This window comes from Veillonella parvula (assembly GCF_047241225.1).
GTDB lineage: Bacteria > Bacillota > Negativicutes > Veillonellales > Veillonellaceae > Veillonella > Veillonella parvula_O.
In genome coordinates, this window is sequence record NZ_JBKTIE010000004.1 from 1 (window position 1) to 57,671 (window position 57,671).

A 57,671-nucleotide genomic window follows, 5' to 3' on the forward strand; every position below is an offset into this window, starting at 1 on the left:
TATGTTCAATCATTTTGATTGATTACCTATCATTGTTCAGTTTTCAAAGATCTGTACCAGTCTACACACTCTTTCTTCGAAGTGTTTCATCAACTGGCGACTTGATTATTCTATCAAGTTAAGCTCATTACGTCAAGTGCTTTTTTTAACTTTTAAGAAGTTTTTTTACTTATCATTTGAGCTGTGTCCTAATGACTTGTATAAGTATACCATAATTATAATAAACGTCAATATATAAAATTATTATTCCAAAAATTTCATCTTGCTTTCATTATTTTTATTGCATCCTATAAATAATATCTCATTAGAAGCCATTTTAACTTGTTAAATATTTATTTACCCAATTTTTACCTTAACCAACTATAGTTCTAAAGGAGTATATCTTTTTACCCATATATGATACAAAGCAAGTGCTATCACCATAACCAATGCAGTGAACATATATAAATATTGATAGCCCCACGCACTAGCTAATACTGCAAGTATAACCGATCCAGCACCAACACTTATATCTAATGCTAAAAAATATGTTGCTGTTGATACACCCGCACGCTCAATAGGAGCTGATTGTATAGCCAGCGCTTGGAATGCAGGTTGTGCTGCACCATAGCCTAACCCCAACAATGGAGCGGTGAATAGAATAGCTAATGGGGTTATAGCCAATCCCAATACAAATAAGCCTAGTATAAATAATCCTAATCCTGTATAGATAATAATTTTTGAACCATATCGAGCATATATTTTTCCTACTATGGGTCGACTAATAATAATCATCAACGCAAAAATAGCAAAGAAAGCACTTCCCCATATTCCTGCCCCCATGCTATTAAGTTCTATAGGTATAAAAACTAAAACACCAGAATAGGTAAACCCAATAAATAAGCCCATTAAAGCCCAGGGTAAACTTTTATTTTCTATAAACTGGGAAATATGCCAATCTTTATATGTTGATTGTTTAGGTAATACTAACTCTTTTGATAGGGGAATAATATTACTTAAGACCATAGCCAATCCAGTCATAACCGTTAAAAATATGTACAATGCCATACTACCGTATGACGATAAAGCATATAGGCCGATAGCAGGTCCTAATACCATTGCTATATTTGAAAAGATAGCAAACATATTAACTCCCTCACCTTTTCGACTAGGAGGTAATACTAATACTGCTAGAGTAGCCATTACAGTTGTTCCAAGGGCAAACACAACACCATGTAACCCACGTAGTACGAAAACAGCCTCTAAGGATGTAGTAAAATTAAATAATCCCATAATAATGAAAAACAAGGCTGTTGATATTAATAGAACAATACGCTTATTAAAACCATCTATTAATCGTCCTGCAAAAATCCTACATAAAATTGTACCAATTTGAAAATATGTCATCGCTAAGCCCGCATCAAGATCACTGCCACCTAGCTCAGACGTAATTACAATTGGCAATGCCGCTACGAGAACATATTGAGTCATATATAAAATGCCACTACTAATACCATAATTAGTAAAAGCAGGGCTCCATAATCTATTTGAATCCATATTTGTATCTCCTTTTGTATCGTGTCACCTAGCCATTTTACGCCTCTATCTTATGGAATTCAAGAACAAGCCTTTTTAAAATTTATATAGTTAAAAATGAATATTATCTGTAATATACCTATACCGTTTTACATAATAAAAAATGGCAAAATAAAAGAACCTCTCTAAAAATAAATCAAGAGAGGTTCTTGTACTTTAATCATTAACACAATAATAATCTATAACTTATTATTGATTACGTACGTCATTTTTATTGCGGCTCTTCCACATAACCCACAAGGAAGTAGCTACACAGATAGAGGAGTACGCACCGCTAGCAAAGCCAATAATCATACAAAGAGCAAAGTTCTTTGTAGTATCTCCACCAAATAAATAAAGGGATACACAGGCAAACATAACTGTTGCCAATGTATAGAAACTACGATGAATACTTTGTGTAATAGATGCATTCGCAAGATCTGCAAATGTATCAGAACGCTTGTGAGTATGCGTATTTTCTCGAACACGGTCAAAGATTACTACGGATTCATTCATGGAGTAACCTACAACTGTAAGAATGGCAGCTAAGAAGGATGCATCAATCTCTAATTGGAAATAAGAGAAAACACCAAGAACCATGATCAAGTCATGAAAAATGGCAACTAAAGCAGAAATGGCAACCTTATATTCAAAACGATAAGAAATATATAGAGCTAATGCTGCGAATGCTATAACAAGATTTAATAACGCATGTTCTGTAACTTCAGAGCCAATTACAGCACCTACAGTTTCAATACGTTTAACTGTATTGTTACCAATAGATTTAGTCAAAGAATCAACAACAGCTGCACTTTCACTAGACTCAAGATTGCGTGTACGAATCATTACGTCTTCGCCAGCTGTATCACCAGTAGTATCACCGGAAAGCTGAATTTGTGCATTTTCAAGATTATATTCTTTTAGAACGTCACGAACTTGACTAACCTCTACAGGTTGATCAAATACAACTTCAACAATAGTACCACCAGTATAATCAATACCAAAGTTAAACCCTTTAGTAAATATGGAAATTAAGCTGATAATAACAAGTGTGGAGGAAATAGCAAACCACCAACGATGATGCTTAATTACGTCTAATGTCATTTGCGTTTACCTCCTTTCAACGATTTTGGTGCAAATGCGTCAGCACTTGTGCTTGGAGAGATATTCGCACCAAACCAGAATGGATGGTTCGTAAAGTTACAGTCAATAAGTAAGCGCAACAAGAAATGACTCACCGTAATCGCTGTAAACATACTTACAACAACGCCTACGCCTAAGCTGATAGCGAAGCCTTTTACAGGGCCAGAGCCTAAAATAGTTAAGATACCAGCTGTAATAATAACGGATACGTTCGCATCTGTAATTGTTGCTAAAGCACGACTGAAACCGGCTTCCATAGCTACACGCATGGACTTACCAGAGAACACCTCTTCTTTAAAACGTTCAAAGATAAGAATGTTCGCATCTACAGCAACACCCATAGACAAGATAATACCCGCGATACCTGGCAATGTCATAGTCGCATTAAAGCCTTTGCCTAATACGAGCAATAAGAGCATAACATATACAAGTAATGCAATATTAGCTACGATACCAGAAAAACGATATAAAATAACCAAGAAAATCATGATCATTGCAATACCAGCACTGAAGGCTACAACAGATTTATCCTTGGAGTCTTGACCCAAAGAAGGACCAACTGTACGCACTTCTAATACATTAATTTTAACAGGTAATGCACCGGAACGTAATAAAATAGCTAAGTCTTTAGCTTCTTCTAAACTTTGACTACCAGAGATAGTGGCTTTACCACCTGTAATTGCTTGTTGTACTACAGGATTAGTCAATTCTTTACCATCCAATGTAATGGCAATACGACGACCAATATTTTTAGATGTTAAATCAGCAAACTTCTTAGCCCCTTCATCACTTAATTCAATAGCAACGAGTGGTTGTTTATTTTGACCTAACTCTTCTTTCGCATCTTTTAAGTCATCACCAGTCATAACGGTTTGACCTTGGTCGTTTTTAAATTCCAAGACCGCAGTTTTACCGATACGTTTAATCGCTTCGTCAGGATCTTTTACACCTGGCAATTCAATGATAATACGACGAGCACCTTCACGTTGTACCAATGGTTCAGATAAACCCATTTCATTAATACGACGTTCTAAGATTTGCTTCGCCCGTTCCACTGCATCATTGTCAGCTGTACCAGTCGCAGAGTCCTCTGCTTCCAATACGATATGCGTACCACCTTGCAAGTCTAGGCCTTGTTTCAAAGAGCCTGCTAATGGTTGAATACAATACGCAAATAATCCAATGATGGCAGCAATGACTACTAAAAACTTGATAATAGCTTTACCGTTCAAAATAGTTGCTCCCTTCTGCTATACACAATGTATAATGCCTTGCTCTGTCACAATTTTACTCATTCGTTGGTCTAATGCTTCCATTGGGATTGGTGTTTCCCATAATTGTACAGTCCAACAAACGCCCATAAATGTACTTGGTGAAAGTTCCTTGAGAAATCGATCATAATACCCATTCCCCATTCCCATGCGACCACCTTGACGGTCAAAGCCAGCACCAGGCACTAAAATCAAATCCAAATCACACGGATCAATAATATCGTATGGCTCAGCAGGAATACGTATATTTAACACACCCTGAGTGATAGATTCTAGAGACTTAAGACGAACTGCAATCATAGTCGTCTTATCAGTACATACTGGAACGTATACAGATTTATCATGTTCTAAAGCATGACGAATCACATCGTCTAAATTGGCCTCTTTAGGCATCGCCAAATAGGCCATAATATTTTTTGCCGATATATACTCAGGACTATTGACGATTTGATTCGTCAATATCGACGTCCACTGCCTACAATCAGCAACGGATAAAGCAGCGCGCTGAGACTTACACGCCTGGCGCACTGCTTCCTTTGTATTCATTATTTTTCTTCCTTGTTTTTCTTAGACAGTACGTTAGCAACTGCTGTACGAGCAAATGTTAATTCAACTTTTTCAGATACCTGTACCTTGACTTTTTCATCATCAAGTTCAACAATTTCACCATAAATACCACCAATAGTAACGATTTTTTGGCCTTTTTTTAAGCTACCTAACAAACTAGCACGCTCTTTTTGTTGTTTCTTTTGTGGACGCCACAATAAAAAGTAAAAAATTACTACCATTAACAAAATAGGCCAGCTAGTTTGCAAGATTTGTTGAATATCTCCCATGTTATCCTCCTAGGTTAATAAATATGTATTTCTTTTCTAGTATAGCCACCTAATATAAATTTGACTAGACTTAATTACTATTTTTTAAAGCTATCCCAAAATTGCATTCTAAATTGCGGGAACCGATCTTCTAAGATAGCTTGTCTCATTTGACGCATAAACTCTAATAAGAAATAGAGATTATGATACGTTACAAGGCGTAATGCCAAAATCTCTTCTGCCTTATATAAGTGACGAATATATGCACGGGAATAATTTTTACATGTATAACATTGGCAACCTTCTTCTAAAGGGCCCCAATCATGAGCAAATTGAGCATTTCGAATATTAAGGCGACCATTCCAGGTCATGGCCATCCCATTTCGAGCAACACGAGTTGGATATACACAATCAAACATATCAACTCCACGTGCTACACCTTCTACCAGACAATCTGCGGTGCCAACGCCCATCAAATAACGAGCCTTGTTAGTTGGCAATAATGGCGTAGTATATTCTAAGATTTCATTCATTAAATCATGAGGTTCCCCAACGGATAAACCGCCGATGCTATAACCTTCAAAATCCATAGCTACAAGTTCTTCCGCACTTTGTTTGCGCAAGTCTTTGTACATGCCACCTTGAACGATACCAAACATGCCTTGGCGGTCATGAGCTTTACGAGACTCTTGGCAACGATGCGCCCAACGCGTGGTACGCGCCGTAGAGCGTTTCGCATAATCATGATCCGCGGGATACGGAATACATTCGTCAAAAGCCATCGCAATATCAGAACCTAATTGTTCTTGTACCTTTGTAGCCACTTCAGGAGATAGAAACTGTTTTGATCCATCAATGTGGGATCTAAATGTAACACCATCCTCAGTAATTTTGCGCATATCGCCTAAACTAAACACTTGGAATCCACCACTATCAGTAAGAATCGCTTGATCCCAATTCATAAATTTATGTAGGCCCCCAGCCTCTTCTATAAGCTCCGGCCCTGGGCGAAGAAATAAATGATAGGTATTACTCAAAATAACTTGAGAACCCATAGCCTTTAGTTCTTCTGGTGTCATAGTTTTAACTGTCGCTTGCGTGCCTACAGGCATAAACATCGGTGTTTGAAAGGTACCATGTGGCGTATGCAATAAACCTGCCCGTGCCCCCGTATGAGGACATGTCTTTTGTAATTCATAAGTAATACTCGGCATAGTCCCTCCTAACGTATAAACATAGCATCGCCGAAGCTAAAGAAACGATAACGTTCTTTAACAGCTTCTTCGTAGGCCGCCAAACAGTGTTCACGACCAGCTAGTGCACTAATCAACATTAACAATGTAGATTGAGGCAAGTGAAAATTCGTTACCAACGCATCAATCATCTTAAATTTATAGCCAGGATAGATAAAAATTTGAGTCCAACCACTCATACCTTGTAATACACCATCATCATTCGTAGCAGACTCGAGTGTACGTACAGATGTAGTACCTACCGCAATAATACGGCGTCCGTTTCTCTTAGCTGCATTAATACGGTCAGCGGTTTCTTGAGATACAACGAAGAACTCACTATGCATCTCATGATCTTCAATAGTCTCTGCCGATACAGGTCTAAAGGTGCCAAGTCCAACATGTAAGGTTACAAACTCAAGCTCTACACCTTTAGCTTTAATCTTTTCTAAGAGGTCAGGTGTAAAGTGAAGTCCTGCAGTTGGTGCCGCAGCAGAGCCTTTTTCCTTAGCATATACCGTTTGATAACGGTCTTTATCTTCTAACTTTTCATGAATGTATGGAGGTAATGGCATTTCACCAATTTCTTGAATCACATCATCAAACACACCATTGCAAGTGAACTCAATGATACGACCTCCAAATTCAGTCTTATCAATCACAATCCCTCTCAGGCGGTCATCAAACTCAATAACTTGACCAACAGGACACTTTTTACCAGGTTTAACAAGGCATTCCCATCGATTTTCACCACATGGTGTGAGTAGAAGTACCTCTACTTTACCACCAGAGCCTTGTCGATGACCATATAATCTCGCAGGGATAACCTTCGTATTATTAAATACGAGTACATCACCTTCGTGAAGTTCTTCAAGCAAATCGTAAAAATGCTCTTTATGACTAACTTTACCACTTACCTTATCCAAGGTTAAAAGCCGTGCTGTATCACGAGGCTCTATGGGATGTTGAGCAATCAGTTCCTCTGGCAATTCATAATCAAAATCTGTAACTTTCATCGTTATCCTTATTAATACATTTTCTTCAATGTAATGCCACTATAGTAGTGACGCAAAATAGTTTGGTAATAATTTGTGTCTCCAGGGTTAGCACGCTTTGCCATTTCTGCAGCGCCCCATTGAGACATACCAAGACCATGTCCCCAACCGTGGCCTTTAATATAGACAGTATCATTCTTTCCAGTAAAGCTATGATAGGCCTTACCCGTACCTTTAGCAGGATTATGATTTACGTAGAAATCAAATAGTGTAGATTTTAAACCTAAAATACTACGCAATGCATCACCGTCTACAGTAGTTTTTCCAGAGGTGCCTATGAAAGTTGCACTCTTAATGCGACCAGATACACCACGGTCAGATGTTTGTTGCCCTGGTTTACCAAGAGGGGTCAACTGAATGCTCTTCAATTTACCTACCCCTTTGCTTGCCGCATTAAGCTTACTTTCAAGAGCTTGACGAGAGGTAGTAACAGTCCAATTCGATGTAGATGTACCAGTACTAAAGTCTTTTACCCCTTTCAAGTATGGCACATCACTTCCCCAAACATTTACACTATCCTCTGTATAGCCACCGCCATCAGAATGGAATAAGGCATTAATAGGACGTTGATCATAAAGCATAACTACGCCTTTAGTTTTATTTACTGCATTTGTGGTAGCTTGAGATTCACCACTCACACCACTGTATACTTGATGATCCGTGGAATTACTCACATCGTAGAATTTACCTTTATTTTCTTCCATCGTATGAAGAGCATAAGTACGAGCTGCTACGGCTTGTGCCTCTAATGCAGCAGCCGGCCAAGACGGTACTACCTCTTGTGGGACAACACCATACAGGTAATCCTCAAGGGGCACAGAATTAATGACCATCATGGTTCCATTATTGGCACGTAATGTTAAACCACCACGATAACCTTTACCTTCGAACAAGAATGGTGCATCACCATTCGCAGGCTTCAATGTAACCACACTATCAATAGCCTTTCCATTTACAGCAATCTTGCCGCCGCGAACGCCAATAGATGTACCACGATTAGCACTGATTGTGCTAACTTGACCATTACCGCTATTCAATACAACCATATTAGCTGTAGATGTAACAGTAGCATCAGAGCTACGACTACCTAGTAGAACACGTACATTTGGCATATTTTCTTTGCGTTCTGTAGCAGGCGTCACTACGGAGCCCACTTTGTTGCGAGTAATAACTGCTGTATTGGCTTGAATGCTATTCGCATCCGTTGTTTTTACTACCTTTTTAGTAGCAGTTTTTTCGGTAGCTCTCTTTTGTACTACAGGCTTTTCATCAGTAACTGCAGGTTTAGCAGTTGGCTTCGAAGTGCCAGAAGCCGCAGGTTTTGTAGCCATTGTAGCTTTACCTGTAGTGGCTGATTTCGCAGCTGTTGCATTAGTACTAGATTTCGCAGTACTAGTTGATTTTGTTGCACTAACTGGTTTAGCCGGCGTTACCGGCTTTGTAGCTGTAGCAGGCTTTGCTACACTAACCGGTTTTGCACTAGGTTTAGCCATCGTAGATGCAACAGTTGACTTAGAAACCGTTTTAGTTATTGTAACCGGCTTTGCAGCTGGTTTAGTAGCAAGTGGACGAAAACTAGATTTCTTCGTCGTATTTACTTTCGATACAGTTGTATTAGATACTGTTGATTTTGGCGTTGGCTTTTTCGTTACCACTGCACCTTTATTTTGCAGCGTCGCTCCATGTGCTATAGAAGCACCGCCAATGTTTACACCTAAAAACAAAGTGGCCATTATCATCAATTGTAATCGTTTTGTTTTCATTGTTATTTCCCTGTCTGTGAAATACCTAAATGCTCATAGGCTAATTTAGTAGCTACCCTCCCACGCGGTGTGCGTCCTAAAAATCCTAATTGCATCAAATATGGTTCATACACATCTTCGATGGTATCTCTCTCTTCGCTGATGGCCGCCGCAATGGTATCAATCCCTACAGGACCGCCATCATATTTTTCAATAATACATTCCAACACACGTCGATCAATTCGATCAAGTCCCATTTTATCTACATATAAACGTTGTAATGCTTCATCTGCAATTTCTTGAGTGATAACCCCATCACCAATGACTTGTGCAAAGTCGCGTACCCGTTTAAGCAGACGATTTGCGATACGCGGTGTTCCTCTTGAACGACGCGCAATTTCGCTTGCCCCAGTCGGCACAATACCAATATTAAGTATTTCTGCGGCTCGAGACACAATAAACTCTAACTCTGGCTGTTTATAATATTCCAACCGATTAATAATACCAAATCGGTCCCGTAATGGAGCTGCCAAAGCACCCGCTCGAGTCGTGGCACCTACCAATGTAAATTTTGGCAAGTCAATGCGCACAGTTCGAGCACTTGGACCCTTACCGATGATAATATCAATAGCATAATCTTCCATAGCAGAGTACAACACTTCCTCTACACTACGAGACAAGCGATGAATTTCATCAATAAATAATACATCATGGTCATCCAAATTTGTTAATATTGCAGCTAAGTCACCAGACTTTTCAATAGCCGGACCAGAAGTTATACGAAAATTAACACCCAGTTCATTTGCAATAATCCCTGCTAATGTTGTCTTGCCAAGACCTGGAGGCCCATAAAGTAGCACGTGATCCAATGCTTCCCCACGCTGTTTTGCAGCTTGAATATACACATTTAGATTGCCTTTAGCCTCTTCTTGACCTACATACTCATTAAAAAGCTTAGGTCGAAGGCTATATTGCCATATATCCTCTTCGTGCTCGCCATTGCCGACAAGGCGTACTTCTTCATTCATCCTTATCGTCCTTTCCCAAGCTCAATCAAGCTGACTTTAATCAACTCAGATACATCGCGCTTACCATCATCTAAAGACTCAACAATATCAGCCACATCTCGCTCGGAGTATCCTAATGATACGAGAGCTTCAATAGCCTCCCCTGCGGCACCACTAGCAGTGACACCAATAGGCTGAATAGCCGCAGGTGATTCTGCAGAAATATGTGTCATCTTAGCAATCTTATCCTTCAGTTCTAAAACAAGTCGCTCCGCAGACTTCTTACCAATGCCAGGTAACTTAGTTAATTGTTGCACCTGTCCATTGATAACCGCTAATTTAAAAGCCTCTGGTGTCATGCCTGACAAAATGCCAAGCCCCACCTTGGGACCGATACCGGAAACAGAAATGAGGAGTATAAACAACTCATATTCTTCTTCCGTCCAAAAGCCATAAAGTTGCATCGCATCTTCTCGTACATTAAGATACGTGAATAGCGTCGCCTCATGGCCCTCTGTCAGCTGTTGACGCGTAGTGGTCGGCACATATACGCGATACCCTACGCCATGTACATCAACATAGCACGATTCTTTAAAAAGATGTGTTACGATACCTCGCACATACCCTATCATTATACCAACCTCTTTAATCTATCATTGTGAGAACTATGAGCCGTACAGATAGCAACAGCTAATGCATCTGCCGTATCATCAGGCTTAATTTTCTCACGAATCCCCAAAATATTCATCGTCATATAAATGACCTGATTCTTATCAGCTTTACCATAACCTGTGACAGCTTGTTTAATTTGTAATGGTGTATATTCATAAATAGAAATCCGTTGTTGTTCAGCAGCCAATAAAATAACACCACGTGCTTGCCCTACCTTAATGGCTGTTGTTACATTACGGTTAAAAAATAATTCCTCTACTCCAAACTTATCAGGCCTATATTCCTCCAATAAATCACTAAGATCATTAAATAGAATTTCCAGTCGCTGTGAATCAGTCAATTCCTTAGGAGTTGTAATAGCCCCATAGGCTACTGGTGTTAGTTTGCTACCCTTCACGTCAATAATGCCGTATCCGCATATAGCCGTGCCTGGGTCAATTCCTATAATTCGCACCCCAACCCCCTTAGTTTAAAAATGAGATAAGCTGCCGCCTACCTCCATTACATAATCTATTTTATTATAGCATAATTTCACATCGAAGTTCATGAATTCCCCTATGAATTATATATGAGACATATTAATTTTCTTAACTTTAATAAATATCCGAGTTTAATTTATCAATAGAAAAGGAGCACCCATAGAGTGCCCCCTTTATTATTATTATTCTTCGTCGTCCGGCAAAATACCATTATGATATACGTTTTGTACATCATCAAGATCATCCAATACGTCAAGCATTTTCTGCATTTTTACAGCATCATCACCAGTCAACTCAATCGTTGTATCTGGAATCATCGTGATTTTAGCGACTTCTGTTTCAATACCCGCATCAGCAAGCGCTGCTTCTACAGCATCAAAATCCTCTGGTGTTGTATAAATTTCAAACACATCATCTTCAGACTTAAGGTCTTCTGCTCCAGCTTCAAGAGCTAGCATAGTTACCTCATCTTCATCATGACCTTCTTTATCGATAACAAATACGCCTTTAGATTTGAACATCCAGCCTACACAGCCGCTTTCACCAAGATTACCACCTTGTTTAGAGAATGCATGGCGTACATCTGCAGCAGCACGATTACGATTATCGGTCATCACCTCAACAGTAACGGCAACACCGGCAGGGCCATAACCTTCGTATACGATTTCTTCGTATGCATTCATGTCCGTAGCACCGATACCTTTGTCGATAGCACGTTGAATGTTATCCTTAGGGATATTATTTTCACGAGCCTTTTGCAAAGCCAATTTCAAACGCATATTACCAGTTGGATCTGCACCACCCATGCGTGCTGCAACGGTGATTTCACGACCGATTTTTGTAGCCAATTTAGCTTTTAATGCATCGGTTTTACCTTTTTTATGTTTAATATTTGCCCATTTAGAATGTCCTGACATAGACGCCTCCTATTTATTCCACCATGCTTCGCCCCGCAGCCGATCTAAGATGATTGATACGGCACTACGCACGGATAAATGATTGTATTCACCATGGCCATATATAGGTTCTAAAATATAGTCAAAGCTTTCCATCGTTTCTTTTGTCATACCATAACCGGTACCAAATAATACTAACACAGGGCGCCCCTCATTTTCAAGATGTTCACGCATCCGTGCATAGGAAATCGTATTATCGTAGGTACGAGCATCTGTTGTAGCTACAATAGGTTTTATACCCTCTATGTCTTCAATTGTTCGCACCGCTACCACAATTGAGTTTACCAATTCCACACCTGTAAAAGCATCCTTACGATCTGGATTGTAAGTAGAGCCAAATCCAGATTTCCAATGTTCCATGATAGTACGCACCAACTCACGCTGCGCAGGTATATTGTGAATCACAAAATATTTAGACACATCATAAGTAATAGATGCTCGTGCAATATCATGAATATCATAATTTGTAATGGCCGTCGTAATGACCTCTTTATGCTTGTTCATAATCGGATAATGAACAAGTCCAATATATAAATTAGCCAATACTATATCTCCTAAATTCTAAACTAACCTTCATTAACATACATTGCCATCATATCTATTACGAAGCACTAGACCGTGCGCCAGCACTACCAAATCCAGACTTCTGTCCTATGGAAGACGCCTTTTTACTTCTATTGCGTTCATAAGTTCTATAAAAGCTCCGCCCCATAGCGCTATGTACATTCGACCCTGATGCGGTATATACATAGGGCTCCTCATACGTTTGTAATGGTGCTGCTATGCGATATGTCATGGTTCGTCCATCCATGCGTGCAGTAGGTGGATTAAAACCGTGAAATATATAATATCCTGCAGCAATACTTGGTAAGAGCCCTGCTAGCCCCGCATCCCACACCAAATTGCCACTATTATCACGGTGAAAGGTAACGGATCGATTATCGTCGTATAAGGCTGTTTCTTTACCATCACCATGATTTAATAAAGAATATCGGTTTCCTTGGTTATCCTTTAATCGAACCTCCCCTTCATTTGCTTCTGGGTAAACCTTATCGCACACAGCATAGGAGATATCATTCCAGTAGGAATATACACCTACAAGACCAGCAACGGCAGCGAAAGCACCTGTAAGGTATATGGTTTTCTTACTTGGCTTATACATAGAACACTCCCTTAGTGCACAGCACCGCTAATAACAAGGGCAAGACCTACGAAGATGCCAAACACAAGAATGCCTGCAGCTGTATTACCGCGTATAATTTCTTCGGACAATTTATATTTACGATGCCAAATATTGATAAACATATAGCCTGTCACAAATAATATAATACCAAGCACAGCATATATAACACTGGCTACGATACCATGTAACAAGGAAGTATCAGCTGTAGTCACGGCTGGTGACATGATAACAGCGCGCAAAATTTCACCGATACCGATAAATGATCCCGCTGAAAGCCACGCCACAGCACAATTACCACGCTTAATTTCTTCACTAAATTTACCAGGTACGAAGAAATCGATAACCGTATTCGCAGTTAACATCAGTATAATGCCAAAGCAAGCATAAAAAATTGTCAATAATACATCTGGTATATAAATCATAATAAGCCTCCTAATAATATAATTTTGTATTGGATGTGTTGCCAGAATTGGTAGTAGGATACAATCGTTCGCGTCCCGTATTATCCCCTAGGCGAACCATGGTCGCATAGTTATCGAGTATATGAGAGCTGATTAATGTACGATCAATAATTTTCCAATCCTCTTGTGTCAATTTTGATTGTTCACATACCTTAACCTTAGTTTGTCCATCCGTATTGGTAATGATATACACCAAGTCCCCAGAATAAAATACAATAACTTCATGTCCCTCTTCTAAGTTATCCCGCTCATTCTTAATATCACCATTCACAGAATCAATCAAGTCTAATGCGGTGCTAACAGGATCTAGTGTAGACGTGTATACATAGTCACTATCCGAATCTGTTTTTGTATAATATGCAGATGTGTCATGCATATGTTCTTTTGCCGTATAAGGCACTCCAAACATAGCGCGTATACTATGCCAAGACAAATCATTGTCCGACCAAAACAGAAATAGTAAAAATAGTACAGTATACCCCACACCAACAGCAATAGCTCCAAACCTCTTTTTCATAAATTTGTTACGCATCTTTTGCTTAATGGCTTGAGCGGCTGCATCATTACAAAGGCGAATATTCACTAAAGGCACTCGTGACCCTTCGGCAAACATTTTTTTACCTTCAAACCACTCTTCTTCAAAGAATACACTAGCACCACCTTCACAAGGCAGCTGATATTCTCGATATCCTGCGCGGTCCCCTACGGAGGCACCACTTTCACCATCGACATCGACAACCTTTTCTAATCCGATTTGATGTAATGTAAAATCTTTCCCCGGCCGTGTATGAAAGGATGTTCTAGATACGGTACACCATTCATTATCATTATACTCAATGGTTAACCATATTTTATCGATTCCCTCAACAGCCTCTAGTCCATATTCATGCCAATAATCACCAGGTGATTTTGTCATAGACGGCTGGCCCCTATAGGATTGTTCCTTATCTGCTTTTGGAATAATCTCTATGTATTTAATTTTCTCAGTGATTACATAACGGCTGCCATGAACCTCTAAGACATCATAACAATTAAACTCCATACACACCCTCGCTAAAGTAGACATAAGCACGACTGCTGCTAAATACACCTATTATCATTCGTTTGCCCATACTATATGGTCACAAATTTCATAGTATTTCGCTTACTCTATTAATAATGGTACAAAGTATGCTTCTGTACCAGCTATCTCTTCCGGAGAAAAACGGCATCCTACCGCGGAAGCTTGATCACCAAGCATAAAACAGGATAAGGTTAAAAATCCATCTTTCACTCCACAATCCACTGTATGAGTAAAACGTTTCTGCTGTATAAAATCTTGATACATAACCTTTTTACTATCACGACAAATGATATCGTCATAGTTATCAACTAGCTTTTCCATGTAAAGCTCAGATGTATCACCACGCTTTTGAACAACTTGTACATGCTTTCCTTCACGCCCCCAAATCTCCTTTTGAATATAAAGGCCATCATCAAGAGAGGAAAAATCATTTTCAAAATAGGATGGTGCCAAATAACGCTCGATGATATCTCGATCTGGTTTCGTAAAAAATTGATCTGTTAAATACAACGCATACACTAAAGACATAAATGATTTGTTTTGTAAAATAATTGCCTCTGGCGGATTAAAAAGAGCAAATCTATTCTCCTCGTAAAGATCTAAAAACATCTCACCCAAAGGTTCATTATCTGGTGTTTGTTCATCAATTAAAAGTTCCATAGGATGCAATCGATACAATAGAGTCGCATGACTACCATCTGCTAAAGGAATGCCCTCATCATCAATCTTCATATCATAAAAGGATATGAATCGCGTGTCTGCCTCAGGACAGGCTGTTTTTAATTCCTTCATAAGAAATTGTGTTGTACCGTAGTCTTCAAAATAATCATGAAAGCAGGAGAATACAAAGGGATCCTTAGGTAGTCTTTCTCTATTTGCCAGCATAGACTTATATTGATTTCTACCATACTTAGCTGATAAAACAGCATCATACATGCGCTTTAAAAATGTATGTAATTCTTTTCGGCATTCTGTATTAGGATGTTTTCGTCCTACATAATTAGCTCCAATTTCATTGGCATAATAGCTTTCAATGAGAAAACATGGCGTATCCGCATTAAGTTCTACCATGCGCAAATTGCCATTTATATCGAGAACAAAATCAAAACGAGATAACCACGTCGGTAAACCTAAGGCATTCGACTTATGTAAGTAAGGAATTAAATTGTCTGGCATATCCATATTTCGAGCAAAGTCATCTGGTGCCATTTGAAATACTTTTGCTGCTTTACAAAATATTTGAAATAATCTACGTGAAGCATGGCGAATTTCATCGTAAAAGTCGGATGAAAAGGCCTGCATAGACAATGAAGGATACCGATCATCATATCCTTCATATTCCACAAAATTAAATATATTTCTATCCAGCTCATCAATATAGGATTTCATTGTTTATCCTTTCATCAGGAGGTCCCGCTTGAAGTTCGGGCGCCTACACTACCAAAGCCATATTTTTCACCAATTCTATGTGCTCGATTACTCGTTTTAGTATTGTAACGATTTCTAGTCATTTCATTAATAGTTCTAGCCACTCTTTCACTATTAGATTTACTAGCGCCTGTATTTGCATCAAAAGGTGTAAGAGGCGACGTAACGCGATAAGTCATACTTGGTGCATCCATATATGCCATTGGGGCTGAAAATCCATGAAACGCATAATACCCTACAGCCAGAGTCGGAATCAAGCTGGCTAAGCCTGCATCCCATATAATATTGCCTTTCTCATCGCGATGAAAGGTAACAGACTTCTCAGCATCATCATAAAGTGCCGTTTCTTTTCCATCACCATGATTAATCAAGGTATAGCTTTTACCTTCATCATCAACGAGCCGTACTTCACCATTATTTAATTCTGGTTTAACCACATCACATAGGGCATAGCTAACATCATCCCAATACGAATAAGCGCCTACTAGAGCTGCTATAGATGTAAAGGCTATGGCTATGTAAACAGTATTCTTACTTGGTTCATACATAAAATATTCCTTCGTTTGATTTCGTGACTGGAATCAATACTATTTCAATCTTTTATTTCTTTTAATAAAGTCTGACGTCCCTGCTTATTCTTTAATTCCACCATATACGCATACCGCAACAATATGTCACTGTCGTTTCTAATATTCGCCAATCGTGTATCCTCTGAATCAGGCAAATTTTTAAGCAATCCGACCTCAACATAAGTAGTATCATTAACCGTACTAATAACAGATACCTCATTCGTTGTATAAATAACAATCCACTTCTCTGGAGACTTTGTGTCTTGTTTAATGGTATAAACCTTGCCATACACGGCATCGATAAGATCGATAGCCGTTGCATTAGGATCTTGTTTTGACGTATACACCTTTAAACCGTCTTTTATACCTTGTGATTCATAATAATAGGAATCCTTAATGCGCTCCTCCATAGTATAGGGAAAACCCACTTCATCACGAAGCTCGTGCCAAGACAAATCTCCTATAAACAAATACCCCAAAAAGAGTAAAATAATTCCCCAACTTAGACCCAATTGAGTCCATTCTTTTCTGCGCGCTGCATTTCGCACTTTTTTACTCGCCGCTTGTGCAGCCTGATCTCTCCGTCGATGTATATCAGACAAACGAATCCGTTCGCCTTGAGCCTGATCTGTTAAACCACCACGCCAGTTCTCTATAAAAAATACAAAGGTCTTATCCTTTTGAACCGCTCTATATTCTTTATAATCTGCTTCGTCGCCACTTCTAGCCTTCGATTGCCCCTCCACAGCTACGACACGTTCTATACCTTTATCATGTAGTCTATATCCTGCAGGAGGGGTTGAACGTAAAACTGTTTCAGAAAAAGTGCAATATTCTTTTTCACCGTTTACAATGGTAAGCCATTTTTTATCCGTCCCATTAACGGGCATAAGACCATATTCGGTCCAAGACTGAGCTCCTTTGGAAACACCTAGTTCTTTTTTATAATTTTCATCATTAAGATCATAACGTATTGTTTTATCAACGATAAACTCTTGATAAGAAAGGACCTCCCCGACTACGTATCGTTTTCCCTGAATCTCTACAACATCATAACACTTAAATTTCATAGCCTAGACTCTTCTGCAATAATTTCTTTTAAAAGCTTAACTTCTTCGTTTGTTAATGGTCGTTCCAATAAATCAGGCCGTAATAATCGTGTCCGTTTTAGTGCTTCCTTTTGACGCCATGCGGCAATATTTTTATGATGACCACTGCGCAATACATCTGGAACAGCCCACCCTCTAAATTCTGGAGGCTTTGTATATTGCGGGCACTCCAAAAGAGACTCATAAAAAGAGTCCTCTTGTGCCCCACTGGCCGCACCTAATACACCAGGTATCATGCGAGCCACTGCATCAGTAACTACCATGGCTGGCAACTCACCACCGGTCAATACATAATCACCAATGGAAATCGTTTCATCTACAAGATGTTTCTCTACGCGATAATCTACACCTTCATAGTGACCACAAATAAGGACCACTTGATCATAGCTAGCCAATTCACGAGCCTTCTCCTGTGTAAAAGGCTGTCCTGTAGGTCCCATAAAGATAATACGACGTCGTATACTTTCATTAGGATTACCAATAAGACTCATTTCATCACACATCTCATCTGTGGTATAAGTATCATTAATATCACTATCATATTGAGCAATAACGGATTCTACGGCTTCAAAAATAGGAGGTGCCATCATGAGCATACCAGCCCCGCCACCATATGGTGTGTCGTCTACTTGACCATGCTTATTATGGCTAAAATCTCGAGGATTCGTTACACCTACAGATAGACGTTTTGCCTCGATAGCTCGTTTTATGATGGAATGATTAAAAAACGCATCAAAAAACTCTGGAAATAAAGATACAATATCAATACGCATAAACCGTCCCCTGTACTTATTAACTCACATTAACTCATTAGTATTATCTATATATAGCTATATTATATACCTTTTACGATAATATACCTATATGTAGATAAAACAAAACCGCCCAAAGGATTATATCCATTCAGGCGGATCTACGATCATCAATTTATTTTCCACATCGATGTCTTTAACGACCTCTTCAATGGCTGCAAATAATTGATCTGGTTCCCCATCTTTAGAGACCACATAGACATCATTAGCACCTGGTTGTAATACATCAGTAACTATGCCAAGCACATTACCCATAGTATCTTGTACCTCAAGGCCAATGATATCAAAGATATAATAGCGACCTTCTGGCAATTCCACTAAATCTTCACGGCGCACTTGAATTTCTTTCTTACTCAATAATTCAGCCGTATTACGATCAGGAATTTCCTTAAAGGATGCTAATACAAATTGTTTGTGAAATCGTGCGGATGCAACGTGGTATTCTTTACCATCGATGTAACAGGCATCCATATGCATAAACCGTTCTGGAAAATCGGTTTGAGGCATAATACGAAGATCACCCCGCACGCCGTGCGGGGCGATGATAACACCTATTGTGATGAAATCGTTATGTTTCATTATTGACGAAACGCAACGATCTTACCGTCTTCTAATAGGATTTCAGCGCCCATCAAGGCATCCAAATTATCCCCGATTTTAACGGTAACTGTTTGCTCTAATGTACCTTGAGTAATTTCAGTTCCTAAAGACAACTCCTTAGCATCCTTCAATTTAGCTGTTACTTCTTCTTTGAAAGCCAAGCGTTTATTTTTTTCTTCGTCGATTTGTTGACGAATAGCAGTGAGACTTGTAGCATCAACTTTAGCTGCATCAGCCAAAATACGTTGAGCTTGGAACTCAATTGCTTCCAAATCTTTATTCACCATATCAAGACGAGTTTCAAGATCGGAAACAATTTTCGCTTTCAAGTCATCTGTTACTTTTGCTTTTACTGCTACAGGGACACGTAATGTCATTTCTTCCATTGGAATACTCCCTTTTAAACAATATCAACAGATATCTTTTTGTTCTCTTTAATAGCCGCCGCTTTCACCACAGAGCGAATCGCTTTAGCAATTCTACCTTGCTTTCCGATGACTTTACCCATATCCTCTGGGGCTACATGAAGTTCATAAACTTCCACATTCCCCTTTTGGACCATGGTAACAGAAACGGCATCAGGCTGCTTCACTAATGATTTCGCAATTAATGAAATTAATTCTATCATCACAGTATGCCTCTCTATTAATTACTTTTTAGCGTCTGCAAATTTTTGCATAACGCCTTGTTTTTTGAACAAGGAGCGAACAGTGTCAGTAGGCTGAGCACCTTTAGCTAACCAAGCCAAAGCTTTTTCTTCGTCTACATTAACGATAGCTGGTTGTTTAGTAGCATCATATTGACCAATTGTGTCAACAGGACGACCTTCACGTGGAGCACGTGCGTCAGCAACTACGATACGGTAGAAAGGAGCTTTTTTAGCACCTAAACGAGTCAAACGAATTTTTAACATTGTGAAATTCACCTCCTTATACTGATGTGGATGGACAAGTTCAGCGCCCCTGCCCATGTATTACATAAACGGTAATTTAGGCATTCCAGGGAAGCCGCCCTTACCGCCACGTAAACCTTGCATGCGCTTCATCATCTTCCGCGCTTCTTCAAATTGTTTCAACAAGCGATTTACATCTTGGACCTGTGTACCAGAACCTAATGCAATACGCTTGCGGCGAGAACCGTTAAGAATACTTGGATTTTCTCGCTCTGCCGCCGTCATGGATGTAATGATAGCCTCAATACGACGCACCTCTTTACTATTCAAATCAAGGTCCTTTAATTGATCCTTAATTTGTCCCATGCCTGGCAACATTCCAATAATATTTTGTAATGGCCCTAACTTTCGCACCTGGTTCATCTGTTTTAAGAAGTCATCCAAGGTGAAATTGTTTTTCGCCATTTTCTTTGCCATTACACGAGCTTCTTCTTCATCGATGGCGCCTTGTACATTTTCAATCAATGTTTTAAAGTCGCCCAAATCGAGAATACGAGAAGCCATGCGGTCTGGATAGAATACATCAAAGCCATCCATTTTTTCGCTCACACCAGTGAACTTAATTGGCAAGCCTGTTACAGCTTTGATGGATAATGCGGCACCACCGCGCGCATCACCATCGAGTTTAGTAAGGATAACACCATCAACACCTAATTTTTCGTTAAAGGTTTGAGCGGTTGTTACTGCATCTTGACCGATCATAGAATCTACAACGAGCAGAATTTCATGAGGTCGAACAGCAGCTTTGATGTTTGACAACTCATCCATGAGGACTTCGTCTATAGCCAAACGTCCTGCGGTATCGATGATAACAACATCTTTCAACATATGCGTGCTTTGCTCTACAGCGCGACGCGCAATATCTACTGGATTTGCACCATGTGTTTCATCCGCAAATACTGGAATATCAATTTGCTTACCTACAACTTGCAACTGAGTAATCGCAGCTGGACGATATACGTCGGCAGCGACAAGCATCGGACGTTTACCTTGTTTACGTAGGTATACAGCTAGTTTACCAGCTGTTGTAGTCTTACCAGCACCTTGTAAACCAACGAGCATAATAATCGTTGGAGGCTTGCTAGAAATCATGATACGACTTTGCGTACCACCCAAGAGAGCCGTTAACTCATCATTTACGATTTTAATAACCGTTTGGGCTGGATTCAAGGATCCGAACACCTCTTCACCAAGGGCCTTTTCCTTAATGGACTTAACAAAGTCCTTTGCTACCATAAAGTTAACGTCAGCTTCTAATAAAGCTGTACGTACCTGACGCAACGCAAGATTGACATCATCTTCTGTAATTTTGCCCTTCCCTTTTAAGGATTGAAAGGCTTCTTGCAGTTTTTCTGACAAGCTATCAAATGCCATAATATCCCTCCATTTGCGCCAATACTTGTTGCACCTTGGTTTCGGCTAACACCTCTTTAGGCAATGTTGCTTTCAACTGTGAAAGCAAGCCTTCCCGTTGTTCATATTGTGCCACCAAGTGCAATTTAGATTCGTAATCATTTAAAATGTGTCGAGCACGCTGTAAGTTATCGTGTACAGCCTGTCGTGATACGCCTAATTCCTCAGCAATCTCGCCAAGGGACATATCATCTTCGTGGTGAAGTTGTAAGGACATGCGTTGCTTGTCCGTCAACAATGGCCCATAGAAATCTAAGAGCAAACTTATAAGTACTCGTTCTTCCATTTCGCCACCTCCATCACTGTCAAGTCATATTACTTTACATATGGTACATTATAAAAAAAGATGTGTCAAGTAGAAATACTTAACACACTTAATTCATTACTATAATACATATAAATCACAGTTATACAAGCTATCTCATCCCCTTAAATGAACAAAACCATAAACTAATTGACTACCTTAACATAATCATTCTAGACAAATTTAATTCATAATCAATGATAATTAATTCTAATTTCTACTTTTATATCTATAATAATATGCTATAATATCAATATCTAATATTTTCAATATAAAAAAACAGGAGGTATTATATGAATACCAAACAATATGACATTATCGTCTTAGGTTTCGGCAAGGCTGGCAAAACATTAGCCGCAAAATTTGGCTCTATGGGCAAATCCGTAGCCATGATTGAAGAAAATCCACTAATGTACGGTGGTACATGTATTAATATCGCATGTATTCCTACTAAAACGATGATCATTGCCGCATCAAAAGGCTTATCATACGATCAAGTATTAAATCAACGTGAAGTTGTTACATCTCGCTTAAGAAATAAAAACTTTACTATGTTAGATTCTAATGATCATGTCGATGTCTATACTGGACATGGTGCATTTATTAGCAATAAAGAAATCTCTGTTACCGCTGGCGAGGATAAGATTATATTATCTGCTGACACTATCGTTATAAACACTGGTGCTGTAGCGATTAAACCTAATATTTCTGGCATTGATACAGCTACAGGTTTCTATAATAGTACAGAAATTCAACAATTACCTACTCAACCTAGTACATTAGGTGTTATCGGCGCTGGTCCTATCGGTCTTGAATTTGCAAGTCTATATGCAAAACTTGGTGCTAAGGTAACTGTATTCAACATCGAATCTAGCATCTTAAAACGCGAAGAACCTATCGTTCAAGAGCTAGCTACTGAGTACTTAACTGAACAAGGCATTACCATTCTTAATAATGTAACATTAGACTCTGTATCCAATGATGACAACAAACCAGTTATCAAAGCTAATAATCAAAACTATACATTTGATGCTGTTCTATATGCTACAGGTCGCAAAGCCAATACAGCTAATATCGGTTTAGAACATACTGATATCGCTACTAACGAACGCGGTGCTATTGTAGTTAATGATACTTGTGAAAGCTCCGTTCCTGGTGTATACGCAGTCGGCGATGTAAACGGTGGTCCTCAATTCACATATGTATCTCTTGATGACTTCCGTATCGTATTTGGTGCACTTACAGGCAACGGCCACTATACCTTAAAAGATCGTAAAAATATACCTTATACTACCTTCCTAACACCTCCACTTTCTCGGGTAGGTCTTACAGAAGAAGATGCAATCAACCAAGGATATACGATTAAAACCAAGGAAATGCTCGTAGCTACCATGCCAAGAGCACATGTAAACGACTATTTAAAAGGTGCTTTTAAAATTGTTGTAGATGCGGATAACGACTTAATCCTGGGCGCTACACTCTATTCCCAAGGCGCAGAAGAATTGATTAACTTAATTAAAATGGCTATGGATAATAACATTCCATATACATATTTCAAAAATCAAATCTTCACACACCCTACAATGGCAGAAAACTTAAACGACCTTTGTAATTTCTAATAATTTAATAGCTAATACAATCACTAATTATAAAATAATAACCTAACCAAAAAGCCTTTAGACGCTAAACTAATTTAGCAACTAAAGGCTTTTGTATTTATCGATATGATAGTTTATTTATCAATGTATCAGATTATTATAGCTTTTTTAGCAGTGCCTAACTAAAACATGCTAAGACATTGTAGCAATTAATTTTTAGTAAACAATCTGCGCACTATCGTTTGTAATTTAGGGGTTAATACAATAGCAACCACAATTCCTGCGGCACTTGTAATCAAAGAGTATTGAATTTTACTAGCCGCCACGACCGCACTTTCAAGAACGAACCACCACGCAAGGAAGTAGCCAAAAGCGGTCCAAACAGCACCAATAATAAGGGCTACTAAAATACGACCAAAGGATGCAGTTGGTTTTGTAATAGAGGGTGGCAAATAGCCTGCAGTCATACCACCTACGATAAGTCCTGCAATTCCTTTAATAAAGAAAGAGAATACGATGTACTGTGTATGACCACCAAAGAGATCAAATAGTGCAGATCCAATTGCCGCACCCAAGCCTCCATATAATCCACCAAAAAGTATAGATGTTGTAAAGAGTGCAGCCGATCCTAAATGAACCATAGCGCCACTCGGTATTTCAATGCGAATTGTAGTAGCCACTGCACATAACGCGGCAATAAAACCAATATAGACAATGTCTCGAGTACTTAATTTCATAATCATGAACCTCTCTTTTAAATCAATTACTATATTCAGTATAACAAATCATAAGCCGTCTAAAAACACCATTATCGTAGGAATTAAATATTCATTTCACGTCTCAATATAAGATATAAATATATACTTAACTATATGTCTGTAGATATAATAAAGCACCTATACCTCTGTATAGGTGCTTTATAGTATTCAATTATATGTATAATCTTAAATTTTAGCTCGTTTCAAACGAAGTGAATTACTTACAACTGTAACAGAGCTAAATGCCATCGCTGTACCAGCAATCATAGGATTTAACGCACCAATAGCGGCCAAAGGAATGCCAATACAGTTAAAGATCAATGCCCAAAATAGGTTTTGTTTAATATTGGTCATTGTCTTACGGCTGAGTCGTACTGCTTGTACCAAGGTATGTAAATCATTTCGTACAAGGACGATGTCGGCTGCTTCTACCGCAATATCTGTACCACTGCCAATAGCAAAACCAATATCTGCCGTAACGAGAGCAGGAGCATCATTGATACCGTCACCAACCATCCCCACTACAAGACCTTTATCTTGCAATTCTTTTACCTTGCTAGCCTTATCTTGAGGCAATACTTCAGCTATAACATGGGAGATACCCGCCTGTTTAGCAATATATTGAGCAGTTCGACGATTATCACCAGTAAGCATCCATACATCAATACCTTGAGCATGTAACTCTTTTACAACCTCGATAGTTTCTGGACGTAATTCGTCTTCTACAGCCCACAAAGCACTAACAACGCCATCTACAGCTAGAACAGATACGGAAGCACCTTGTTCTTCAAATTGTAAAATATCTTCTTGAACCGCCGTTAAATCATAACCTAGTTCATTCATCCAACGACTGTGCCCAAGTTGTACGGATACGCCTTGGTATGCACCTTGTAACCCTTTACCTGGTACATCAGCAAAACTTTCAAGTTCAACAGCTTTACCTTTATAGCCATGATCTTCACCATAGTAAACCATGGCCTTTGCAATCGGATGAGATGTACCACTTTCAAGAGCCATCATAATAGACATATTAGTACTTTCATCACCATTATAATTTTTAAAAGCCGTCACATCCAATACACCCTGTGTAAGGGTACCGGTTTTATCCATAACAATGGCATCGAGTTTACCCGCTTTTTCAAGATATTCTGCACTCTTGATGAGCACACCGTGTTCCGCACCAAGGCCAGACCCAACCATGATAGATGTTGGTGTAGCAAGGCCAAGCGCACAAGGACATGCGATAACCAGTACCGCTGTTGCATTAATGAGAGCAACGTTAATAGAATCTCCCATAATGAAGTACCACACAAGACCTGTCAAAACAGCAAGGCCAATAACGGTCGGTACAAAATATTGAGCCACGATATCTGCAATACGTTGAATACTAGCCTTGGAGGTTTGTGCCTCTTCTACAACCTTGATAATTTGAGACAACATCGTATCGGAACCGATACGCTTTGCTTCCATGGTAAAAGCGCCACTTAGGTTTATAGTAGCACCAATAACTTCAGAACCAACTTGTTTTTCTACCGGTAAGCTTTCACCGGTCAGCATAGCCTCATCTACTGTGGAATATCCCTCAGTAATCGTGCCATCAACAGGGATTTTTTCACCTGCACGAACTTGTAAAATATCACCGGTTACCACCTTAGATGTAGGGATATCAATAAATTCTCCATCACGCAACACATGAGCTGTTGCGGGTTGTAAGGCAATCAACTTTTGAAGTGCTTCAGAGGTACGCCCCTTCGCAATTTCTTCTAATAGCTTACCAAGAAGGATAAATGTAATGAGCCACGCAGAGGTTTCAAAATATATTCCATGAGGGCCTAATTCAGGGTGAAATTGCCAGTTATAGATACTGAATAGATAAGCTACCGTCGTGCCCATTACTACGAGTACATCCATCGTAAGCGCCCCATTTTTCACTGCACTCCAGGCGCTCTTATAGAACATGAGACCAGGACCAAACTGAGCAATAGTAGCAAGAACAAACTCTACCCATACAGGCAATGCCTGAATACCAAATCGATGTAAGGTCATATTAATCATCATCGGTACTGCCATACAAGCGGCAATAATAAGTCGTATAATATGAGGTTTTAAGTTAACCTTTTCTATTTCTTGCTTTGTTTCGTCTGCTTCTGTAGCACCAAAACCAATATTCGTAATGGCATCAATAATCTGTTGTGAATCTATAGTAGCGCCATCTTTATATTCAACACTCCCCTTTCGAGTTAAGAGGTTGACCTTAACAGATTCTACGCCCTCGACTTTAGAAACAACGTTTTCAACGCGTTTTACACAGGCTGCACAGTGCATACCTGTAATATCAAATTCTTGTTTTTTTACGCTCATATTCACAGGCCTTTCTACTCTGTAGATATATCTTATCTTACAACTTACTATATTATTACAAATTCGTACTATATTTTGTATTTATGTACTTAAATATACGTCTAAACATCTATCTATAAAAAGCTATATATCCTATTGTAAATAAAATAGCAATAAACACGTTCACTAAGAATGTTTCAATATATTCTAAAACTTCAATATATGAACATATTACATGACTAACTACTCATATATCTATATTTAATGATAACATAAATTCTCATTACGTCAATATCCTACCAAATATAGAGGGTTATTTCTTTTTTATAAGGGAATTAACCGCTTTTACCTATACATAGCCTTCATAAATAGATTATAATAAAGTGATGATGAATAAACATAAGCTTTGATTCCAAAGGAGGTGAATATATGACTGAATCAGTAAGCCCTACGGTGGAATTTATTTCTCTAGCAAAAGAATTTCGCCATGAATATGTTGTTGAAAAATCACGGTTTATAACAACTGTATATCCTTGCAAGACTGAAGAGGAAGCCCAAACCTTTATAAGCCGCATCAATAAAGAATTCTGGGATGCACGTCATAACTGCACAGCCTATGCATTAGGACCACAGCAAGAACAACAACGATCTTCCGATAATGGAGAACCATCAGGTACAGCAGGTAAACCAATGCTAGAAGTACTCAAAAAGACTGGCATTACCAATGTAGCCGTCGTCGTAACACGTTATTTTGGAGGTATTAAATTGGGCGCTGGTGGCTTGATTCGGGCCTATTCACACTCCGTTGCGGAAACCTTACGTCTTGCCCCTAAAGAACTACATACAACACGAACCCGACTACAAGCAAAGATTGACTATTCGCTGTATGGAGCAGTAGAAAGATATGTCCAGGACGAAAAATTACATTATGAAGCAAGCTTTGGTGAATATGTAGACATTACAATTCTAATACCACCTACTGATGTAGAGCACATACAAAAAGAGCTCCAAGACATAAGTCATGGAGCTGCTACTTGTACTGTATTAGATTCTATTGAGGTGGTACTACCACTAGATAAATAATCTAGTTAGTAGATTCCAAACTTTTAATTGCCGTTATTAACTAAACCGGCTATGCCTTGACCGAGTTCACGACGTTTTTCCTTAGTCATAGGATAAGGCCATACTCGTTCTAACTGTTTTTTCCGGCTAATTTTATTACGAGCCGTCATTAATCTACGTGCTTCCCAATTACGAATTGCTTGACCTAAGGTTCTTTTTACCACGCCCATAGTAGTACCTACTTTCTTAACTCTTGTTGTATATCAAAATTTGTGATAAGTATAGAAAGATAATTTAAAACTCAATTTACTTTCTATTACTTTGTTGAATTTAGTATATATAGCATTTTATTAAATGTGAAATGACCGTTACTTAGTTCGTTATAATTTTTATTTATCATATTATGTGTATAATAGGGAGATTCTATGGATACATCTTACTACCACAATTTTATTACCCTTGTTCAAACGGGCAATATGACACAGGCCGCAGAGATTCTTCATATTACACAACCAGCGTTAAGTAAGCAGTTGAAATATTTAGAGGCTGAATTTGGGGCTCAATTAATCAACATTAAACGCGGCCAACGAGGATCAAACTTGCAATTAACAGATGCTGGTAAAATCTTCTACGAAAAAGCGCAACAACTCTGCTCTATTGAAGAATCTACATATAATGCTGTACAACAATTGAATTCACGCATTGAAGGTACTTTACGCATTGCGACGTCTGCATCTCGTTCAACGCCAATCGTACAGCAATATTTACCAGCTTTTTCCATGAAATATCCATCTGTCCATTTTGAAATTTATGAAGGACTTATGACAAATGTAGTGACCCAACTTATCAACGGTAGCGCCGAATTAGGTATCGCCAATATTCAAATGGTAGATATCGATAAATTTGATATTCTGCTTACCCAAGAAGAGCATTTATACGCTATTTTCCGCCGTGATGTATTCTGGACAGATCGTGAACATGATACCATCACGTGGGAAGACATAAAAAAATGTCCTCTATCCCTTTCTGGTGGCTCTGTCCGAATGATTATGCAATCTAGCTTAACAGATATGGAGCAACTTAATGCGGTAGCTATAACTACAACAAAAAGCTCAGCTATTGAGTGGGCCTCTTCTGGTCGTACAGTTTCTTTAGTCCCAATGGACGCTAAGGAACTCATTAATCATCGCAAAATGGCCCGCATCAAATTGCCAGAATTCTCGGGGGATTTCAAAAAAGCTTTTATCACGCTTAAAGGCCATGCGCTTTCCCCAGTTGCGCAGCAATTTATCGACTTTTACAAAGCCTATGTATAATCATATTTGTACATACTATTACCATAATATGACATTAACAGCTCATATGATTGGTACCTATTTGATTATAGATGCCAATACAATACATAAGAAAAGACCTAGTACAATTTGTACTAGGTCTTTTTGTATCAGATCTTACATTACGGCAATGCTTATGGTTGCTTAAGTTCACCGTAGATATGATTTTATTAAGCTTGATGAACAGCACCTACAATATCAGTGATGCTGTTAAGATTATATTGTTCTACATATTCGCTCATTTCACGGGCAATACGTGAAATTGCTGTTGGATCTACCATCGTAGCTGTACCAACTTGAACAGCTTGCGCCCCTGCCATCATAAATTCGATAGCATCTGTGCCAGTCATGATACCACCAAGACCAATAATAGGAATAGTTACCCCTTTATAAACTTGATGAACCATGCGAAGAGCCACAGGCTTTACGGCTGGGCCTGATAATCCACCGTAAGTATTACCCAATACAGGCTTACGACGGTGAATATCTATAGCCATGCCCAACAAGGTATTAATTAGACTTACCCCATTGCCACCGCCTGCTTCAACGGCTTTTGCGATTTCTACAATGTCTGTTACATTTGGTGAAAGCTTAACGATAACAGGTTTATCCGTTACCTTACGAACCGCTTTAGTTACTGATTCAACGACCTTTGGATCTACACCAAAGGCCATGCCTTCACATTCTACATTTGGGCAAGATACGTTTACTTCTAATCCTGCAATACCATCTACAGATAACGTCTCTGCCATCCAAGTAAACTCATCAATTGTGCCCGCAGACATATTGGCTAATAAAGGTACATCATATTTCTTAATATCCGGCAGAATTTCTTTAACAAAATGTTCAGCCCCAGGATTTTCAAGGCCAATACAGTTCAATACGCCAGATGGTGTTTCTGCAATGCGAGTACCAGGATTGCCATGACGACCTTTAGGTGTTAATCCTTTTACAGAAATAGCACCTACTTCATTACTAAGGTCTAAATAACCAGCATACTCAGGGCCATTACCAAAGGTACCAGATGCAGCGATAATAGGATTTTTCATCTTAATCCCGCAGTAATCGATGGCGAGCTTTGGATTAGGCGTAACGGTGTTATTTAAATCGCGTTCACGCATTAAAAGAACACCTCCTCAGCTGGGAATACAGGACCATCTTTACAAACTTTATAACGTTTGCCACCGGCACCATCACAAGCGCAACCTAAGCAACCGCCCGTACCACATCCCATGCGCTCTTCTAAAGATACTTGGCATGGCACATTGAGTTCTTTAGCCACTTGTGCTACGCCTTTCATCATAGGCATAGGACCACAAGTCATAACAGAGGTAAACGAATTAGCATTAATTAGGTCAGGCATGATTGCTGTAGGGAAGCCTTTTGTACCTACGCTACCATCATCAGTAGTGATGTGGACTTGAACAGGCGTATCTTTAAATAAATCAGCCCAGAAGGTTTCGCTTTCATTTCTAAAACCAAGAATAACTTGTGCTTCTTCATCTTTTTGCAAATGGGATGCGATACATAGCATCGGTGCAATACCAACGCCACCGCCAACGAGAAGCATATTATTAGATGTTACAAACGGTTCGCCCAAAGGACCTAAACAATCTAATGTATCACCAGGCACGAGACGTGTCATAATTTCAGTCCCCTTGCCTACGACGCGATACAAAAGGGTAATCGTACCCTTTCGGGCATCAAATCCAGCATAGCTAATAGGGCGGCGCAACAATGGTGCCGTAGAATCCGCTACGCGAACATTACAAAACTGTCCTACCTTTGCTTCTGCTGCTTGTTTTGGTGCGTGAACATCCATAATCCACACATCAGAGCCTATTTGCTCATTGCGAACGACTTCGCCCTGTTCTACATAGCCACTCATGATTTTACTCCAATTCAAAATCTTGTAATGCTTCTACAGTGTAGTTCGCATCATCTTTACGATTCGCCACAACACGCAATACTTCCCGTGCTGTATCGAGACTTGTTAAGCATGGTGTACCCATTTCTACAGCAAGACGACGCAATTGGAAGCCTTCGCGTTCAGGTCGTTTACCTGCAGTCAATGTATTAAGTACAAGATCGACTTTGTCTTGACGAATGTGGTCAGCACAGTTATCATCGCCTTCAGAGATTTTGTTAACTACCTTGCAGTCAACGCCATGTTCCTTGAAGTATTTACCAGTACCACCAGTTGCTTCAATGTGATAACCCAAATCAATAAAGCCTTTTGCTAATTGACTCGCTTCCTCTTTATCGCGGTCTGCAACAGTCATAAGGATTGTACCATCCTCTGGGATACGCATGTTGGCACCATTAATAGCTTTAAATAGTGCTTCAGAATACGTGCGGCCAATACCCATAACTTCACCAGTAGACTTCATTTCAGGTCCAAGAGCAATTTCTACAAGGCCCATTTTAGAGAAGGAGAATACAGGTGCTTTTACCGCTACATATGGTTTATTAGGCACAAGACCTAATGGTAAACCTAAATCACTTAGACTTTCACCTAGGGCAATACGAGTTGCACATTCAACCATATTGATGCCTGTAACCTTGGAAATGAACGGTACAGTACGACTAGAGCGAGGGTTTACTTCGATAACATTAAGCTCACCGTCAGCCACGATATACTGGATATTTAGAACACCTTTAACATTGAGACCTACCGCAATACGACGTGTATAATCAACAATTTGATCAATCAATTCTTGGCTCAAATGTTGAGCTGGGTAAACGGCCATGGAGTCACCAGAGTGAACCCCGGCGCGTTCGATTTGTTCCATAATACCAGGGATACATACATCGGTACCATCGGAAATAGCGTCAACCTCTACCTCCATACCAACCATATAACGGTCGATAAGAACAGGATGCTCCTTAGATGCTACTACGGCTTCCTTCATGTATACATCAAGCTCTTTATCGTTGTATACGATTTCCATCGCACGACCGCCCAATACATAAGAAGGGCGAACGATTAATGGGTATTTCAACTTTTTAGCCGCTTCTTGTGCTTCTTCATCAGAGGTTACCAGAGCACCTACTGGGCGAGGGATACCAAGTTTCGCCAACAATTCATCAAAGCGTTCACGGTCTTCCGCCATATCGATGCTATCTACGGATGTACCGAGGATTTTGACACCACGTTCTGCCAATGGGCCTGCCAAATTGATAGCCGTTTGACCACCAAATTGAGCAATGACGCCAGCTGGCTGTTCTTTATTGATGATTTCCATTACATCGTCCACAGTCAATGGCTCAAAGTATAAAGAGTCAGAAATATCAAAGTCAGTAGACACTGTTTCTGGGTTGTTATTAATCATAATAGATTGATAACCCGCTTTACGAAGGGCCCATGAGGAATGTACGGAGCAGTAGTCAAACTCTACGCCTTGACCAATACGAATCGGGCCAGAACCAAGTACCACTACGGATTTTTCGCCTAGTGGTTTAACTTCGTCTTCTTGTGCATAAGCACTGTAATAGTACGGCGTTTTAGATTCGAATTCTGCAGCACATGTATCTACGTATTTATATGTTGGAAGAATATTCCATTCTTTACGTTTTGCACGAACATCTTCTACAGTTGTATTAGCATAACGAGCGATAACAGAATCAGTGAAGGAATAACGTTTTGCTTTGCGCAATACATCCTCTGTTAAACCTTTCTCAGCCAATGCTTTTTCCACAGTAACAATGTTTTTAATTTTTTCAATAAAGAATGTATCAATTTTTGTAATATAGTGGATTTTTTCTACACTAATTCCCTTGCGAAGTGCTTCTGCTACAACATAGATACGTTCATCATCTACTAAATGTAAACGTTCGATCAATTGTTCCATAGACTCATGAGCGATTTTCTTAAGCTCAATATGGTCTAAACCAATTTCCAAGGAACGAATTGCTTTAAGTAAGGAGCCTTCCAAAGAACGGTCGATGGCCATAACTTCGCCAGTAGCTTTCATTTGTGTGCCCAAGGTACGATCTGCCAAGTTGAATTTTTCAAAAGGCCAGCGTGGAAACTTAGTTACTACATAGTCAAGAGTCGGCTCAAAGCATGCTTTAGTTTCACCGGTTACAGCATTTGTAATTTGATCCAATGTCATGCCTACTGCAATTTTTGCTGCTACCTTCGCAATTGGGTACCCAGTTGCTTTAGATGCCAATGCAGAGGAACGAGATACGCGAGGGTTTACTTCGATAACAATATATTCGTTGCTATTTGGATTCAAAGCGTATTGTACGTTACAACCGCCTTCGATTTTTAAATAACGGATAATCTCTACAGATGCGGTACGCAGCATTTGGTATTGAATATCGTTCAAGGTTTGGCTTGGTGCCACAACGATAGAATCACCAGTATGCACACCAACAGGGTCAATATTTTCCATATTACATACGATGATGCAGTTATCTGCACTATCGCGCATTACTTCGTATTCAATCTCTTTCCAACCTGCAACGGAACGTTCTGCTAGGATTTGATGGATTGGTGAAAGTTTCAAACCACGGCGTGTAATTTCATACATTTCATCTTCGTTATGTGCAATACCTCCACCAGTACCACCCAAAGTATATGCAGGGCGGATGATAATAGGATACCCAATGCGATTAGCAAAGGCTACTGCTTCTTCAAGATCGTTAAAGATATCGGATTCAGGAACCGGTTGGTTGATTTCCTTCATCGCTTCTTTGAAGAGTTCACGGTCTTCGGCTTGTTTAATGGCTTCAAGAGTTGTACCAAGAAGTTTTACACCATATTCTTCTAATACGCCAGCTTCAGACAATTGTACCGCCATATTAAGACCTACTTGACCACCTAATGTAGCCAACAAGCCCCAAGGGCGTTCTTTTTTTATAACTTCTGTTACGAATTCAAGACTAATCGGTTCTACATATACGCGGTCTGCAATATCTGTATCCGTCATAATAGTAGCAGGGTTGGAGTTAACTAATACTACCTTATAACCCTCTTCTCGAAGGGAACGGCATGCTTGTGTGCCAGCATAATCAAACTCTGCAGCTTGACCGATAATAATTGGACCAGAACCAATTACAAGTACTTTTTTTGCTTCTGAGGTCATATTATTTTCCCTTTCTCATTAAGTCTTCAAATTCGTCAAATAAATATAGGTTATCAGTAGGTCCTGGGGATGCTTCTGGATGGTATTGTACGGAGAAGATTGGCAATTCTTTATGACGCATACCTTCTACGGTACCATCATTTACACTACGATGTGTAATTTCTACGAAATCTGGCAAAGAAGTATCATCTACCGCATAACCATGGTTTTGAGATGTAATATATACCCGACCAGTACGTAAATCTTGTACAGGATGGTTAGAACCACGGTGACCAAATTTCAATTTGAATGTGGTACCACCATAAGCTTGTGCCAATACTTGATGCCCCATACAGATGCCAAAGATTGGTTTCTTACCAAACATTTTCTTTACTTCTTCTACTGCATAGCCAAGATCTTGAGGGTCTCCAGGGCCATTAGATAAAAAAATACCATCTGGATTTGCTGCCAACACATCTTCAGCCTTAGCATCTGCAGGAAATACAGTAAGACGACAGCCTGCAGCTTCTAGAGAGCGAAGGATATTTTCCTTTACACCATAATCCATTACCGCTACGTGGAATTCAGCATTTTTATCGCCACGCATACCTTGCCATTTTGTAGTTACACGCATAACTTGATCTGTTGGCAAGTCTTGTTTAAATAATTTTTGAATATCCTCCATAGGGTAATCAGAGCGTACGAGTACGCCCTTCATTACACCATGGTTACGAAGAACACGTGTAATCGCACGTGTATCTACATCATAAAGGCAAGGGATGCCGTGCAAACGAAGATACTCACTAAATAACCCCTCATTTTGCCAGTTAGATGGAAAGTCACACAGTTCACCTACAATAAAACCTTTACAATATGGCTTAGGACCTTGAGTGATAGAATTTAAAGTACCATAATTACCAATTAAAGGATAGGTTAATGTAATAATTTGATCCGCATAGGATGGGTCAGTCAAGATTTCTTGATACCCGGTCATACCTGTGTTAAATACAACTTCACCTACCGTTGGGGCGCCACCTAATAAGGAACCTTCAAACACGGAACCATCTTCAAGAACTAACTTGCCTTTCATTATAAGACTACGCCCTCCTTCATAACAATTTTGCCATCAACTACTGTGAGTTTAGCTTTACCTGTAACAGTCATACCATCAAATGGGCTAACTTTACCTTTTGTATAAAATTTATTTCTATCTACTGTCCACTTTTCAGTTGTAGAGAATACAGTAATATCCGCTGGCTTACCAACTTCAAGAACACCTGCATCAAGGTGCATCAACTCAGCTGGTCGAGTACTCATATAGTACACAACTTGATCAATGCTAAGTTTATCAGGACCATATGCATTTGTAATAACCGCTGCCAAAGATGTTTCGAGGCCACTGAAACCATTTGGTGCACAGCAGAATTCATGGTCTTTTTCTTCGTATGCATGTGGTGCATGGTCTGTAATAATCGCATCGATTGTGCCATCTTTCAAGCCTTCTAATAATGCTTGGCGATGATCTTCTGAGCGAATTGGAGGAGCCATTTTAAATGCTGGATTATATTCGCGTAGGTATTCATCTGTGAAAGACAAATGTTGGCTTGTAACTTCACAGGTTACATTAAGACCTTTAGCCTTCGCACGGCGCACCATATCTACAGTATTTTTACTACTTACGTGAGCAATATGGATATGACCACCTGTCATTTCAGATAACAAGATATCACGAGCAACAGCCAAATCTTCAGCTACTGCAGGACGACCAATAACACCTAATTCATAAGAAACAATACCTTCATGCATATGGCCATTTTTAGTCAATGTAATATCTTCTGCATGGTCGATAACCATCTTATTAAACATGGACGAGTATTCTAAAGCACGACGCATAAATGCAGCATTTTCTACATAGTGGCCATCATCGGAGAAAGCTACTACACCAGCTTCTGCCATATCCCCCATTTCAGCAAGTTCCTTACCTTCAAGACCTTTTGATACAGCACCAATAAATTCTACCTTAACAACACCAGTAAGTTCGGCTTGCTTTTGCAACCCTCTTACGAGCGCAGCATTATCTACCACAGGATTTGTATTAGCCATAGTTACAACACGTGTGAAACCACCTGCAGCAGCGGCTTGTGTACCGGAGTGGAAATCTTCTTTCGCTTCTTGACCTGGCTCACGCAAATGTGTGTGAATATCGATAAGGCCTGGTGCTACAATAAGACCTGTTGCATCATATATCTCAGCACCTTCAGCATTTAAGTTTTGACCAATGGCTGCAATTTTACCATCTTTTACGAGAATGTCTGCTACTTCGTTTTGTTTTTTTGCCGGATTTACTACCGTACCATTTTTAATAAGCAAGCTCACTACCGTCACCTCCGATAATAGTTAAGTACAATACAGCCATACGTATAGCTACGCCATTACGCACTTGTTCTTGAATTACTGATTGATCAGAATACGCCACATCTGGTGCGATTTCTAGGCCACGGTTCATTGGACCTGGATGCATGACCATTACATCGTCTTTAGCTAATTTCAATACATCGTTATTAATACCAAAGATACGTGCATATTCTCTGTTTGTAGGATATAGTGCAGAGTGAATGCGTTCTAATTGAATGCGAAGTACGTTTACAACATCTGCATCAACAACGGCTTCACGAATATCGTGGTGTACGGTAACACCTAATTTTTCAAGTTCTGGATATACCATTGTACGAGGACCAGCCAGATGTACATCAGCCCCCATTTTTGTAAGTCCATAAATGTTGGAGCGTGCTACGCGACTATGCATTATATCGCCAAGGATAACCACCTTTAATCCTTCAATAGATTCCTTTTTCTCTAAGATAGAATACATGTCTAGTAATGCTTGTGTTGGATGCTCATGAGCGCCATCACCTGCGTTAATGATAATCGGATCTACGGCTTTCGTAGCGTATAAAGGTGCACCTTCTGCGCTGTGGCGCATTACGATAGCATCTGTACCCATGTAGGACATAGTTAATAATGTATCGCGGAAGCTTTCACCTTTACCCATGGAAGATCCACTAGGAGAAAGATTGATTACGTCAGCCCCTAAATATTTTCCGGCTAACTCAAAGGAACTACGAGTACGAGTACTTGGTTCCATAAAAAGGTTGATAATGGATTTCCCCTTTAATAGTGGAACCTTCTTGTCATCAGAAAGAACGATTTTCTTCATTTTCTTTGCCACATCTAAAATCAATTTGATTTCTTCAGGTGACACATTTTGCAAACCCAATAAATCTTTGCCTTTTAGGCTAACTTGTCCCATGATTTCCTCCTAACTCACGTAACAAAAAAGACCTTTTGCCCAGGGCAAAAGGTCAAATAGTTTGCACAAAGAAGCCCCTATGGGCACTTCAACTATATTCCTTTCTCAGCCTCTCTGGACTAAATTAAAAGGTATTGTATTATGCAATGGTCTCTCGTACCATATATGCATTTTCTTTATTTATTGTACTGAATCCACCTTTGAAAGTCAATGTAAAACACAAAATTCATATGGATTTTAAAAAGAGGACAAGCATATAAAATTGCTTGTCCTCTCTATATTTAAACAGCTATTAATTCACTCCTATATCTTAAACTTTAATCTAAAATTTCTTTTTTAGAAATTAAGGGTCTTAACCTAATGGATATAATCTTGGTGGGTTTTCTTCATCATTTTGCTGTTCATTTTGTGGAGTATATGGCATTTGATCTTGTTGCGGCTCATTCGCTACAGGATTTATCTGCACATATTGCTGATTTGGCGACAATTGAGGTTGACGTTGCTCACGACGACGTGTATTTTGAGATGCAGTCGGTCTAGGTTTAGTCAACTCATCAATGGATACAGCATTTGGAATAGTTACATTTGATGTATCCCCATGAATATCATCAAGTTCACTGAAGGAAGGAGTCCTCTTAGATGCTTGAGCAGCCTTACGTTCGGCTTCAAGTTGTTGACGGGCAAGTTCTGCACGACGACGAGCGCTTTCTTGTTGATCTCGAACACGTTGAATCGCTTCAGCACGCTCTTTTGCTTTACGCTCTATTTCAGCTTGAGCCAACGCTTGTTGACGGGCAGCTTCAGCTTTACGTTCTGCCTCTAGTTGCGCTTTATATCGTTCCTCAGCAAGGCGTCGTGCCTCGGCTGCTTGACGTTCTGCTTCAGCTCGTTCTGCAGCAAGTCGCTCTTGCTCTGCCTTACGAGCTTCCGCCGCTATGCGAGCCGCCTCTGCTTTACGAGCCTCTTCGGCACGTCTTGCTTCTTCTATGCGACGAGCTTCTTCGGCTCTACGCACTTCTTCGGCACGTTTAGCCTCTGCAGCAATGCGAGCTTCTTCAGCACGGCGCGCTGCTTCAAGTCGTTCCTGTTCAGCTCTACGTTGTGCCTCAAGTCTAGCTGCTTCTGCTTTCCGAGCTTCTTCTGCTCTACGTGCTTCTGCTTCTAAACGAGCTTGTTCAGCTTTACGCGCCGCTTCAATTCTCGCAGCTTCAGCTTTGCGTGCTTCCTCTGCTCGTTTTGCTTCTGCTGCTACGCGAGCGGCCTCAGCTTTACGTTCCGCTTCAATTCGAGCTTCTTCTACTCTACGCGCTTCCTCCGCACGACGAGCCTCTTCTGCTTTTCTTGCTGCTTCCATTTGTTGTGCTTCCAAAGCAGCCTTAGCCTCTGCCGCTCTACGAGCATCTTCTTGACGCTTCGCTTCAAGAGCGGCTTGCTCAGCAGCACGTTGTGCTTCTAAAGCAGCTTTCGCTTCTGCTGCTTTACGAGCTTCTTCGGCACGTCTTGCTTCCAATGCTTCCTGCTCGGCTTTACGTTGTGCTTCTAAACGAGCTCTGGCCTCAGCAGCCAAGCGTTCCTCTTCGGCCTTTTTGGCCTCTAAAGCAGCTTTTTCTGCTGCTCTTTGCGCTTCAAAGCGTGCCTTAGCTTCGGCCGCTTTTCTTTCTTCCTCCGCTTTGCGTGCGGCCTCAATACGAGCAGCTTCAATTCTACGTTCTTCTTCAAGACGTTTTGCTTCCGCTGCTAGTCGAGCTTCTTCTGCTTTACGAGCCGCCTCTAGCCGATCTGCTTCCGCTTTTCTCGCTGCCTCGATACGTGCCATTTCAGCTTTACGAGCCGCTTCCGCCTTGCGAGCTTCCTCTGCTTTACGCTCTGCTTCGGCTTTTTCAGCCATCTTGCGCTCAATTTCAGCATGCTTGGCTTCTGCAGCCTTTCGCAACATTTCGGCTTTTTCTGCAGCTAGTCGAGCCTCTTCAGCTTTTTTACGAGCTAATGCTTCTTTCTCGTCTTTTGCCTTTTTAAGTTGTGCTTCTTTTTTTACATCTGCTACAGCTTTATCGCTTAACTTTTTAGTTTCTTCATGAGCAATTACTTCTGCCCGTTTAGCTGGACTTTCAACAGTAGATTTTTTAGTATCTACGGACCCTTTATCTCCATCTTTACCACCTACAGGTCCTACAGGTATTTGTGTTCCCCCTTGAGTTGGGTTCCCTAAAATATCTTTAACATCTTTTGGTACATTAACAGCAATAGTTTGATGTTTTTGTGGATTTGCAAGAGATTCAGGAATCAACAAGAAACGAATTGGCAAATTCGATGCACCGGCTGGCATAAAGTTTAATGTTAATAAATCGCCCGCATTATAGTTCCCTAAAAGACGGCTATCTAATATAGTACCTTCCCCTAATGCGGAAATACCATCTGCACCACCAATGTGATAAGTCCGTGTATCTGTCTGCCCCCTTCTAGCACCTTGTTGATGCAATGTTTTTACCGTAAAGGAACCAGAATAAGGTCCCCCAAGAGGGTTAAAATACAGTCTAAACGGTTCATTCCCCTTTGTAGGAATTTTTAACGTATACGATACGCCATAGTTACCACGATCTCGAACAAATGCTTTATTTTGCATTTCGTCTACACCATTAATAAACGTATCTTCTCGGTCATTACCAATTTCTACAAAGGCACCACCTAAAGAGGTATCGAATGGTGTAGTAACCTCCATATTACGCTTAGCACCAGTATAAGTACCGCGTAATTGTATTTCATCAATAGGAAGGTTTTTCACCCAATGTGACGCATCTACAGGGTCCATCCCCATAGGCAACATCATGACACGCGCAAATATAGGCCCTTCTGTTTTAATATCTACAATACCCGTAAATAATGCATCTCGATTTACCGGTGTATTTTCTAAGTCACTAAAGATTAATTGGCGCCCTTGTGGTGGGATGCTAAGAGAATATAATGGTCTTGCATCTCGGCTTTCATTAAGAGGTTGCTCCAAATCCTTTCGAGACAAATCACGACCTGCTGCAAAATAATCAGGTGTAGCTACAGATTTTAATTGTCTCATGACATGTACTGAAGTTGGATAAGCCGTTTGGTTTTCTAAGACGATAGCAATCTTGTGAGGTAAATCCATTTCATTTACATGATAGAAATAGATACGACCATTGCCATTAATTGTACCTGCACTTAACGTACCTCCTACGGGGCCTACATATTCAGGACTATCCGATAGGAGCAATGTATCAGTTTGAGACACCAACGATGGTGGCAACGGAGAAAACTGAAAATATCCAATTGATTGTAAATCTATATCACGAGCTTCTACATGGCCTGTAAGGGCAGCCATGGCAGCCATAGCCGCAGCTACACAATATCTTGATTTATAGGAAAACATATATTATTACCTCTATACTTCTTCGAGCCCCAACGGGTCATACGTAAGTGCTAATGCTTCAATCTTCTTTAGTCGATGGCCAATTCCAGATTTAGATAGTTTCCCCTCCATCAACTCTTCAAGTTCTTTTAAACTCGCTTCAGGATTCTCCCACCGAAGTCTTGCAACGACGCGCAACTTTTCAGGTAATTCTTCAATACCGATTTCTCTATCAATAATACGGATTGCTTTTACCTGACGAACTGCTGCATCCACAACCTTCTGTAAATTTGCAGTCTCACAGTTGACTTGACGATTAATTTGATTCCGTACGGTTTTCATAATCCGCACATTTTCAAATTCCATAAGCGCCGATTGAGCACCCATGATTTGCAAACAATTTGTTACTGCATCCCCTTCTTTAAGATATACTACATACTCGTCCTTCCGCTCCGTTAGACCAGCGTGAATGTGAAAGAGTCGTAATACATGAATAATTTCCCTCGCAAAAGTCTCATTCCCCGTCATAAACTCAAGATGGTAATCACTTTGTGGTTTATTAACAGAGCCTCCCCCTAAAAAAGCTCCCCTTAAAAAGGCACGTCGTGCTTCCATTGATTTGAGCCAACTGCGAGGGATTTGTTCGGTTACAGGCCATAAAGCGAGATCCTCTAAAGCCTGTCTCCCCTCTATAGAAGGTTCCACAGAGAGCGTATACATATTTTTTTTACGCAGGTTTAAACCTTGTCGTACTAATACATTTGTAGGTAATTCGTATTGCTTTTTCAAAATACCAAGCAACCGACGAGCTACTGCATTATTAGCCGTAGCCAAACGAATGCCAACGGCACCTTTCATCCCCAAAATGATAGATCCGCTCATACGCAATAAGCAAGACGCTTCAATTTTCATGGCCACATCCGCATCACTAGAGGCTTCATATTGGCATAATTCATTTTTTACATCTTCTGCAAATGACATGGACATCCCTTCTCATTAATGATCATCTCGTTGAAGATAATATTCTAAGATATGCGGTTCAGTGTTAGATTGCATAGCATGAATGATATCCATAATAACTTTACCTAACCGTTCAGGATCGTGAACAGCTGGTTTTTGAGGATTAATTAAGGTAGCTCGTATAGTGCGGATTCCTTTGTCTTGTAACTTTTTAGTATCTAATACCAATGGTTCAGATCCTACAGCACTATATTGTTCAACCATTTGAATTGGCAACGGCCCATCATTGGCAAGAACAGTATCTATAATTCCTTCTCCGCCATGAGCAATTAAAGCCTCTACATGGTCATTTAATGTGTAGCCTGTGGTTTCACCCGGTTGTGTCATAACATTAGCAATATAGATTTTATTAGCCTTACTGGCACGTACATGAGAGGCCAATTTATCAGTTAGTAAATTTGGGATAATGCTTGTATATAAACTACCAGGACCTAAAATAATCACATCGGCTTCATCAATGGCACGTAATGCAGCCCCCTCTGGCTTAGGCAATGCTGGATCACTATAGATATGACGAATCCGTTTACCCGAGTGTGGTATATTACTTTCACCTTCTACAATAGTGCCATCTGTCATCTCTGCACGCAATTTAATGAACTCTGTAGAGGAAGGAATTACACGACCACGGACACGCAACAATTTACTAGCCGCTTCAAGAGCTTCTTCAATATCTCCATCGTAAACTTGAGCAAGCGCAGTGATAAAGAGATTACCAAAGCTGTGTCCAGAAAGCTCATTTTCCCCTTCGAAGCGGTAACGGAATAAGTTCTCCATTACCCCTTCTTGTTCAGCTAGTGATACTAAACAGTTTCTTAAATCACCAGGTGCTATCATTTGAAAATCTTCTCGCAAGCGGCCAGAAGAACCTCCATCATCAGCAACTGTTACAATCGCAGATAGGTTTGATGTATGTGATTTCAAACCACGCAATAAATTTGATAAGCCTGTACCCCCACCGATTACTACAATTTTAGGGCCCTTATCGAGTCGGATATTTTGAAAGATAATATCTGATACTTTGCTGTCAGGATTAGGTAGTACCGCACGAATAATCGTTTTTATAACTTTACTCGTACCGATGAGCATTAATACAGCGCCAATCGATAATACTACAGCCCCTACAGCAATGAGTACATTATAATTGTAAAAGCCCGTCATATTATAGGAAAAGGCAAGTACAATATCTTCAAGAACCGCAAGCCATTGATAGTTAAACATCAAGGAAATGCCAATAATTAAAAGACCTACACCACAACTAAATAGGGCAAGCCAACGTTTTATATTTAGACCCGGAATTAGCCACCGGAACCATCCTTTTCGCAACATAATCCCCCCTATCTAGTTATCAAGTGTTATAATTTCATGAGGATTATAATCTTCTTCCACATTATTTTTCATCATATCTCTATGTTCAACAGTGACACGATATCCTTTTTCTAACAAGTGGGAATATAGAGCCTCTGCCATAGCTACAGATCTATGCATACCACCTGTACAGCCTACTGCTACAATAAATTGAGATTTTCCTTCTTGTTCATAATTTGGCACAAGAAAATCCATAGTATCAAAGTAACGTCTTTTAAATTCCTCTGTTACTTCAAAGGAATGAATATATTCATTCACTGCTTTTACACGACCTGTTTTATGACGAAACTCAGGAATATAAAATGGATTAGGTAGAAAACGAACATCCCATACCATATCTGCATCGAGAGGAATACCATACTTAAAACCAAAGCTCACTACAGTAATAGCCATACCATGAGCTTCATCAACTTGAGCAAAGCGCGTTTTTAAATACTCTTTCAAGCTGGCTGTTTTCATATTAGTGGTATCAATAATAAAATCTGCTTTATGGCGCACAGAGTTAAGAATTTGGCGTTCCTTCTTTAGCCCTGTTGTAATCAGCCCATTAGGAGCCAATGGATGACTCCGTCGACTTTCCTTATATCGACGAATCAAAGTCTCATCTGTAGCATCCATAAATACAATTTCAAAATCTACCTTCATATCTTTTAATGTATCTAAAGATGAAGAAAGAGCTTCAAAAAATTCGCCACCCCGAATATCTACAACAAGAGCAACGCGATTAGTCCGTTCTCCACCTTGTCGGCAAATTTCACTTAATTTAGGGATCAGCACAGGAGGAATATTATCAATACATAAATACCCCATATCTTCTAAAGCTTGCAATACTTGAGTTTTGCCGGCACCTGACATACCTGTAACTATTAACAAACGAAATGCTTCCATAGTTTTACTCCATTATAAAAGATTATCTTCAATCCAATGGGCTACTCCATCGTCATTATGATTACCACAAATTGTATGAGCCACAGATTTTACATGATCTGTAGCGTTTTCAACAGCTACAGAGTAACCTGTTTTACGTAGCATAGAAATATCATTTTCTGCATTACCAAAGGAAACGATATGTTCTAAACTAATATGATTATCTAAAGCTAGTTGTGTCAAAGCACGCCCCTTTGACACATTAAGGGCAACGATTTCTAAAAAGTCTCTTTGGCTACGAACTAGAGTCACCATATCACCAACTCTAGGAGTTAAAATTTCAATAATTCTGTTAATTCCTTCTACTGTATCTATGGCAATTAGCTTATTCGGTTCAGTTTTTAAACTATATAACTTATCCCCTAAAAACTCTGCCGTAGCACCAGTCTGTTTTTCATAAAGAGCGGACTGCCACGTCTTATGATGGCATAGTAAATGATCATCCACATACGATTGTATATGCCAATCATATTGTTTTGCTAATTCATAAATACGACGTACCACTTCAATAGAAACAGTCTGTTCAAACAGTTTACATCCTGTTTCCAACTCTTGAATGAGGCCACCAGAAAATAAAATCATCGGCACATTACCAAGCTTTAATGCCTGCCCAATGGGCTTAGCCGTTTGGTACATACGTCCCGTAGCAATCGTAATAGCAACACCCCTTTGCTGCAACCGATGTAATACATCTACTGTATAGTCAGATATAGAATTATCGCTACGCACCAAAGTTTCATCACAATCGATGGCAACCATTTTAATATGAGAAAAAAAAGGATTCATGTTCGCCGCCTTTATAGAAATTTTAAATACTCTTTATTATACCATTAATAGTGGCTATATAGATAGAAATTAGCGGTAATAACCCTAATAATGACAAGAAAGTTTACTCATGAAATTTTCATTAAATGAAAAATCATCTATTTTCGATAAATCATTCTATATTAATTAAATAAACGGCATTAATGAAACACTATATAAAAAGCCTCATATAATTTTATATTAAACACAAAAAAGAGACCCCCGAAGGAGTCTCTTTCGTATGAGTAACTATCAAATTAGAATTTGTAGTTAAGGTCCGCACGGTAGAAGTCAGCTTTATCATTACCGTTTTGATCTTTCCAATCAAAACCGTAGTTAGCTGTTAAGCCTACGTTGTTTTGCAATGCATAGTCAACAGTTGCCATCCAACCTTTAGCATCTGTAGTGTAGATGTGGTTGTAAGTAGTATCAATGATAGGAGCATTTTCTTTTGCGTTGAAGTATTGACCTTTTACGCCCCAAGTACCTTGTTTTTTGATGTCGTAGTTGCCATAACCAACGCCTGCAGTCCAAGCTTGAGATTCTTCAAGGCTAGAAGCTTTCAACCATTCGCCACCTACCCAAATTTTGTCGAAGTTAACGTCAGCATTGAAGCCATAAACATTTTTAACATCGTCATCTTGATTGATGCGGTCGTAGAAACCACCAACCATAGCATGTTTACCAACTTTACCGTTAACATTTACGATAAGATCAGTAACATTTTCTTCTTTAGTCAAGCCAGCTGCATCGCCAGATACCATGTAACCATAAGCTACTTGTGCATTAACTTTGTCATTACCAGCATTGAATTGAGCACCATCAAAAGTACCATCAAATGCTAAGCCACCACCAACAACTTGACCGAAACGGCCAGCTTTCAAGGATACGCGTTCACCGAATTTATGGTTAACATATGCGCGATCGATTTGAGCGTCTGCATTACCACCAGTAGTGGAGTTACCCAATTCGAAGTTACCAGAAGTCAAACGAACTACAGCATCTGTACGATCGTTAACTTTTGCGTTAAATTGTACACGTGCACGAGCGTCGAATTTAGATTTAGCATCTTGAGCATCACGGTAACGAAGACGAGCATCACCAGTAACTTTTACGTTACCAACGCGGTCTTCCAAGCGAGCTACACGAACGCCCAAGTTATTCAATTCGTTGGAGAATTCATCAGCCAAACGGTTGATCATAGCTTGTTGTTCAGCGTTAGCGCGATCTTGGTTAGCCATAGCTTTAGCTACCATTTGAGCCATTTCGTAACGAGTGATGTTATTTTGGCCTTTGAAAGTACCATCTGGGTAACCATTGATAACACCAGCGTTAGCCAATTGAGAAACTGCTTGGTATGCCCAAGAATCTGGAGTTACGTCGGAGAATGGGTTAGCTGCGAAAGCTGTAGTTACACCCAATACTGCTGTTGCTGCAAAGATTGCTGCCAATTGTTTTTTCATAGTTGAATTCCTTCTTTCTGAAAAAAATAGAAAATAAAATGTTACAAGTCATAACATTCACATTCTACTCGTTCTTCAGATTAAGAATGTATAGGAGTGTCCACGTTTCCTCACCATACTCTACATCGAAGATCTTCGTTTCATGTATGTATCATGACCTGTACGGTGATAGTATCACAACCTTTTTTCTATGTAAAGCCTTAACACCTATATTCAGCCTTATTACTGAATACTCTCTATTTTAAAAATTTCATGAATGCAGTAAAAATCTAACTTCATGAACATTTTTTCATTTTATAGTTTTATACAAAAGAAATTTTTTATCAGATTTAAAAGCCTAACATTATATTAATAAAACTAATTATATTAACATTCATTTATTAATATAAAAAATAAAATTATAAACTATATTATCATTATATTTATTTGCTAAAAAAGAATATCCTACTTACGCTCTATGTTAAATTGATAATACTCTAGGATGTTCACCGTGTATATTAATCTTCAAACTACAAAAAAGAGACTCCCGAAGGAGTCTCTTTCATATGATTAACTATCAAATTAGAATTTGTAGTTAAGGTCAGCACGGTAGAAGTTATCTAATTTATCACCGTTTTGTTCTTTCCAGTTGAAGCCGTAGTTAGCGGACAAGCCTACGTTGTTTTGTAAAGCGTAGTCAATGGAAGCCATCCAACCTTTAGCATCTGTAGTATACAAGTGGTTATAAGTTGTATCTACGATTGGAGCATTTTCTTTTGCATTGAAGTATTGACCATAAACACCCCAAGTACCTTGTTTTTTGATGTCGTAGTTACCAAAACCAAGACCTGCAGTCCAAGCTTGAGATTTGTCTACATGGGAATCTCTCAACCATTCGCCACCAACCCAAACTTTGTCGAAGTTAGCATCAGCGTTGAAACCATAGATATTTTTGTAATCATTATCAGAATCTTGGTTTACGCGATTATAGAAACCACCAACTGTAGTGTGTTTACCTACTTTACCAGTTAAGCCAAGGTAAGTGTTAGTTACGTTTTGTTCTTTAGTCAAGCCAGCTGCTTCGCCGGATACCATGTAACCGTAAGCTGCTTGAGCCATAATTTTGTCGTTACCAACGTTCAATTGAGCACCATCGAAAGTACCATCAAATGCTAAACCGCCACCGATAACTTGGTTAAAACGACCAGCTTTCAAGGATACGCGTTCGCCAAATTTGTGGTTAACATATGCGCGGTCGATTTGAGCGTCTGCATTACCACCAGTAGTGGAGTTACCCAATTCGAAGTTACCAGAAGTCAAACGAACTACAGCATCTGTACGATCGTTAACTTTTGCGTTAAATTGTACACGTGCACGAGCGTCGAATTTAGATTTAGCATCTTGAGCATCACGGTAACGAAGACGAGCATCACCAGTAACTTTTACGTTACCAACGCGGTCTTCCAAGCGAGCTACACGAACGCCCAAGTTATTCAATTCGTTGGAGAATTCATCAGCCAAACGGTTGATCATAGCTTGTTGTTCAGCGTTAGCGCGATCTTGGTTAGCCATAGCTTTAGCTACCATTTGAGCCATTTCGTAACGAGTGATGTTATTTTGGCCTTTGAAAGTACCATCTGGGTAACCATTGATAACACCAGCGTTAGCCAATTGAGAAACTGCTTGGTATGCCCAAGAATCTGGAGTTACGTCGGAGAATGGGTTAGCTGCGAAAGCTGTAGTTACACCCAATACTGCTGTTGCTGCAAAGATTGCTGCCAATTGTTTTTTCATAGTTGAATTCCTTCTTTCTGAAAAAAATAGAAAATAAAATGTAACAAGTCATAACATTCACATTCTACTCAGTTCTTCAGATTAAGAATCTTTGGGAGTGTCCACGTTTCCTCGCCACATTCTGCATCGAAGTTCTTCGTTTCATGTGTTTGCTACTTCTCGTACGGTGATATTAGCACAACCACTTTTTCGTGTAAACCCTTTTTTCTCAATTGTGTTCTCATTATCTTGTTTTTATAACTTAAAATGCTTGCTAAGTTAGATTTTATCTAGTTTTATAGGATATAATTTTTTTCATAAAAAAATTTAATTTTATATCCTTTTCTATTAATTGAGAATTTTTATTATATTTTTCATTAAGTTAAACTTATTAATATATATATAATTAATAAGAAATTTATCTTTCTATACAGAAAGATTTTATAAATATATCCTACAATATAAGGGATATAATTCTTGATAACCACTAAATTATTCGATTACTTTTAATATTATGTATTTATAAAACATTTTACTATATATATACTATTATATATAAAATAATTCATAATACTTTTATGCAACAAAAAAAAAGACTTCCGAAGAAGTCTTTTTTTTGTTTGTGAGGGAATTAGAATTTGTAATTTAATTCTGCACGATAGAAATCGGAAAGATCATTACCGCTTTGGTCTTTAGAGTTGAAACCATAACCTGCGGATAAACCTACGTTATCTTGTACTGCGTAGTCTACGCTAGCCATGTAACCTTTGTAACCATTAGATGTATTTGTTAAATCATATGCTTGATCCCAAGTGGAACTTACGATTGGTGCATTAGCTTTTTGGTTGAAGTATTGACCTTTCACATCCCATGTACCTTTTTTAGCGATGTCGTAGTTACCATAGCCAAGACCTGCTGTCCAAGCTTGAGAATTATCTACGTTAGAAGCTTTCAACCATTCACCGCCAGCCCACAATTTATTTTTACGGAAGTCCGCATTGAAACCGTAAACATCTTGTTTATCAGAGTTAACTGTTACACCATTATGGTTCAAGTTGCCGCTAGATAATCTGGAGTAGAAACCACCAACGGAGGATTCTTTACCAACTTTACCTTTTAAGCCTACATAGGATACAGATGGATTATCAGATTTGGAGTTGCCATCAGCAGCACCATCAATCATATAACCATACGCACCTTGTACTTGAACTTTATCATTACCTACATTCAATTGTGCACCGTCAAATGTATCATCGTACATCAAACCGCCACCAATTGTTTGTTGGAAACGACCAGCTTTAGCAGATACGTTGCTACCAAATTTGTGATCCACGTAAGCACGATCAATTGTTGCTTGAGAACCTTTAGTAGAGTCACCAAATTCGTAATTACCTTTTACACGAACAACTGCTTGTGTTTTATCATTTACATTAGCATTGAATTGTACACGTGCACGGCCATCAGTTAAGGATTTACTATTAGCTTTGTAAACACCTTTGCCTTCAGAACCTTGATAACGGATACGAGCATCACCAGTTACCTTTACATTACCTACACGGTCTTCCAAGCGAGATACTCGAACGCCGAGGTTGTTCAACTCGTTAGAGAACTCATCTGCCAAGCGGTTAATCATAGCTTGTTGTTCAGCGTTAGCACGATCTTGGTTAGCCATAGCTTTAGCTACCATTTGAGCCATTTCATAACGAGTGATATTGTTTTGGCCTTTGAAAGTGCCATCTGGATAACCATTAACGATACCAGATTGTGCTAATTGAGATACTGCTTGGTACGCCCAACTATCTGGAGTTACATCGGAGAATGGATTTGCAGCAAATGCTGTTGTTACACCTAACACTGCTGTTGCTGCTAACATTGTTGCGAATTGTTTTTTCATAATGAATTCCTTCTTTCTTATAAATAAGAATTTATATTTGCAGAAGACGTTCACTACATAAGTAGTATCACTATGAAAGATGTATTAGGAGTGTCCATGTTTCCTCAACTAAATTATCTATCTTAGCTCCACTTCTTTGTAGCGTAGCCTTTCTGTTGATGTGAATATACCACCACCCCAAAACTTTGTAAAGCATTTTACACAACTAAATTTTATGAAATTTCTTTCATGAATAAAAATTATATCAAAAACATAGATTATTACTGCATTTTTAAAAATTTAATTTTACAAAATTTCATTTTATAGTCTAAAAAAATAGATAATTTTATTATCTACAGCCACAAATTTAATAATTATCACTTATTAAATTTAGCTATACTTATAATTTATATTAATTCATTTGTTTGAATTGTTTATTTTCTATAAGATTGATAAGTGATATATTTAGATTCGACCTAGCCGTCTTGCTAAATTTTATTTAGTATACATTTCACAAGATACAACATAACTTAATCCTTCTTAACTTATAAAAAGCCTATCTACGATGAAATTTATCGTAGATAGGCTTTCACGATTATTAAATTGCGTAAGAAACAAATCCTAGAATATGATCAACAGGAACTGGGCCGATAAAACGACTATCACTAGAATGGTTGCGATTATCTCCCATCACAAATACATGACCTTCAGGAACTGTTACAGGTGTAGACCGAGTATAATTCATTTTTGTATCTTTTGTATATGGTTCTTGTAATTTTTCTCCATTACGCCATACATAACCATCTTTAAACTCTAGTACATCACCAGGTCTACCTATTACACGTTTTACCCATACATCATTTGTTTGAGCGGATTTATTAAAAACAGATGCATAGTTCATCAGTGGTTCTTTTACATCATCCACCCATGTACGAACACGATTAACACGACTATCAATAATAACGATTTGTCCATATTCGGGCATATCATTCATAATATGATGCCATTTGGTAACAATCAAATATTGTCCATTGTGTAATGTATCATCCATTGATTCCCCAGACACTCTAGTAGGTTGAATCAAGAAAATATGAATTACCATAGCAATGATTAATGCCAATGCAATAGCATAAATCCAATCTAATATTTCTTTTACTATTGTATTACCTAACTTATTACTCATAGTTTCCTCTTAATGACCACCTTTCGTAAATCTCCCACCAAAGACATCATGTACGTCTTGGATCGTAATAAATGCTGTAGGATCTACTTCATAAACGGTATCCTTTAATCTTGTAATTTCTAGCCGCGTTACTACAGAATATAATACATGTTTCGGTTGTTTTAAATACCCGCCTTCTCCGTACATAATAGTAACACCACGATTAAGATTAGCATTTAATGCATCAGCAATAATCTTGGAATTATCTGCATCGGTAATAATCATAACCCCTTTAGATTCTTCAAGTCCAGTGATGGTCACATCAATCATCTTATAAGCAATAAAATAAGCAATTAAGGAATACATGGCACTATTCCAACTATATACAAAGCCCGCTGCTCCAAGAATAACTAAATTCATGGCCATTACAATTTCGCCTACAGAAAAGGTGGACCGTTTATCAAAGATAATAGCTACAATTTCAGATCCATCTAATGAGCCACCATTACGAATAATTAGCCCTACCCCAATACCTAAGATTATACCACCAAAGATTGCCCCTAAAAATGGGTCAGTTGTAATAGGTGTAAAGCGGTGTGCAATGGTAGAAAATATTGCCATCCATATAATAGAGAACAAAGTAGACAAGGTAAATCCTTTACCAATTACTTTATAGCCTAAATATAAAAAGGGTAAGTTGAAAAGTACTACAAAAATGCTAAAAGAAATACCTGATAGTTCCGCAGCCATCAAAGAGATACCAACAATACCACCGTCAATGATACTATTGGGTACTAAAAATAAATCTAACCCTATCGTATATATTAAGGCACCTAGAATCATCATTACACAGCGCATAATAAGATTTGACCAGTTACGCATTGAAGTTTCATTCGTCATGATTATCTCCTTTTCCGTATAACTGCTCCATAGCATGTAATCTTTTCTCTTCTAACTCACTTGAACTCATAGTTTCTTCTTTGATTGCCGCTTCGTTCTGAGCTAACTGCTTCGTATAGCGCAAGCCAATAACGAGAGCCGTCAAATCATCTACAGGTTCTGGTGGAAATTGCATAGATGTAGGAATAATCTTGCGCCACCCTGTAGGAGGATTATATTGCCAATATAATTTACGGGCCTCCTCTGTACTGTGAGATTCGTCGATTAAACTAGTTGTAATTTTATGATTACGTCCAATTTGTTGAAGAGAAGGATACAAGTGTTTATGATTTGTACCATTTCCACAAACAATATGAACAATACCATAATATTCAGTTAAAATACGCTCAATATCTTTATTGAAAGTATTTGAAGAAATAATTTTACGGCATATCATCTCACCGAAAGGTGAAAGTATAGCTACGCCAGTTTTCTCATTTCCTGGATCCACTGCTAAAATATATGTATTTTCAGTCATTTGATTATCCCCTTTGTAAGTACAGTAGTTATATTTTAACATAAAAAGAAGGTCTTATGTTGAAAATTACATAAGACCTTCTTTTATAATGTATGAAAACAGCATACCTTCATCATATTAATTAGTTTACATTTTTGCCTTATCATTGAAATCTGGCATTTGAGTAATACGCAACTTGAGGTGAACAGGACCAGATGAATATGTGTCGCCATCAGTATAAGCTTCCACATGAACCTTGCCACGCATAGTACTTATTCTTTTAATGGCTGTAAACAAATCATCACCAGGTATCGTTCCAATATCACCTGATAAGGAATCAGGAATAATCCCCTTTGCCTTAGCACGTTCATTTACTTGTTTCAAGAATTGAAGCATAGACGATTGAGCATTAGTACCCCCATCAATTACTGTAGAGTGAATTACCTCTCCATTTTTATAGATAAATTGTTGTGGATATACTTGAATAACTGCAACTGCAGGTTCACCTGAAATAATATTTCCGGCTGCCACAACTTGAACCACCATAGGAGTCTTGGAATTGATTAGCTTTTGAGTAGCTACCTCAACATTTTGTCGATCTACATACACAACGGATTGACCATTATCTTCTATACCTAAGCGACGTAAAACAAGTTTATTTGTATCATCGATAATATGTTTAATAGCATTATTACTATCTTCTTCACTTAAACCAGGTCGTACAACAGCTTGTGCTAATAACTGATCTACTTGGAAGAGAATGGTTCCTTCCCGTAAATGAATGATGCCATTCTGCAATTGTTCTTGTGTATTTTGTAGATTCTTAATATGCGCTTCCATCTTAGCACGTGTTGCTTCAAGCTCAGCTACCTTTTGAGACACCTCTGCATAAGAGGCTTGTAAAGATGCCAATTCGACTTCTGTTGCGTCTTTAGCAGCTTGTGCACTCGCCAATTCAGCTTTTGTAGCCTCTACTTCACGGCGAATTTGTTCAATCTCAGCCATCCGTTCTTCAAGCTCTTGTTTATTTTGTTCTAACAAAGCCTGCCCACGAATCAGTTCTTGCGTCTTTGCAGCAACCTCATTATTCAGCTGCTTCATATCAGCTCGCAACTGATCCATACCGAACAATGCGGTTCGCACACTTTGAGACGTAAAGGTTAATACCCCAACCGTAGCTGCTGCAACTAAAAGGCCTGTCACAATAGTAACTATAATAGATGTGTGCTTAGGTCGTAATCCAAAGAGGGACATACGACGTTTACCAATTTTAGTGCCTAGCTTATCCCCCATGTAAGCAATGAGACCACCCATAAGAGCGATAATTATTAAGATTTTAACACCTACTAACATCATGTCCCTCCTTTCTCCTAAGAATACAATCTGTTATTTCGATACACGCCAATTCAAATACAACCCTGCAATAATACCTAATGTATCCGGTATTAATGCAGCCAATAAGGTTGGCAATGCTCCACCTTTCCCTAAAGCACCAGCAAAGGTCATCACCCCATAATAAATAAAGATGATGAGAATACTAATACCAAAGCCGATAGATGAGCTAGAGCGTTGCTTTTGAAGGCCTAAAGGTGCACCTACGAGAGCAAATACAAAACTTGCCAACGGAATTGTAAAGCGTTGGTACATTTCCATTTCAAGTTTATTAGCATTAGTATAAGCAGCCTTATAAGCTCTGATTTGGTGACGTAACTCCTTAATCGTCAATTCCTCAGGCTTACGTTGATCTTGTTGAATATCTTTTGGGGCAGACTTAATCGGCAATGATTGCTCCTTAAATTTCATGGTACGTTCAACACCATTACCAGCTGATAAATCATAGATGATACCATTCTGCATCACCCAATATTGACCATTCCAGATAGCTGTATCAGCATTTTCAACTTGTTGTAACTTGCCGCCCTCCCCAAATTGTTGAACCGTAATCATGGACAACTGTTTGGTTTCAGCATCATAGCTCTTAGCATACATCAATGTGCCTAGCTCATCACCATTCATCGTTTTTAACACAATATGATTTTGTGTTTGAGGTGATGCATTTTTCATAATTTGTTCGCGCACAATCGTTTGATACATATGATTTGTACGAGGTACAACAAATTCATTAAATGCTACTGCCCCAATGGAAATGATGAGGGCAATAATATATACAGGCATGGCCAAGCGTAAAAAGCTTAGACCTCCAGCACGCATAACAACGATTTCACTAGTGCTACTCAAACGACTAAAAGTCATAAGAGAAGCCAATAGTACTGACATTGGGAATGTTAAAATAACAATACTTGGTAAAGCCAAGACAAATGCTTGCATAACAAGCAACAATGGTGCTCCATATTCAGTAATATATTGAGCAATCCTAAACAATGTGCCTGTACCAATAAAAATACTAGTAAAAGCAAAAACCCCAAATAGGAATGGGCCTACAAAAGCTTTTAAAATATATTTATCTAATAATCGCATAGCCCCTCCTATAATTTAAAGTTATCCCCTAAATAATGTTCACGAGCGATTGGATCATTCGCAATTTCATCAGGGGTACCCTCTAGGAGGATTTTACCATTACTCAAAATATAAGCCTTATCTACAATCCCCAATGTTTCGCGAACATTATGGTCTGTAATCAAGATACCAATACCTCGGTTCTTAACGTGTAAGATAATTTGCTGAATATCAGCAACCGCAATTGGATCGACACCTGCAAAAGGTTCATCAAGAAGGATGAAATTAGGTTCTAAGGCGAGGCAACGCGCAATTTCTACACGGCGTCGTTCACCACCAGATAATTGCATCCCCATACGGTCACGGACATGTCCAATATGAAATTCTTCAATCAATGATTCCACGATAGCTTCAATCTCATCAGATTTTTTTGCCGTAATCTGTAGCATGGCACGAATATTGTCCTCTACAGACATGGAACGAAAGATTGATGCCTCTTGCGGTAAGTATCCAATCCCTTCAGCCGCCCGCTTATACATAGGAATATTTGTTATATCCTTGCCATCAACGGTAATGATACCAGAACTTGGTCTTTCAATGCCTACAATCATATAAAATGACGTAGTTTTACCGGCCCCATTAGGCCCTAATAGACCTACAACTTGGCCTTTATCAACGCGTAGACTTACACCATCTACCACATTGCGTCCGCTAAAGGTTTTAACTAAGTTTTTGGTTTCTATATACATATATTATCCTTATTTATTCGGAACAATGACGAGTGTACTACGTCCACCTAATGTTTCAGCAGAATCATCAGCTAAACGAATTTTCAGTTCCGGTGCATTCAGTACATTACCATTTTGAACGGCATGCGCAGAACCCGATAAGAGTACCACTCCATCATTTTGGTTTGGCGTTTGTGTATATGTAGCTCGGTCAGCAGAACCAGACACGTTTCGTTCAGGATTAGAGAAGGTAACATTACCTTGCGCTACAGCACGAACTTCCTTCATCCATCCTTCTACCTTATCACCGGTTAAGGTTGTCCCTTCAGCAATCAAACGGGCATTGCCTGTAACAAGACCGTATTCAGAGTCAGTACTATACTCAACACTGTCGCCAAAGATTTGGCGATCAGCACGTTGTAAATGAACGCTACCATTAGCAGTGAATTTATTATTATTGTAACTGTGAACCGCTTGAGCAGACATGGCCATATCAGAACCAATCATAGATACACCACCATCAAGATTTGCTTCTTGAGTTTTTGTATTGTACCAACCCTTGGCACCAGTCATAGTTTTATCCGCTTGGGTAATAACAACATTACCTGTTGCATCTGCACGACCTGAATTGCCATCATAAGACAATGTATCAGCGCTGATAGTCAACGGATCATTTGCAGCCCAAACTGTAACAGATGCGGTCATGAGTACAGCTAATATAGCCATACCAATCTGTTTTTTCTTATTCATCATATTTCCTCTCAATTACTTCTTTGTTAATTTCGCATGTCCAATGGCTTTAATAATTTTTAAGGACATATTGCCCTCAAGCTTGTCACCTGTGAGGGTTACATCCTTACTGTTATAAGTGAAAGCCGTTTTAGATGTCAATGTTTTCGTTTTGTTATCAAAATGAAGGGCCTCAGTTTTAAATTCTGCACCTTCCGTATTGGTAGCAGTAACGCCTTGATCAATATCAAGAGAGTTTCGATCACCCGTCAGTACAGCATGAGGAGCTGTAATCGTAGTAGTCACATCATCTTGATAGAACAGACCTTTCAAATTGGTCAGAACGATAGCTTTTGTACGCGGGTCATATTCAATCTTCTCAGCCGATAATGCCCATACTAACTTGCCATCCTTTTCCTCTTGCAAGTCCGCACCTTGGAAATTAACGAGTTGTCCACTTTGATTTTGAGTGGAATTAGCCTCATTAGAGTCTTTCATAATAAATACAATAAGACCGATTAGAGCTAATACTATAGCGACCACAATGGCAATTAACTTTTTATTGTTTTTCATGCGCTCTCTCCCGTATAGCTATCTTCTTATCGTAATCAATAATTTGATCCATCTTAGTCATCCAACGATGTTGGAACCAAAGCCACTCATCTGGATGTTCACGAATAAATTCTTCCGTAACACGTACACAGGCTTCAGTTAGACGATACATATCAACATCTTCATCGCCAGTTTCCTCATAATGTAATGCCGGCAAGATATGAACGATATGTCCTCCTTCAGGCTTACGAGATGCAAAAATAGGTACTACAGGAGAGCCGAATTTCTTTGCAAATGTTGCTGGTCCCATAACAGCTGATGAATCTTGTCCCAAAAACGGAACTGGTAAACCATTTATATATCCATCTTGGTCAGCTAAGAATCCAAGAAGTTTTTTCTTTTTTAAAGCCTTAGCAGCAGAAACGATTTCGTTGCCACCACTAGCAAATACGTCAAGCCCCACCATCTCACGATATTCATTCATAAGGCGTGTGAATTGAGCATTAGGTTGTTTCTTAACAATTGTAGTGGAAGGATATCCATGAGCCGCCATAGCAGCCCCCATCCATTCCCAGTTGCCTACATGGCCGGTAAGAACGATAACTCCCTTATCTTCAGCAATGGCCTTTTCTAAATGTTCAACACCACGCATCTCTATGTGTTTATTGATAAAGGATTTCGTCAGGTTTGGCATGTATAATACTTCCATAACACTGCGACCAAGATTTTTGAACAACTTATTAATTAATTGTTCCGCCTCTTGATCGTTC

The 57,671-nt window shown here is 39.1% G+C and carries 55 protein-coding genes (1 of these 55 running past the window's edge); 3 read left to right on the forward strand and 52 right to left on the reverse strand.

Annotated features, from left to right (window positions below; translation table 11 throughout):
* Positions 1-360: 360 nt before the first annotated feature.
* From ACLRYO_RS08145 to ylxM, 26 genes are all read right to left on the reverse strand, one after another.
* Positions 361-1,536 carry an MFS transporter gene (locus ACLRYO_RS08145; RefSeq protein ID WP_413084808.1) on the reverse strand — a complete coding sequence of 392 codons (1,176 nt, stop codon included), beginning with the start codon at positions 1,534-1,536 and terminating at the stop codon, positions 361-363.
* A 228-nt stretch (positions 1,537-1,764) separates the two neighbouring features.
* Positions 1,765-2,658 (reverse strand): protein translocase subunit SecF, encoded by an 894-nt coding sequence (secF, locus tag ACLRYO_RS08150; RefSeq protein WP_004695602.1) that lies wholly within the window; start codon positions 2,656-2,658, stop codon positions 1,765-1,767.
* Positions 2,655-3,929, reverse strand: coding sequence for a protein translocase subunit SecD (secD, locus tag ACLRYO_RS08155; protein WP_012864117.1), 1,275 nt, complete (start codon positions 3,927-3,929; stop codon positions 2,655-2,657). The genes secF and secD overlap by 4 nt, the downstream gene beginning before the upstream one ends.
* Positions 3,930-3,947: 18 nt before the next feature.
* On the reverse strand, positions 3,948-4,514 hold the full coding sequence (locus ACLRYO_RS08160; protein WP_012864116.1) for a 5-formyltetrahydrofolate cyclo-ligase: 567 nt from the start codon (positions 4,512-4,514) through the stop codon (positions 3,948-3,950).
* Positions 4,514-4,804 (reverse strand): preprotein translocase subunit YajC, encoded by a 291-nt coding sequence (gene yajC, locus ACLRYO_RS08165; protein ID WP_004695596.1) that lies wholly within the window; start codon positions 4,802-4,804, stop codon positions 4,514-4,516. The genes ACLRYO_RS08160 and yajC overlap by 1 nt, the downstream gene beginning before the upstream one ends.
* Before the next feature lie 77 nt (positions 4,805-4,881).
* Positions 4,882-5,997, reverse strand: a complete 1,116-nt coding sequence (gene tgt, locus ACLRYO_RS08170) for a tRNA guanosine(34) transglycosylase Tgt (protein WP_012864115.1) — start codon at positions 5,995-5,997, stop codon at positions 4,882-4,884.
* An 8-nt stretch (positions 5,998-6,005) separates the two neighbouring features.
* Positions 6,006-7,031, reverse strand: coding sequence for a tRNA preQ1(34) S-adenosylmethionine ribosyltransferase-isomerase QueA (gene queA, locus ACLRYO_RS08175; protein ID WP_012864114.1), 1,026 nt, complete (start codon positions 7,029-7,031; stop codon positions 6,006-6,008).
* Between the two features lie 11 nt (positions 7,032-7,042).
* Positions 7,043-8,833, reverse strand: a complete 1,791-nt coding sequence (locus ACLRYO_RS08180; protein WP_316708993.1) for a SpoIID/LytB domain-containing protein — start codon at positions 8,831-8,833, stop codon at positions 7,043-7,045.
* A 2-nt stretch (positions 8,834-8,835) separates the two neighbouring features.
* Positions 8,836-9,840, reverse strand: coding sequence for a Holliday junction branch migration DNA helicase RuvB (gene ruvB / locus ACLRYO_RS08185; protein ID WP_004695590.1), 1,005 nt, complete (start codon positions 9,838-9,840; stop codon positions 8,836-8,838).
* 2 nt (positions 9,841-9,842) lie between these two features.
* Positions 9,843-10,451, reverse strand: a complete 609-nt coding sequence (gene ruvA, locus ACLRYO_RS08190) for a Holliday junction branch migration protein RuvA (protein WP_278606676.1) — start codon at positions 10,449-10,451, stop codon at positions 9,843-9,845.
* Positions 10,451-10,945, reverse strand: a complete 495-nt coding sequence (gene ruvC, locus ACLRYO_RS08195; protein WP_278606675.1) for a crossover junction endodeoxyribonuclease RuvC — start codon at positions 10,943-10,945, stop codon at positions 10,451-10,453. The genes ruvA and ruvC overlap by 1 nt, the downstream gene beginning before the upstream one ends.
* 207 nt (positions 10,946-11,152) lie before the next feature.
* Positions 11,153-11,887: a YebC/PmpR family DNA-binding transcriptional regulator gene (locus ACLRYO_RS08200; RefSeq protein WP_316708991.1), complete on the reverse strand. Its 735-nt coding sequence runs from the start codon at positions 11,885-11,887 to the stop codon at positions 11,153-11,155.
* Between the two features lie 9 nt (positions 11,888-11,896).
* Positions 11,897-12,469: an RNA methyltransferase gene (locus tag ACLRYO_RS08205; protein ID WP_278606673.1), complete on the reverse strand. Its 573-nt coding sequence runs from the start codon at positions 12,467-12,469 to the stop codon at positions 11,897-11,899.
* 58 nt (positions 12,470-12,527) lie between these two features.
* The gene (locus ACLRYO_RS08210; protein ID WP_008603403.1) at positions 12,528-13,088 is read right to left on the reverse strand and encodes a hypothetical protein; all 561 of its coding nucleotides are present in this window, start codon (positions 13,086-13,088) and stop codon (positions 12,528-12,530) included.
* Positions 13,089-13,099: 11 nt separating this feature from the next.
* Complete coding sequence (locus tag ACLRYO_RS08215; protein WP_227037957.1) at positions 13,100-13,531, reverse strand: DUF350 domain-containing protein; 432 nt, start codon at positions 13,529-13,531, stop codon at positions 13,100-13,102.
* A 10-nt stretch (positions 13,532-13,541) separates the two neighbouring features.
* Positions 13,542-14,612, reverse strand: a complete 1,071-nt coding sequence (locus tag ACLRYO_RS08220; RefSeq protein WP_278606672.1) for a hypothetical protein — start codon at positions 14,610-14,612, stop codon at positions 13,542-13,544.
* A 102-nt stretch (positions 14,613-14,714) separates the two neighbouring features.
* Positions 14,715-16,022: a glutathionylspermidine synthase family protein gene (locus ACLRYO_RS08225; RefSeq protein ID WP_316708989.1), complete on the reverse strand. Its 1,308-nt coding sequence runs from the start codon at positions 16,020-16,022 to the stop codon at positions 14,715-14,717.
* A 14-nt stretch (positions 16,023-16,036) separates the two neighbouring features.
* Entirely contained in the window at positions 16,037-16,609 is a 573-nt protein-coding gene (locus ACLRYO_RS08230; RefSeq protein ID WP_105087066.1) for a hypothetical protein, read from the reverse strand.
* 44 nt (positions 16,610-16,653) lie between these two features.
* The gene (locus ACLRYO_RS08235) at positions 16,654-17,700 is read right to left on the reverse strand and encodes a DUF4178 domain-containing protein (RefSeq protein WP_278458094.1); all 1,047 of its coding nucleotides are present in this window, start codon (positions 17,698-17,700) and stop codon (positions 16,654-16,656) included.
* On the reverse strand, positions 17,697-18,512 hold the full coding sequence (gene trmD, locus ACLRYO_RS08240) for a tRNA (guanosine(37)-N1)-methyltransferase TrmD (RefSeq protein WP_024060989.1): 816 nt from the start codon (positions 18,510-18,512) through the stop codon (positions 17,697-17,699). The genes ACLRYO_RS08235 and trmD overlap by 4 nt, the downstream gene beginning before the upstream one ends.
* A gap of 120 nt (positions 18,513-18,632) precedes the next feature.
* Complete coding sequence (rimM, locus tag ACLRYO_RS08245) at positions 18,633-19,130, reverse strand: ribosome maturation factor RimM (protein ID WP_024060990.1); 498 nt, start codon at positions 19,128-19,130, stop codon at positions 18,633-18,635.
* Positions 19,130-19,537 (reverse strand): YlqD family protein, encoded by a 408-nt coding sequence (locus ACLRYO_RS08250; protein WP_413084809.1) that lies wholly within the window; start codon positions 19,535-19,537, stop codon positions 19,130-19,132. The genes rimM and ACLRYO_RS08250 overlap by 1 nt, the downstream gene beginning before the upstream one ends.
* Before the next feature lie 14 nt (positions 19,538-19,551).
* Positions 19,552-19,779 carry a KH domain-containing protein gene (locus ACLRYO_RS08255; protein ID WP_004695567.1) on the reverse strand — a complete coding sequence of 76 codons (228 nt, stop codon included), beginning with the start codon at positions 19,777-19,779 and terminating at the stop codon, positions 19,552-19,554.
* A 21-nt stretch (positions 19,780-19,800) separates the two neighbouring features.
* Positions 19,801-20,064 carry a 30S ribosomal protein S16 gene (rpsP, locus tag ACLRYO_RS08260; protein ID WP_004695565.1) on the reverse strand — a complete coding sequence of 88 codons (264 nt, stop codon included), beginning with the start codon at positions 20,062-20,064 and terminating at the stop codon, positions 19,801-19,803.
* 60 nt (positions 20,065-20,124) lie between these two features.
* Positions 20,125-21,477, reverse strand: a complete 1,353-nt coding sequence (ffh, locus tag ACLRYO_RS08265; protein WP_278621890.1) for a signal recognition particle protein — start codon at positions 21,475-21,477, stop codon at positions 20,125-20,127.
* Positions 21,467-21,802, reverse strand: coding sequence for a YlxM family DNA-binding protein (gene ylxM / locus ACLRYO_RS08270; RefSeq protein ID WP_004695559.1), 336 nt, complete (start codon positions 21,800-21,802; stop codon positions 21,467-21,469). The genes ffh and ylxM overlap by 11 nt, the downstream gene beginning before the upstream one ends.
* 311 nt (positions 21,803-22,113) lie before the next feature.
* On the opposite strand from ylxM, the gene ACLRYO_RS08275 reads away from it, so the two are divergent.
* The gene (locus ACLRYO_RS08275; protein WP_278621892.1) at positions 22,114-23,439 is read left to right on the forward strand and encodes an FAD-containing oxidoreductase; all 1,326 of its coding nucleotides are present in this window, start codon (positions 22,114-22,116) and stop codon (positions 23,437-23,439) included.
* Between the two features lie 188 nt (positions 23,440-23,627).
* Here the strand turns inward: ACLRYO_RS08275 and ACLRYO_RS08280 are convergent, their stop codons facing one another.
* Both ACLRYO_RS08280 and ACLRYO_RS08285 read right to left on the reverse strand, forming a co-directional pair.
* A complete protein-coding gene (locus ACLRYO_RS08280; RefSeq protein WP_101929033.1) occupies positions 23,628-24,155 on the reverse strand; it encodes an ECF transporter S component in 528 nt (175 codons plus the stop codon).
* Between the two features lie 207 nt (positions 24,156-24,362).
* Positions 24,363-26,537 (reverse strand): heavy metal translocating P-type ATPase, encoded by a 2,175-nt coding sequence (locus ACLRYO_RS08285; RefSeq protein ID WP_101929027.1) that lies wholly within the window; start codon positions 26,535-26,537, stop codon positions 24,363-24,365.
* Between the two features lie 408 nt (positions 26,538-26,945).
* Here ACLRYO_RS08285 and ACLRYO_RS08290 point away from each other — a divergent pair, with 408 nt between their 5' ends.
* On the forward strand, positions 26,946-27,599 hold the full coding sequence (locus tag ACLRYO_RS08290; protein ID WP_101929026.1) for a YigZ family protein: 654 nt from the start codon (positions 26,946-26,948) through the stop codon (positions 27,597-27,599).
* A 23-nt stretch (positions 27,600-27,622) separates the two neighbouring features.
* Here the strand turns inward: ACLRYO_RS08290 and ACLRYO_RS08295 are convergent, their stop codons facing one another.
* Positions 27,623-27,808 carry a hypothetical protein gene (locus ACLRYO_RS08295; RefSeq protein WP_004695548.1) on the reverse strand — a complete coding sequence of 62 codons (186 nt, stop codon included), beginning with the start codon at positions 27,806-27,808 and terminating at the stop codon, positions 27,623-27,625.
* 195 nt (positions 27,809-28,003) lie between these two features.
* Here ACLRYO_RS08295 and ACLRYO_RS08300 point away from each other — a divergent pair, with 195 nt between their 5' ends.
* Entirely contained in the window at positions 28,004-28,894 is an 891-nt protein-coding gene (locus ACLRYO_RS08300) for a LysR family transcriptional regulator (RefSeq protein ID WP_004695545.1), read from the forward strand.
* 188 nt (positions 28,895-29,082) lie between these two features.
* On the opposite strand, the gene ACLRYO_RS08305 is transcribed toward ACLRYO_RS08300, so the two are convergent.
* The 23 genes from ACLRYO_RS08305 to ACLRYO_RS08415 form a co-directional block, all read right to left on the reverse strand.
* Positions 29,083-30,033, reverse strand: a complete 951-nt coding sequence (locus ACLRYO_RS08305; RefSeq protein ID WP_101929025.1) for a dihydroorotate dehydrogenase — start codon at positions 30,031-30,033, stop codon at positions 29,083-29,085.
* The gene (locus ACLRYO_RS08310) at positions 30,033-30,800 is read right to left on the reverse strand and encodes a dihydroorotate dehydrogenase electron transfer subunit (RefSeq protein ID WP_008715751.1); all 768 of its coding nucleotides are present in this window, start codon (positions 30,798-30,800) and stop codon (positions 30,033-30,035) included. The genes ACLRYO_RS08305 and ACLRYO_RS08310 overlap by 1 nt, the downstream gene beginning before the upstream one ends.
* Positions 30,801-30,804: 4 nt before the next feature.
* Complete coding sequence (gene carB / locus ACLRYO_RS08315) at positions 30,805-34,005, reverse strand: carbamoyl-phosphate synthase large subunit (protein ID WP_101929023.1); 3,201 nt, start codon at positions 34,003-34,005, stop codon at positions 30,805-30,807.
* Between the two features lies 1 nt (position 34,006).
* On the reverse strand, positions 34,007-35,074 hold the full coding sequence (carA, locus tag ACLRYO_RS08320; protein WP_008715755.1) for a glutamine-hydrolyzing carbamoyl-phosphate synthase small subunit: 1,068 nt from the start codon (positions 35,072-35,074) through the stop codon (positions 34,007-34,009).
* Positions 35,074-36,360: a dihydroorotase gene (locus tag ACLRYO_RS08325; RefSeq protein ID WP_123138508.1), complete on the reverse strand. Its 1,287-nt coding sequence runs from the start codon at positions 36,358-36,360 to the stop codon at positions 35,074-35,076. The genes carA and ACLRYO_RS08325 overlap by 1 nt, the downstream gene beginning before the upstream one ends.
* Complete coding sequence (locus tag ACLRYO_RS08330; protein ID WP_012864090.1) at positions 36,344-37,294, reverse strand: aspartate carbamoyltransferase catalytic subunit; 951 nt, start codon at positions 37,292-37,294, stop codon at positions 36,344-36,346. The genes ACLRYO_RS08325 and ACLRYO_RS08330 overlap by 17 nt, the downstream gene beginning before the upstream one ends.
* 352 nt (positions 37,295-37,646) lie before the next feature.
* Positions 37,647-40,694 carry an ATPase gene (locus tag ACLRYO_RS08335; protein WP_195395011.1) on the reverse strand — a complete coding sequence of 1,016 codons (3,048 nt, stop codon included), beginning with the start codon at positions 40,692-40,694 and terminating at the stop codon, positions 37,647-37,649.
* A gap of 12 nt (positions 40,695-40,706) precedes the next feature.
* The gene (whiA, locus tag ACLRYO_RS08340; protein WP_287508084.1) at positions 40,707-41,654 is read right to left on the reverse strand and encodes a DNA-binding protein WhiA; all 948 of its coding nucleotides are present in this window, start codon (positions 41,652-41,654) and stop codon (positions 40,707-40,709) included.
* A 15-nt stretch (positions 41,655-41,669) separates the two neighbouring features.
* Positions 41,670-43,019 (reverse strand): gluconeogenesis factor YvcK family protein, encoded by a 1,350-nt coding sequence (locus ACLRYO_RS08345; RefSeq protein ID WP_021147900.1) that lies wholly within the window; start codon positions 43,017-43,019, stop codon positions 41,670-41,672.
* A gap of 12 nt (positions 43,020-43,031) precedes the next feature.
* A complete protein-coding gene (gene rapZ / locus ACLRYO_RS08350) occupies positions 43,032-43,946 on the reverse strand; it encodes an RNase adapter RapZ (RefSeq protein ID WP_021147899.1) in 915 nt (304 codons plus the stop codon).
* A 12-nt stretch (positions 43,947-43,958) separates the two neighbouring features.
* A complete protein-coding gene (locus ACLRYO_RS08355; protein ID WP_278606655.1) occupies positions 43,959-44,771 on the reverse strand; it encodes a Cof-type HAD-IIB family hydrolase in 813 nt (270 codons plus the stop codon).
* A gap of 275 nt (positions 44,772-45,046) precedes the next feature.
* Positions 45,047-46,252, reverse strand: coding sequence for a putative porin (locus ACLRYO_RS08360; protein ID WP_413084810.1), 1,206 nt, complete (start codon positions 46,250-46,252; stop codon positions 45,047-45,049).
* Positions 46,253-46,813: 561 nt separating this feature from the next.
* A complete protein-coding gene (locus ACLRYO_RS08365) occupies positions 46,814-48,025 on the reverse strand; it encodes a putative porin (RefSeq protein WP_413084811.1) in 1,212 nt (403 codons plus the stop codon).
* A 610-nt stretch (positions 48,026-48,635) separates the two neighbouring features.
* Positions 48,636-49,898, reverse strand: a complete 1,263-nt coding sequence (locus tag ACLRYO_RS08370; protein WP_413084812.1) for an S-layer homology domain-containing protein — start codon at positions 49,896-49,898, stop codon at positions 48,636-48,638.
* A gap of 577 nt (positions 49,899-50,475) precedes the next feature.
* Entirely contained in the window at positions 50,476-51,060 is a 585-nt protein-coding gene (gene lepB / locus ACLRYO_RS08375) for a signal peptidase I (RefSeq protein WP_004695516.1), read from the reverse strand.
* Positions 51,061-51,069: 9 nt separating this feature from the next.
* Positions 51,070-51,939, reverse strand: coding sequence for a YitT family protein (locus ACLRYO_RS08380; protein WP_227037940.1), 870 nt, complete (start codon positions 51,937-51,939; stop codon positions 51,070-51,072).
* Positions 51,929-52,456 carry a hypothetical protein gene (locus ACLRYO_RS08385; protein ID WP_278606651.1) on the reverse strand — a complete coding sequence of 176 codons (528 nt, stop codon included), beginning with the start codon at positions 52,454-52,456 and terminating at the stop codon, positions 51,929-51,931. The genes ACLRYO_RS08380 and ACLRYO_RS08385 overlap by 11 nt, the downstream gene beginning before the upstream one ends.
* Before the next feature lie 126 nt (positions 52,457-52,582).
* On the reverse strand, positions 52,583-53,788 hold the full coding sequence (locus ACLRYO_RS08390; protein WP_413084813.1) for a DUF3084 domain-containing protein: 1,206 nt from the start codon (positions 53,786-53,788) through the stop codon (positions 52,583-52,585).
* A 33-nt stretch (positions 53,789-53,821) separates the two neighbouring features.
* The gene (locus ACLRYO_RS08395) at positions 53,822-54,913 is read right to left on the reverse strand and encodes an LptF/LptG family permease (protein ID WP_012864077.1); all 1,092 of its coding nucleotides are present in this window, start codon (positions 54,911-54,913) and stop codon (positions 53,822-53,824) included.
* A gap of 8 nt (positions 54,914-54,921) precedes the next feature.
* Positions 54,922-55,641: an LPS export ABC transporter ATP-binding protein gene (lptB, locus tag ACLRYO_RS08400; RefSeq protein WP_012864076.1), complete on the reverse strand. Its 720-nt coding sequence runs from the start codon at positions 55,639-55,641 to the stop codon at positions 54,922-54,924.
* A gap of 9 nt (positions 55,642-55,650) precedes the next feature.
* Positions 55,651-56,373, reverse strand: coding sequence for an LptA/OstA family protein (locus tag ACLRYO_RS08405; protein ID WP_004698437.1), 723 nt, complete (start codon positions 56,371-56,373; stop codon positions 55,651-55,653).
* Between the two features lie 12 nt (positions 56,374-56,385).
* Positions 56,386-56,922 carry an LPS export ABC transporter periplasmic protein LptC gene (lptC, locus tag ACLRYO_RS08410; protein WP_004698432.1) on the reverse strand — a complete coding sequence of 179 codons (537 nt, stop codon included), beginning with the start codon at positions 56,920-56,922 and terminating at the stop codon, positions 56,386-56,388.
* A protein-coding gene (locus tag ACLRYO_RS08415) for a lysophospholipid acyltransferase family protein (protein WP_004698446.1) crosses the window boundary here: on the reverse strand, positions 56,909-57,671 show its 3' portion. It continues 170 nt past the right edge of the window; only the last 763 of its 933 coding nucleotides appear in the window; its start codon lies beyond the right edge, outside the window — the gene reads right to left on this strand; its stop codon occupies positions 56,909-56,911. The genes lptC and ACLRYO_RS08415 overlap by 14 nt, the downstream gene beginning before the upstream one ends.

Coding starts and splice junctions, on each gene's coding strand:
- ACLRYO_RS08235 (WP_278458094.1), bottom strand. CDS start 17,700: ATGAAATTTAAGTGTTATGATGTTGTAGAGATTCAGGGAAAACGATAC.
- rimM (WP_024060990.1), bottom strand. CDS start 19,130: ATGAAACATAACGATTTCATCACAATAGGTGTTATCATCGCCCCGCAC.
- ACLRYO_RS08365 (WP_413084811.1), bottom strand. CDS start 48,025: ATGAAAAAACAATTGGCAGCAATCTTTGCAGCAACAGCAGTATTGGGT.
- ACLRYO_RS08335 (WP_195395011.1), bottom strand. CDS start 40,694: ATGTTTTCCTATAAATCAAGATATTGTGTAGCTGCGGCTATGGCTGCC.
- rpsP (WP_004695565.1), bottom strand. CDS start 20,064: ATGTTAAAAATTCGTTTGACTCGTTTAGGTGCTAAAAAAGCTCCTTTC.
- carA (WP_008715755.1), bottom strand. CDS start 35,074: ATGAAAGGCAAGTTAGTTCTTGAAGATGGTTCCGTGTTTGAAGGTTCC.
- ACLRYO_RS08360 (WP_413084810.1), bottom strand. CDS start 46,252: ATGAAAAAACAATTGGCAGCAATCTTTGCAGCAACAGCAGTATTGGGT.
- ACLRYO_RS08210 (WP_008603403.1), bottom strand. CDS start 13,088: ATGTATAAGCCAAGTAAGAAAACCATATACCTTACAGGTGCTTTCGCT.
- ACLRYO_RS08405 (WP_004698437.1), bottom strand. CDS start 56,373: ATGATGAATAAGAAAAAACAGATTGGTATGGCTATATTAGCTGTACTC.
- ACLRYO_RS08330 (WP_012864090.1), bottom strand. CDS start 37,294: ATGGGACAAGTTAGCCTAAAAGGCAAAGATTTATTGGGTTTGCAAAAT.
- ACLRYO_RS08380 (WP_227037940.1), bottom strand. CDS start 51,939: ATGACGAATGAAACTTCAATGCGTAACTGGTCAAATCTTATTATGCGC.
- lptB (WP_012864076.1), bottom strand. CDS start 55,641: ATGTATATAGAAACCAAAAACTTAGTTAAAACCTTTAGCGGACGCAAT.
- ruvB (WP_004695590.1), bottom strand. CDS start 9,840: ATGAATGAAGAAGTACGCCTTGTCGGCAATGGCGAGCACGAAGAGGAT.
- ffh (WP_278621890.1), bottom strand. CDS start 21,477: ATGGCATTTGATAGCTTGTCAGAAAAACTGCAAGAAGCCTTTCAATCC.
- rapZ (WP_021147899.1), bottom strand. CDS start 43,946: ATGGAAGCATTTCGTTTGTTAATAGTTACAGGTATGTCAGGTGCCGGC.
- ACLRYO_RS08215 (WP_227037957.1), bottom strand. CDS start 13,531: ATGATTTATATACCAGATGTATTATTGACAATTTTTTATGCTTGCTTT.
- ACLRYO_RS08310 (WP_008715751.1), bottom strand. CDS start 30,800: ATGAGTGGCTATGTAGAACAGGGCGAAGTCGTTCGCAATGAGCAAATA.
- ACLRYO_RS08295 (WP_004695548.1), bottom strand. CDS start 27,808: ATGGGCGTGGTAAAAAGAACCTTAGGTCAAGCAATTCGTAATTGGGAA.
- ACLRYO_RS08225 (WP_316708989.1), bottom strand. CDS start 16,022: ATGAAATCCTATATTGATGAGCTGGATAGAAATATATTTAATTTTGTG.
- ACLRYO_RS08200 (WP_316708991.1), bottom strand. CDS start 11,887: ATGTCAGGACATTCTAAATGGGCAAATATTAAACATAAAAAAGGTAAA.
- lepB (WP_004695516.1), bottom strand. CDS start 51,060: ATGAGTAATAAGTTAGGTAATACAATAGTAAAAGAAATATTAGATTGG.
- ACLRYO_RS08385 (WP_278606651.1), bottom strand. CDS start 52,456: ATGACTGAAAATACATATATTTTAGCAGTGGATCCAGGAAATGAGAAA.
- secF (WP_004695602.1), bottom strand. CDS start 2,658: ATGACATTAGACGTAATTAAGCATCATCGTTGGTGGTTTGCTATTTCC.
- ACLRYO_RS08285 (WP_101929027.1), bottom strand. CDS start 26,537: ATGAGCGTAAAAAAACAAGAATTTGATATTACAGGTATGCACTGTGCA.
- ylxM (WP_004695559.1), bottom strand. CDS start 21,802: ATGGAAGAACGAGTACTTATAAGTTTGCTCTTAGATTTCTATGGGCCA.
- ruvA (WP_278606676.1), bottom strand. CDS start 10,451: ATGATAGGGTATGTGCGAGGTATCGTAACACATCTTTTTAAAGAATCG.
- ACLRYO_RS08290 (WP_101929026.1), top strand. CDS start 26,946: ATGACTGAATCAGTAAGCCCTACGGTGGAATTTATTTCTCTAGCAAAA.
- ACLRYO_RS08280 (WP_101929033.1), bottom strand. CDS start 24,155: ATGAAATTAAGTACTCGAGACATTGTCTATATTGGTTTTATTGCCGCG.
- ACLRYO_RS08300 (WP_004695545.1), top strand. CDS start 28,004: ATGGATACATCTTACTACCACAATTTTATTACCCTTGTTCAAACGGGC.
- ACLRYO_RS08250 (WP_413084809.1), bottom strand. CDS start 19,537: ATGGAAGAAATGACATTACGTGTCCCTGTAGCAGTAAAAGCAAAAGTA.
- trmD (WP_024060989.1), bottom strand. CDS start 18,512: ATGCGTATTGATATTGTATCTTTATTTCCAGAGTTTTTTGATGCGTTT.
- ACLRYO_RS08145 (WP_413084808.1), bottom strand. CDS start 1,536: ATGGATTCAAATAGATTATGGAGCCCTGCTTTTACTAATTATGGTATT.
- ACLRYO_RS08180 (WP_316708993.1), bottom strand. CDS start 8,833: ATGAAAACAAAACGATTACAATTGATGATAATGGCCACTTTGTTTTTA.
- queA (WP_012864114.1), bottom strand. CDS start 7,031: ATGAAAGTTACAGATTTTGATTATGAATTGCCAGAGGAACTGATTGCT.
- ACLRYO_RS08275 (WP_278621892.1), top strand. CDS start 22,114: ATGAATACCAAACAATATGACATTATCGTCTTAGGTTTCGGCAAGGCT.
- ACLRYO_RS08305 (WP_101929025.1), bottom strand. CDS start 30,033: ATGCGTGAACGCGATTTAAATAACACCGTTACGCCTAATCCAAAGCTC.
- ACLRYO_RS08220 (WP_278606672.1), bottom strand. CDS start 14,612: ATGGAGTTTAATTGTTATGATGTCTTAGAGGTTCATGGCAGCCGTTAT.
- ACLRYO_RS08255 (WP_004695567.1), bottom strand. CDS start 19,779: ATGATAGAATTAATTTCATTAATTGCGAAATCATTAGTGAAGCAGCCT.
- whiA (WP_287508084.1), bottom strand. CDS start 41,654: ATGTCATTTGCAGAAGATGTAAAAAATGAATTATGCCAATATGAAGCC.
- tgt (WP_012864115.1), bottom strand. CDS start 5,997: ATGCCGAGTATTACTTATGAATTACAAAAGACATGTCCTCATACGGGG.
- ACLRYO_RS08390 (WP_413084813.1), bottom strand. CDS start 53,788: ATGTTAGTAGGTGTTAAAATCTTAATAATTATCGCTCTTATGGGTGGT.
- carB (WP_101929023.1), bottom strand. CDS start 34,005: ATGACCTCAGAAGCAAAAAAAGTACTTGTAATTGGTTCTGGTCCAATT.
- ACLRYO_RS08345 (WP_021147900.1), bottom strand. CDS start 43,019: ATGTTGCGAAAAGGATGGTTCCGGTGGCTAATTCCGGGTCTAAATATA.
- lptC (WP_004698432.1), bottom strand. CDS start 56,922: ATGAAAAACAATAAAAAGTTAATTGCCATTGTGGTCGCTATAGTATTA.
- ACLRYO_RS08355 (WP_278606655.1), bottom strand. CDS start 44,771: ATGAATCCTTTTTTTTCTCATATTAAAATGGTTGCCATCGATTGTGAT.
- ACLRYO_RS08160 (WP_012864116.1), bottom strand. CDS start 4,514: ATGAATACAAAGGAAGCAGTGCGCCAGGCGTGTAAGTCTCAGCGCGCT.
- ACLRYO_RS08395 (WP_012864077.1), bottom strand. CDS start 54,913: ATGCGATTATTAGATAAATATATTTTAAAAGCTTTTGTAGGCCCATTC.
- ACLRYO_RS08230 (WP_105087066.1), bottom strand. CDS start 16,609: ATGTATGAACCAAGTAAGAATACTGTTTACATAGCCATAGCCTTTACA.
- yajC (WP_004695596.1), bottom strand. CDS start 4,804: ATGGGAGATATTCAACAAATCTTGCAAACTAGCTGGCCTATTTTGTTA.
- ACLRYO_RS08370 (WP_413084812.1), bottom strand. CDS start 49,898: ATGAAAAAACAATTCGCAACAATGTTAGCAGCAACAGCAGTGTTAGGT.